The following is a 57,671-nucleotide window of genomic DNA, read 5'->3' on the forward strand; positions in this document are numbered from 1 at the left end:
GTCTACCAGGCGTCGACCTCCGTGCAGACCGGATCCCTGGAGAAGGGATTCGAGGTCACCTGGCACTTCCAGACGTACTGGGACGCGCTGAAGGACTACTACCCGCAGTTCGTCCGGTCCCTGCTGTACGCGGGCACCGCCACGATCCTGTGCCTGCTGCTGGGCTACCCGCTCGCGTACCTCATCGCCTTCAAGGCGGGCCGCTGGCGCAATGTCGTCCTCGTCCTGGTCATCGCGCCCTTCTTCACCAGCTTCCTGATCCGTACGCTCGCCTGGAAGACGATCCTCGCGGACGGCGGTGCGGTCGTCGACGTACTGAACACGCTGCACGTCCTGGACGTCACCAGCTGGCTCGGCTGGACCGAGTCGAACCGGGTGCTGGCCACACCGATGGCGGTGGTCTGCGGTCTCACGTACAACTTCCTGCCGTTCATGATCCTGCCGCTCTACACCTCGCTGGAGCGGATCGACGGCCGGCTGCACGAGGCGGCCGGCGACCTGTACGCCACCCCCGCCACCACCTTCCGCAAGGTGACCTTCCCGCTCTCCATGCCGGGCGTCGTCTCCGGAACGCTGCTGACCTTCATCCCGGCCAGCGGCGACTACGTCAACGCGGAACTGCTGGGCTCCACCGACACCAAGATGGTCGGCAGCGTCATCCAGACCCAGTTCCTGCGCGTCCTCGACTATCCGACGGCGGCCGCGCTCTCCTTCATCCTCATGGCGGTCGTCCTGGTCATGGTCACCGTCTACATCCGCCGCTCCGGGACGGAGGACCTGGTCTGATGCCCGTACTGCGCTGGATCCGCCGGAATCTGATCGTCATCGCGGGTCTGCTGACCCTCGCCTACATGATCCTTCCGAACATCGTCGTGATGGTGTTCTCGTTCAACAAGCCGAAGGGGCGCTTCAACTACGCCTGGCAGCACTTCTCGCTGGACGCCTGGAAGGACCCCTGCGGCGTCGCCGACATGTGCGGCTCGCTCTCGCTGTCCCTGCAGATCGCCACCTGGGCCACCGTCGGCGCGACCGTCCTGGGCACGATGATCTCCTTCGCGCTGGTCCGCTACCGCTTCCGGGCGCGCGGCGCGATCAACTCGCTGATCTTCCTGCCGATGGCGATGCCCGAGGTCGTCATGGCCGCCTCGCTGCTCACGCTCTTCCTCAACATGGGCGCGCAGCTGGGCTTCTGGACGATCCTCATCGCACACATCATGTTCTGCCTGAGCTTCGTCGTGACGGCGGTCAAGGCACGGGTGATGTCGATGGATCCGCGACTGGAGGAGGCGGCCCGCGACCTGTACGCGGGCCCCGTGCAGACCTTCCTGCGGGTGACGCTGCCGATCGCCGCCCCCGGAATCGCGGCGGGAGCGCTGCTGGCCTTCGCGCTCTCCTTCGACGATTTCATCATCACCAATTTCAACGCGGGCTCCACCGTGACCTTCCCCATGTTCGTCTGGGGATCGGCACAGCGCGGCACGCCCGTGCAGATCAACGTCATCGGTACGGCGATGTTCATCATCGCGGTACTGGTGGTGGTCGTCGGCCAGCTCATCGCGAACCGGCGGAAGAACACCGCACGATAGAAAGCCCCGAAGGAGTTGGAAACCATGGCCCCAGTCGCCATGCGTACTGCTGCACAATCACTCTCCGACGCCAAGCCGGTCTCGTTCTGGCTGGACGACCCCGGCAGGCCCGAGGCGCTCCCCGCGCTCACCGGCGACGAGCACTGCGATCTGCTCGTCATCGGCGGCGGCTACAGCGGACTGTGGACCGCGCTGATCGCCAAGGAACGCGACCCGGAGCGGGACGTCGTACTGATCGAGGGGCACGAGGTGGGCTGGGCCGCCTCGGGCCGCAACGGCGGATTCTGTGCCGCCTCCCTCACCCATGGCCTGCCCAACGGCCTGGAGCGCTGGCCGGACGAGATCGCGAAGCTGGAGGAGCTGGGCGAACGGAACCTCGACGCCATCGAGGCCGCCGTCGCCCGCTATGCCATCGACTGCGAATTCGAGCGGACCGGCGAAATCGATGTCGCCACCGAACCCCATCAGCTCGAAGAGCTTCACGAGTGGCACCAGGAGGCCGAAAGGCTCGGCTTCACCGGGCTGGAATTCCTGGACCGGGACGCGCTGCGCGCCGAGGTCGACTCGCCCACCTTCCTCGGTGGTCTCTGGGACCGGCGCGGGGTCGCCATGCTGCATCCCGCCAAGCTGGCCTGGGGCCTGAAGCGGGCCTGCCTCGATCTCGGGGTGCGGATGTATGAGCACACCCGGGGCCTCGAACTGGCCAGGACCACCACCTCGATGGCGCTCCGCACGCCGTACGGGAGGGTCTTCGCGCGCCGCGTCGCGCTCGGTACGAACATCTTTCCGTCCCTGGTCAAGCGGGTACGCCCGTACACCGTGCCGGTCTACGACTACGCGCTGATGACCGAGCCGCTCACCGCCGACCAGCTCGCCTCGATCGGCTGGAGGAACCGGCAGGGGCTGGGCGACAGCGCCAATCAGTTCCACTACTTCCGGATGTCGGCCGACAACCGGATCCTGTGGGGCGGCTATGACGCGATCTATCCGTACGGGGGCCGGCTGAGCGCCGATCTCGATCAGCGTCCGGAGACCTTCCTCAAACTCGCGGGCCAGTTCTTCGACTGTTTCCCGCAGCTCGCCGGGGTTCGTTTCAGTCATGCCTGGGGCGGGGCGATCGACACCTGTTCCCGCTTTTCCGCATTCTTCGGTACGGCCCATCAGGGCCGGGTCGCCTATGCCGCCGGATACACCGGGCTCGGTGTCGGCGCCACCCGCTTCGGGGCCGATGTGATGCTCGATCTGCTGGCGGGCGAACAGAATGAGCGGACCACGCTGGAAATGGTCCGCAGCAAGCCGATGCCCTTCCCGCCGGAGCCCTTCGCCTGGGCCGGGATCGAACTCACCAAGAGGTCCCTGGCAAGGGCGGACGACAACGGCGGGCACCGCAACCTGTGGCTGCGGACGATGGACCGGCTGGGGCTCGGCTTCGACAGCTGAGCGGTGACCGACGCGGCGTGACGCAGTTCACTACCAACTGGTAACCCGAACTCGCGTAATAGATCACCGCCGCCGCTCTCTCCCGTGTGAACGTACCGGCAACACATGGCCGGTCACACGGAATGGAGGCCGGTCATGGCTGGCGCGGGGGTCAAAGCAGCAGTCGAGTGGCTCGCATCGGCGGCACCGGATCCGGACGCCTGCCGGTGGGAATGGGAGCGTGATCCCCGGGGGATCGCGCTCCTTCCCGCCGGCCGGCGCTGGGACGTACTGATTCTTCCGGGGGAGCTGGGTCATCCCACGCTCGATGTGCTCACCCGGCTCGTCGACCGGCCCGGACCGGTCCTCTCCGATTTCGGCGAGGCCCGCATGGGCTTCTTCGTGCCCCCGGGCACCGCCGCCCGCTGGGTCGGCACCGGCGTACGGGGAGCGGGGCAGGGGACCTGGATCGTGGTGCCGTACCCCGGGCGGGAGGCCGCCGGTGCGGTGCGCTGGCTGATCCCGCCGGACGGCTCGGGCGCGCTCAACGACGTGATGCTCCTGGAGCTCGCGATGCATGAGGCGGCGGCCGGAAGGGCCGGAAGGGCAGGGAGAGGCGAGAACTGACGGGGAGCGGCGGACCAAGGGCTTCCCGGGGCTCCGTCCCGACCAGGTCTCCATCGGCCTGCCGGCCTCCACCCAGGCGGGCAACGGCTACACCTTGCCCGCCGAGGTCACCAAGGCGCTGAACTGCCTGACGAAGAAGACCGACTGCGGCTCGTACGCCACGCACGGCACATGGCCGGGGCTGCGCGGACTGATGACGTGGTCGCTCAACCGGGACCGCTTCAACAACGGGGAGTTCGCCAGGAACTTCGACGCCTGTTTCGGTAACTGAGGCCTACGGGGCAGCCCTTCGGGGCGACGGCCGGCCGGACCGGTGCCCGGTCCGGCGGCCGACCACCAGGGGCAGGAGCAGCAGTGCGCACAGGAGCCAGCTGCCCAGCACATCCAGCGGCCAGTGGTAGCCGCGCAGTACCAGACCGATGCCCGTCGCCGTGGTCAGCAGGACAGCGGCGACGGGCATCATCCACGGCAGCCGCATGTACGGCGCGGTCAGCAGCGCCGCCGCCCCGTACGCCACCGCGGCCGTCGCCGCGTGGCCGGACGGGTAGTAGCCGAGGGCGTCGGTCAGCGGACCGGGCCGGGCGACCCAGTCCTTCAGCGGGACGACGAGGAGCGGCACCGCCGCCATGGTGAGCGCCGCGAACAGCGGCTCCCGGCGGGCGCCGCGCACCAGGGCCCAGACGATCGCGCAGCCCAGCACCGGGAGCGCGAGCTGCATGGTGCCGAGATCGGCGAGAAATTCGGTCAGCGGGGCGGGACCGTGCCCGACGACGGCCCGGGCGGCCCGCTCGTCCGCCCCGCGCAGCGGGCCGTCGGCCGCGACCTGCCAGGTGGTGAGCGCGAAGAGCGCCAGGAGACCGGACGCCACGGAAACGAGAAGAGCCGGCCGCCCGGGAACAGGGGGGGTGGTTCCGGGGCGGCCGGCCGGACCGGTTTGCCGCGCGCCCCGGGGGGTCTGGGGCGGGCGGCCATCCGATCGGTGAGGAGTTCCGGAGCCAGAGGCTCCAGCGGTGTGCGCGAAGGCACGGCCAGGACGGTGCTGAGGAAGCTCCGACCCGGCGTCGCCGACAGTCCCCTGCGGGCGGGGTGTTTCTCTCATCTGCGGAAACCGTACGTCAGCGGCTGGGGGACCGACAGACGGAATCGGATCCCGCCATCGCCCCCCCACACCTTCTTCACAGGCCCTCACGCGGGCCCTGCATCCCCGGCGAAAACGCCGTCCGCCACCGCCGGGGTTTTCGCACGGATCAGATCCGGCCGAAAGCCTGCTCGATGACATCGAGGGCCTCGTTCAGCAGGTCCTCGCCGATCACCAGCGGCGGGAGGAAGCGCAGGACGTTGCCGTACGTGCCGCAGGTGAGGACCAGCACGCCCTCCGCGTGGCAGGCCTTGGCGAGCCCGGCGGCGGCCGCCGGGTCCGGGTCCTTCGTGCCGGACTTCACCAGCTCGATCGCGATCATCGCGCCGCGGCCGCGGATGTCACCGATGATGTCGCCGTTCGGCAGCTTCGCCTGCATCTCGGCGAGGCGGCCCTTCATGACCTCCTCGATGCGCTTCGCCTTCCCATTCAGGTCCAGCTCGCGCATCGTCTCGATGGCGCCGAGCGCACCCGCGCAGGCCACCGGGTTGCCCCCGTAGGTGCCACCGAGGCCACCGGAGTGTGCGGCGTCCATGATCTCGGCGCGGCCGGTCACGGCGGAGAGCGGGAGGCCGCCCGCGATGCCCTTGGCGGTGGTGATCAGGTCCGGGACGATGCCCTCGTCCTCGCAGGCGAACCACTGGCCGGTACGGCAGAAGCCGGACTGGATCTCGTCGGCGACGAAGACGATGCCGTTGTCCTTGGCGAACTGGGCGATCGCCGGGAGGAAGCCCTTGGCCGGCTCGATGAAGCCGCCCTCGCCGAGCACCGGCTCGATGATGATCGCGGCGACGTTGTCCGCGCCGATCTGCTTGGTGATCTGGTCGATGGCCTGGGCGGACGCCTCCGCGCCGGCGTTCTCGGCGCCGGTCGGCCAGCGGTAGCCGTAGGCCACCGGCACCCGGTAGACCTCGGGCGCGAACGGCCCGAAGCCCTGCTTGTACGGCATGTTCTTGGCGGTCAGCGCCATCGTGAGGTTGGTGCGGCCGTGGTAGCCGTGGTCGAAGACGACGACCGCGGAGCGCTTGGTGTAGACGCGGGCGATCTTCACCGCGTTCTCGACGGCCTCGGCACCCGAGTTGAACAGCGCGGACTTCTTGGCGTGGTCGCCCGGCGTCAGCTCGGCGAGCTGCTCACAGACCTCGACGTACCCCTCGTACGGCGTGACCATGAAACAGGTGTGGGTGAAGTCGGCGAGCTGCGCGGACGCGCGGCGGACGACGGCCTCGGCGGAGGCGCCGACCGACGTCACGGCGATACCGGAACCGAGGTCGATCAGACGGTTGCCGTCCACGTCCTCGATGATCCCGCCACCGGCGCGGGCGGTGAACACCGGCAGGGTGGAGCCCACACCTGCGGCCACCGTCGCGAGACGGCGGGCCTGCAGCTCCACCGACTTCGGGCCGGGAATGGCAGTGACGACGCGGCGCTCCTGCGGAATAGCGGTCATGAGGGGCTCCTGTGGGGTGTTTCGGACGCTTCTCTTCCTGCAGGCTATGGGCGGGCCCGGGGGTGTGGCATGTTCCGTTCGGGAGTGATGGCCGGACGCCGTTGTCCGTCACGGACATAGCAAGGGGTGCGGGACCGGGCCGCGGCGGTGCGCGGACGGGTCCGGAGGCTTCCGGGGCACGGCGGAGACTTCCCGTCGGACCGCGTCCGACGGGGTGGCCCGGGGCACTAGATTGATGACTTCGGGCGCGTGCGCCCGGAGTTACCGGTCGGCGCTGGTCAGGGGACGAGGGACAGCACATGGACACCGAGGGCACGTACGACTCACGCAGCACCCGCTCGGGTCCACCGGTGCCGCGTCCGGCCGGTCCGCCACCGCCCCAACTGCCCCCGAGGCCGGGATACGCCCCCACCTCCGGGCCCTCCCTGGGGGACTGGCTCCGCACCCCGAGGCCCGCCGCGGAACCCGGTGTCTGGCGGCTCGGCCATGCCGACCGGCCCGCCGAGGAGAAGGAGCGCACCCCGGACCGCACGCTGGTCAGCGGCGCGGTGATCTCGCTGCTGGCCTGCATCCTCGTCTGGTCGCTCTGGCGCAACAACTACATCCCGTACTGGCGGGTCCCACTGAAACTGTTCACCCCCGGCGACTGGTGGGGGCCCTTCGGCGACGAGCCGCAGACCCGGGGCGCGGTCCGCGCCCTCGACATCTACCGGCTGCTGATCCTCGGGGGCCTCGTCTACGGATTCGGCCGGCTGGGCAACTGGCCGGCGGCCTTCGAGCGCTGCGTCGCCGCCAGGGGCGCCGCGGCACGGGCGGGCGGTGCGGCGGTCGGTGCGCTGCTGGTCTGGACCCTCGTCTGGAACGGGACCGTGCCGGGGATGGGACTGGCCTTCGGCCTGGTTCCCGGCTCCTGGCTGGGCCCCGACCAGCCGATGTCCCCGGTGATCAGCTACGGGCTGTACGCCCTGCTCACCCTGGTGATCGTGTGGCCGTTCGCCCGGCTGGGGCGCTGGGCCGAGGCATGGCGCCGCAGCCGGTCCCCGCAGACGGCACCCGGCCGCGACGGCCGCGACGCGGCGAAGCCGGACGGGCCCGCCGGCCCGGACGCCGTCATCGAGGGCGGCGAGGACGACCCGGCCGAATGGCCCGACCTGCGCGCGGCGGGACAGCACCAGGCCGCCGCCAAACTCGCCGGGGAGACCCGGTCCGGGCGGATGAACGATGTCGACTACGCCCGCATCCGCCGTGCCTGGACATCCGTACGCGCCGACCACGCCCGGCTCTCCGCCTTCACCGACACCGTGCTCCGCAACGGTTCCGCCGCCTGCACCCATCCCTCGGGCGCACGTGACCTCCCGGTCCGCGCCGCCCGGCACGATCTGCTGGTCCAGCAGGTCCGGCTCGGCACCGTCGAGGACGGCGAGCGCAACCCGTACGCCCGCCGGGGCAGCGGCATCGCCCTCGACCCCGGGCTGCTGGGCACGTCCCTGCTCGCCGTCGGACCACCCGGAGCGGGCAAGAGCCGGGCCCTGATCCGGCCCGTCGTCGAGTCCCTCGCTCTCCAGGCGCTCGCCGGACAGGCCGCCGTCGTCGCCGTGTGCGCCACCGGTACCCAGCTCGGCGGCGACCAGGGATTCGATGTCGTCATCAAGATCGGCGACCCGTCCTCCGTGCACGACCTCGACCTGTACGGCGGCACCACCGACCCCGACGAGGCCGCGGCCGTCCTCGCCGACGGCCTCGTCGGTGACCTCCCCGAGGTGGACGGCCGACGCGCCGCCACGGCCCTCGCCCAGCTCCTCGGCCCCTTCCGGACCGCCCACGGCCGCTTCCCCTCCGTACCGGAACTGCGTGAACTCCTGGACGGTGTACCCGAGGCCCTCGCCGCTCTGCGGGAGGCGCTCGACGCGGCAGGACACCCCGGAATGCGGCGCGAACTCGACGGCCGGGCCCGCCAGTCCGGTGCGCCCGGTGACCCGGGCCCGGCGCTCGCCGACCGGGTGGCACTGCTCGACCGGCCCGCCTTCACCGAGTTCTTCGACACCACGGGCAGGACCCGCCCCTTCTCGCCGCGTGCCCTGGAGCACCCGCTCCGGGTCCGCATCGATCTGCCCGAACGCGGCCACGCCGAGGCCTCCCGGGTGCTGGCCCGCCTGATCCTCGCCCAGTTCACCGCGAGCGCCGCCGCCCGTGCCGACCGCTCCCTCTTCGCCTGCCTGGTCCTCGACGACGCCACCCACACCCTGACCCCCGACACCGTCCGCGGAATCCAGCGGCTGCGCTCGGCGCACGCCGGGGCCGTACTCACCCTGCGCACCCTCGACGACGTGCCGGAGCAGTTGCACACGGCGCTGCTCGGCGCGGTCGGCTGCCGGATGGCGTTCTCCGGAATCACCACGTGGGACGGGAAGAAGTTCGCCGAGGCCTGGGGAACGGAGTGGGTCGAGACGCGCGACGTCACCCAGCGCACCGTCTTCGCCGACCAGCCGATGACCCGGGCCATCCACGCCTTCCGCAAGCTGGTCACCGGCAAGGCCGTCACCACGGACGCGGTGACCGTGCGGCAGGTCGAGCGGGAACGCTGGTCGGCCTCCGAACTGGCCCACCGGGTACCGGCCGGACACGCCGTGCTGTCCCTGACGACCGTACGGGGGGAGCACGCGCCGCCGCTGCTGGTGGACCTGAGCGGCTGAGCGGTACGGGAGCGGGGTCCGCGTCACGAGAGCGATTACCCCGGACCCTGCCGCCCTGGCAGAATCGAGAGGCGCCGTTCATACGGGACGGCGAAAATCGACTCTCTGAGGTCCCACGGTCCCCATGCCCCCCACTCTCGCCTCGCTCGTCCAGCATTCGGCGCTCAAACTCACGGTGCGTGCGGGGGCGGACCGGGTCGACACGCCCGTCCGCTGGGCGCACGCCAGCGAGCTGGCCGACCCCGTCCGCTACATGGAGGGCGGCGAACTCCTGCTCGTCACCGCCACCAACCTCGACGCCGGGAACCCCGAGGCGATGCGGCGCTACGTGCGGCGGCTGGCCGGAGCCGGGGTCGTCGGACTGGGCTTCGCCGTAGGCGTCCACTACGACGACGTACCGCAGGCCCTGATCGACGCCGCCGAGGAAGCGGGACTGCCGCTCCTCGAAGTGCCGCGCCGCACCCCGTTCCTCGCCATCGCCAAGGCCGTGTCGTCGGCGATCGCCGCCGATCAGTACCGGGCGGTGACCGCGGGGTTCGAGGCCCAGCGGGAGCTGACGAAGGCCGCGCTCTCGGGCGACGGCCCCGGCGAGCTCCTCGCCCGGCTCGCGGCCCATGTCGACGGCTGGGCCGCGTTGTACGACCCCTCCGGTGCGGTCGTCGCCGCGGCCCCCGAGTGGGCCGCCCGCCGCGCCGCCCGGCTCACCCCCGACGTGGAGCGGCTGCGGGAACGGCTCGCCCCGGCCAGCATGGTCGTCGGCGACACCGAGGACCGGGTCGAGCTCCAGTCCCTGGGCACCGGCCGCCGGGTCAGGGGCGCGCTGGCCGTCGGCACAGGTGCGGCACTCGGCACCGCCGAGCGGTACGCCGTGCACTCGGCGGTCGCCCTGCTGACCCTGACCACCGCCCGCTCCCGGTCCCTCCAGGGCGCGGAGCAACGGCTGGGCGCGGCGGTGCTGCGCATGCTGCTCGCCGGCCAGCCGGACCACGCGCGGGCCGTCGCCGGAGATCTGTACGGGGGGCTGCTCGACGCCCCGTTCCGGCTGCTCATCGCCGAGGCGTCCGCCCCCGCGACACCGGCGGCGCTGGGCGAGGTGATGGAGGCGGCGGCCTTCCGGACCGGCGAGGCTCTGCTGGCCGTGCCCGAGGGCGAACGACTCGTCGTCCTGGCCGCGGACGGCGGAGCCGCGGTGGCTGCCTGCGCGGCGTTCACACAGGCGCAGGAGGCCCGATCGGAACGGCCCCCGCGCGAACCGGGGACGGCGGAGGAGGGCCAGGTGGTCGTGGGCCTGTCCGCGCCGGCGGGCCCCATCGCCGTCTCCGCCGCGTACAAGCAGGCCGAACAGGCCCTGTCGGTGGCCCGCCGCCGGGGCAGGGCGCTGGTCGAGCACGAGGAGCTGGCGACCGGTTCGGTGCTGCCGCTCCTCGCGGACGACGCGGTACGGGCCTTCGCCGACGGAATGCTCCGCGCCCTGCACGAGCACGACGCCAAGGGCCGCGGCGATCTGGTCGCCTCACTGCGGGCGTGGCTCTCCCGCCACGGCCAGTGGGACGCGGCAGCGGCCGACCTGGGCGTGCACCGCCACACCCTGCGCTACCGGATGCGCCGGGTGGAGGAGATCCTGGGCCGCTCCCTGGACGATCCGGACGTCCGGATGGAGCTGTGGCTGGCCCTGAAGGCGACGAGCTCCCCGCCGACGCCCTGAGAGCCTGTCGGGTGACCTCTGATCGGGCGGCCACGCCCTGGCACGCACGCTTCCCGCGTTGCCGAAATGCCCAAGTAGCTCCTTCCTCAAGCTCTCAGCTTCGTTCGAGCAGGGGAGACCCCATCCCAAGCTCTCGGCTTCGTTCGAGCTGGGGAGACCCCATCCGAGGACATCCCGGCGCCTTGGAATCGCACGCACCAGACCGCGTCCGCTACCCGATCGAAGGTCACTCGACAGGCTCTGAGGGCCGGGCACCCCGTCGGCGCCGTACCCGCCGCCGCAGGACCGGGCGCCTTCCGCCGGTACCGGGCCGCTGCCGCTGCCGGAAGGCCACGCGATCCCGGTCGTCGCCCGGAGCCGTACCCCGCCGGGGACCCCGCGCCCCCGCCCGCACCGGCGCATCCGACAAAGCGGCGTGTCCCCGCCCGGTTCTGCTCCATGCCGGACAAACGCCAAGGCGGTCGCGCGGCCCTACGGTGGGGGCACCACACCCCACGTCTTCGAAGGGCCGGAACCTCCATGACCTCCACCCACGCCTTCTGGCTCGCCGGCCGCCAGGCCACCGGCGAGGACAGCTTCGACGTCACCAACCCCTGGGACGGCCGTCTCGTCGGCACCGTCAGCGTGCCGACCGACGCCCAGATCGAGGAGGCCGTCGCGGCCGCGCACGCCGTGCGCGAGGAGTTCGCCGCGACCCCGGCCCATGTCCGGGCCGCCGCGCTCGACCACGTCGTACGGCGCCTGGTGGAGCGCACCGAGGAGATCGCCCAGCTGATCTCCGCCGAGAACGGCAAGCCCATCAAGTGGGCCCGCGGCGAGGTCGGCCGCGCCGTCTCCGTGTTCCGGTTCGCCTCCGAGGAGGCCCGCCGCTTCAACGGCGGCGACGCCCAGCGCCTCGACACCGACCCGGGCGGCACCGGCCGTCTCGGCCTGACCCGGCGCTTCCCGCGCGGCACGGTCCTCGGCATCGCGCCGTTCAACTTCCCGCTGAACCTGAGCGCCCACAAGGTGGCCCCGGCCATCGCCGTCGGTGCCCCGATCATCCTGAAGCCCGCCCCGGCCACCCCGATCTCCTCGCTGATCCTGGGCGAGCTGCTGGCCGAGACCGACCTGCCGGCCGGTTCGTGGTCCGTGCTGACGGTCCCCAACGACCGGATGCCCGCCCTGGTGCAGGACGAGCGCCTGCCCGTCATCTCCTTCACCGGTTCCGGCCCCGTCGGCTACTCGATCATGGAGTCGGTGCCGCGCAAGCACTGCACCCTGGAGCTCGGCGGCAACGGCGCGGCGGTCGTCCTCGGCGACTACGCCTCCGACGAGGACCTGGACTGGGCCGCGAACCGCATCGCGACCTTCTCCAACTACCAGGGCGGCCAGTCCTGCATCTCGGTGCAGCGCGTCATCGCGGACGCCTCGGTCTACGACCGGCTCGTCCCGAAGATCGTCGCGGCCGTCGAGGCCCAGGTCACCGGCGACCCGTCCGACGCCGCCACCGACGTCGGCCCGCTGGTGAGCGAGGACGCCGCCAAGCGTGTCGAGTCCTGGGTCGACGAGGCCGTGCAGGCCGGCGCCCAGCTCCTCACCGGCGGCAAGCGGGACGGCGCCACCTATGCGCCGACCGTGCTCGCCGAACTCCCGGACGGCGTCACCCTCTCCGGCGAGGAGGTCTTCGGACCGGTGCTGTCCGTACAGAAGGCGGATGGCGAGGCCGAGGCGTTCGCCGCGGTCAACTCCTCCAAGTACGGCCTGCAGGCAGGTGTGTTCACGCACGACCTGCAGACCGCCTTCCGCGCCCACCGTGCCCTTGAGGTCGGCGGCGTGATCATCGGCGACGTCCCGTCCTACCGCGCGGACCAGATGCCGTACGGCGGCGCCAAGCAGTCCGGCGTCGGCCGCGAGGGCGTCCGCTACGCCATGGACGACTACACCTACGAGCGCGTGCTGGTCCTCACCGGCCTCGCCCTGTAGTCCGCGAACAGGATCGAACCGATCCACCAGCGCCGCCTGTGATCCGCCTGGACAGCACGACAGCAGGCGGCAGACGAACGGCCGGAGCCCACTCTGTGCGGGGGCTCCGGCCGTTCCTGCTCCACCCGGCCCCGACCACCCCGGCCCCGCCGTGTCACCGCGGGGCTGTCCAGTGGAGTGGCTCCCGACCCGATCGGCGTCCGGGGGATGGTGGGAGTGCCCGGAATCGGGTACATCAGGACACGTAGCACCGGTTGGTACGGCTCGGCAGGCGCCATGCGCTCCGCGCGGACCGGCCGCGTCCGCCCACCCCACAACGCGGCGAGGTGAGCTCCTCATGTCCGCACCATCCGCACCGAAGAACACGCCCAGGGTCACCGAGCGCGAAGCGCGCCAAGTGGCCGAGGCCGCGCGCGAACAGGACTGGCACAAGCCAAGTTTCGCCAAGGAACTCTTCCTCGGGCGCTTCCGTCTCGACCTGATCCATCCGCATCCGCTGCCGCCGGCGGACGACGTCCGGCGCGGCGAGGCGTTCCTCGCCCGGCTGCGCGACTTCTGCGAAACCAGGATCGACAGCGCCCTGATCGAGCGCGAGGCCAGGATCCCCGACGAGGTGATCAACGGCCTCAAGGAGCTCGGCGCGCTCGGGATGAAGATCGAACCGAAGTACGGCGGCCTCGGTCTGACCCAGGTCTACTACAACAAGGCCCTCTCCCTCGTCGGCTCCGCCAGCCCCGCGATCGGCGCGCTGCTCTCCGCCCACCAGTCCATCGGCGTACCGCAGCCACTGAAGCTCTTCGGCAGCCAGGAGCAGAAGGACGCCTTCCTGCCCCGGCTGGCCAGCACCGACATCTCGGCGTTCCTGCTCACCGAACCGGACGTCGGCTCCGACCCGGCCAGGCTCGCCACCTCGGCGGTCCCGGAGGGAACGGACTACATCCTCGACGGTGTGAAGCTGTGGACGACCAACGGTGTCGTCGCCGACCTGCTCGTCGTGATGGCCCGCGTCCCGAAGTCGGACGGCCACAAGGGCGGTATCACGGCGTTCGTCGTCGAGGCGGACTCCCCGGGCATCACCGTCGAGAACCGCAACGCCTTCATGGGCCTGCGCGGCCTCGAGAACGGCGTCACCCGCTTCCACCGGGTCCGGGTCCCGGCCGCGAACCGCATCGGCCCCGAGGGTGCCGGGCTCAAGATCGCCCTCACCACGCTCAACACGGGACGGCTCTCGCTGCCCGCCATGTGCGTCGGCGCCGGGAAATGGTGCCTGAAGATCGCCCGTGAGTGGTCGGCGGTGCGCGAGCAGTGGGGCAGGCCGGTCGCCCGGCACGAGGCCGTCGGCGCCAAGATCTCCTTCATCGCCGCCACCACCTTCGCGCTCGAAGCGGTGGTCGACCTCTCCTCCCAGATGGCCGACGAGAACCGCAACGACATCCGGATCGAAGCGGCTCTCGCCAAGCTGTACGGCTCCGAGATGGGCTGTCTGATGGCCGACGAACTGGTCCAGATCCGGGGCGGCCGGGGCTTCGAGACAGCGGCGTCCCTCGCCGCCCGCGGCGAACGGGCCGTCCCCGCCGAACAGCTCCTGCGCGACCTGCGGATCAACCGGATCTTCGAGGGCTCCACCGAGATCATGCACCTGCTGATCGCCCGTGAGGCCGTCGACGCCCACCTGAAGGTCGCCGGGGACATCATCGACCCCGACAAACCCCTGTCCGCCAAAGCGAAAGCGGGCGCGAACGCGGCCGGCTTCTACGCCCGCTGGCTCCCCAAGCTCGTCGCGGGGCCGGGACAACTCCCGCGTACGTACGCGGAGTTCAACCCGTCCGGCCACCCGGACCTGTCCACCCACCTGCGCTACGTCGAACGCTCCGCCCGCAGACTCGCGCGCTCCACCTTCTACGCCATGTCGCGCTGGCAGGGCCGGATGGAGACCAAGCAGGGCTTTCTCGGCCGGATCGTCGACATCGGTGCGGAACTCTTCGCGATGAGCGCCGCCTGTGTCCGCGCCGAACTGCTGCGCTCCTGCGACGACCACGGCCGCGAGGCCTACCAGCTCGCCGATGTGTTCTGCCGCCAGTCCCGCGTCCGGGTCGAGGAACTCTTCACCCGTCTGTGGTCCAACACCGACGACCTGGACCGGCGCGTGGTCGACGGCGTCCTGTCCGGTACGTACACCTGGCTGGAGGACGGCATCATCGATCCGAGCGGCGACGGTCCGTGGATCGCCGACGCCACCCCGGGCGCATCCGTCCGGGACGACGTCCACCGGCCCGTTCGCTGACCCGCGGGCCGACCGGACGGGCGCGCGTCCACTCGTCGGGCGTACCCCGCCCGTCCGGGCGGGGTACGCCGGGATGCGAGCCGTGACCGGCTGCGGTTCGCCGGAGGCCGGGTACCGGATCTCCGACAGCGAAAAGTGCTGGGGCAGGGACTGGCTGCCGTACCCGGAACACAGCGCCGAGAAGAAGACCCTGGGCGCCCACCTCGTGACCAGGTGACAAAGCGACCGTCCCCCGGGGCCGGATTTGCCGGTGACCGGGACGCACTGTCCACACCCACAGCCGATGCGGCAACAATGGGGGGCATGAGCGACAGCCCTGTCCCCCTCGCCGACCCGCACCTCGTCTTCGACGCAGTGGAAGGCTGCCGGGATCTCGTCATCCTCGGCTCCACCGGTTCCATCGGTACCCAGGCCATCGACCTGGTGCTGCGCAACCCCGAACGCTTCCGTGTCACCGGGCTCTCCGCCGCGGGCGGACGGGTCGCCCTCCTCGCCGAGCAGGCGCGGCAGCTGCGGGTGCGCACCGTGGCCGTCGCCGCACCGGACGCCGTCCCGGCCCTCCGGGAGGCACTGCGCGCGCAGTACGGGACGGGCGAGCCGCTCCCCGAGATCCTGGCCGGGCCCGAGGCCGCCACCCACCTCGCCGCGAGCGACTGCCACACCGTGCTCAACGGAATCACCGGCTCGATCGGTCTCGCCCCCACGCTCGCCGCGCTCGAAGCCGGCCGCACGCTCGCCCTGGCCAACAAGGAGTCGTTGATCGTCGGCGGCCCGCTGGTGAAGGCGCTCGCCGAGCCGGGCCAGATAATCCCGGTCGACTCCGAGCATGCCGCCCTCTTCCAGGCACTCGCCGCGGGCACCCGCGCCGACGTACGCAGACTCGTCGTCACCGCGTCCGGCGGCCCCTTCCGGGGACGCACCAGGAGCGAACTCGTGCAGGTCACCCGGGAGGAGGCCCTCGCGCACCCGACCTGGGCCATGGGACCGGTCATCACGATCAACTCCGCCACCCTGGTCAACAAGGGACTGGAGGTCATCGAGGCGCATCTCCTCTACGACATTCCGTTCGACCGGATCGAGGTCGTGGTCCACCCCCAGTCGTACGTCCACTCCATGGTCGAGTTCACCGACGGTTCCACCCTCGCCCAGGCCACGCCCCCGGACATGAGGGGCCCCATCGCCATCGGCCTCGGCTGGCCCCAGCGCGTGCCGGACGCCGCCCCCGCCTTCGACTGGTCGAAGGCGTCCACCTGGGAGTTCTTCCCTCTCGACGACGAGGCCTTTCCGTCCGTGGGACTGGCCCGCCACGTCGGTACGGTCGGCGCCACCGCCCCGGCCGTGTTCAACGCCGCGAACGAGGAATGCGTCGACGCTTTTCTGGCGGGACAGCTGCCGTTCAACGGAATCATGGATACGGTCACGGCGGTGGTGGCCGAACACGGAACCCCCGCCACGGGAACTTCGCTCACGGTCGCAGACGTCCTCGAAGCGGAGACCTGGGCACGCGCCCGGGCCCGTGAACTCTCGGCGAAAGCGACAGCGGAGGCGCGCGCATGAGTATTTCGACGGTCCTGTTGACGATTCTGGGGATCGTCGTCTTCGTCATCGGGCTGCTGTTCTCGATCGCATGGCACGAACTGGGGCACCTGTCGACCGCGAAGCTCTTCGGCATCCGCGTCCCCCAGTACATGGTCGGCTTCGGACCGACGATCTGGTCGCGGAAGAAGGGCGACACCGAGTACGGAATCAAGGCCATCCCGGCCGGCGGCTACATCCGTATGATCGGCATGTTCCCGCCGGGACCGGACGGGCGCCTGGAGGCGCGGTCCACATCACCGTGGCGCGGCATGATCGAGGACGCCAGGTCCGCGGCCTTCGAAGAGATCGAACCGGGTGACGAGAAGCGCCTCTTCTACACGCGCAAGCCGTGGAAGCGCGTCATCGTGATGTTCGCCGGACCGTTCATGAACCTGGTCCTCGCCGTCGCGATCTTCCTCGGTGTGGCGATGTCCTTCGGGTTCCAGACCCAGACGACCGAGGTCGCGGGCGTCCAGCAGTGCGTGATCCCCCAGAGCGAGAACCGCGACAGCTGCAAGAAGTCCGACGCGGTCTCGCCCGCGCAGGCAGCGGGACTCAAGAAGGGCGACAAGATCGTCGCCTTCGACGGCCAGAAGGTCGACGACTGGGCCACGCTCTCCGAAAAGATCCGTGAGACCACCGGTCCCGCCACCATCACCGTCCGGCGCGACGGCCAGGAGAAGACCCTCCACGCCGTGCTGAAGGAAAACGCGGTGGCGAAGAAGGACTCCAACGGCGACGTGGTCGAAGGCGAGTACGTGACCGCCGGCTACCTCGGTTTCGCCGCCCAGACCGAGATCGTGCCACTGTCCTTCGGTGATTCGGTCGTCCGCATGGGAGACATGATCGAGAGCGGCGTCGACTCGATCATCGCCCTCCCGTCCAAGATCCCCGAACTGTGGGACGCAGCCTTCGGCGACGGCCCGCGAGCGGCCGACTCCCCGGTGGGCGTCGTCGGCGCGGCGAGGATCGGCGGCGAGGTGATGGCGCTGGACGTACCGGCGCAGAACCAGATCGCGATGATGCTGTTCCTGCTGGCAGGCTTCAACCTCTCGCTGTTCCTCTTCAACATGCTGCCCCTGCTCCCGCTCGACGGCGGACACATCGCCGGGGCGCTCTGGGAGGCCCTGCGCCGCAATGTGGCGCGCGTCTTCAGGCGCCCCGACCCGGGCCCCTTCGACGTGGCCAAGCTGATGCCGGTCGCCTATGTCGTCGCGGGCGTCTTCGTCTGCTTCACCCTGCTGGTGCTGGTGGCCGACATCGTCAATCCGGTCAAGATCTCCTGATCTCCCGGTCGGCCCGGTGCACGGAGGGTGACGGCCCGGAATACGGACTGTGTCCGGGCTGCTGCCGCTGCGCGGCACTCCCGCACGCGGTGTGCTCCGGGCCGCCGCCGGTGCCGTAACCTCGAAACCCGGAGCCCGCCGATCTCGGGACCTTGATCCACACCTTGGGGATGCTCAGCGCATGACTGCGATTTCTCTCGGAATTCCGTCCGTTCCGACCAAACTCGCCGACCGGCGGGTCAGCCGCAAGATCCAGGTCGGGTCGGTGGCGGTGGGCGGGGATGCGCCGGTGTCGGTGCAGTCGATGACGACGACGCGTACGTCGGACGTGGGTGCGACGTTGCAGCAGATCGCCGAGCTGACGGCGTCGGGCTGTCAGATCGTGCGGGTGGCGTGTCCGACGCAGGACGATGCGGATGCGTTGGCGACGATTGCGAGGAAGTCGCAGATCCCGGTGATCGCGGATATTCATTTCCAGCCGAAGTATGTGTTCGCGGCGATCGATGCGGGCTGTGCGGCGGTGCGGGTGAATCCGGGGAACATCAAGCAGTTCGACGACAAGGTGAAGGAGATCGCGCGGGCTGCGGGGGATGCGGGTACGCCGATCCGGATCGGTGTGAACGCGGGTTCGCTGGATGCGCGGTTGCTGGCGAAGTACGGGAAGGCGACTCCGGAGGCGTTGGTGGAGTCGGCGCTGTGGGAGGCGTCGCTCTTCGAGGAGCATGGTTTCCGGGACATCAAGATTTCGGTGAAGCACAACGATCCGGTGGTGATGGTGAATGCGTACCGTCAGCTGGCTGCCCGTTGTGACTATCCGTTGCATCTGGGTGTGACGGAGGCGGGTCCGGCGTTCCAGGGGACGATCAAGTCGGCGGTGGCGTTCGGTGCGTTGCTGTCGGAGGGGATCGGGGACACGATCCGGGTGTCGTTGTCGGCGCCGCCGGCCGAAGAGGTCAAGGTCGGTATCCAGATTCTGGAGTCGTTGAATCTGCGGCAGCGGCGGCTGGAGATCGTGTCGTGTCCGTCGTGCGGGCGGGCGCAGGTGGATGTGTACAAGCTGGCGGATCAGGTCAGTGCGGGTCTTGAGGGCATGGAGGTGCCGTTGCGGGTGGCCGTGATGGGCTGTGTCGTCAATGGTCCGGGTGAGGCCCGTGAGGCGGATCTGGGTGTCGCGTCCGGCAATGGCAAGGGGCAGATCTTCGTGAAGGGCGAGGTCATCAAGACCGTGCCCGAGTCGAAGATCGTCGAGACGCTGATCGAAGAGGCCCTGAAGATCGCCGAGCAGATGGAGAAGGACGGCATCGCCTCGGGCGAACCCGAGGTCTCCGTCAGCTGAACCACGACCTGCACGACCGCGCCCCGCCGGGAGGAACACCGCCCGGCGGGGCGCCGCCGTGAGCGGCCTCACGGGGCGGTCCGGGCGCCGATCCCGGGGCCGGGCGGCACGCATGGGCCTCTTTGGGTACAGTGCGGAAATCAGCAGACCGCATGGTGAGGCCCCCTCGTGTTGACGCAGACCACCACCCGGGTCCTCGAACCCAGCGACTTCGGCGTCGCTCTCGCCATCCTGGAGAGCGAGCCCGTCGCCAACGCCTTCGTGGCTGCCCGGGTCCGCATCGCAGGTCTCGATCCATGGCGTCTGGGCGGCGAGATGTGGGGCTGGTACGCCGACGGCCGACTGCGCTCGCTGTGCTACTCGGGCGCCAACCTCGTACCGATCTGCGCCACCCCAGAGGCGGTCAGGGCCTTTGCCGACCGCGCCCGCCGGGCCGGCCGCCGCTGCTCCTCGATCGTCGGCCCCGCGGAGCCCACCGCCCAGCTGTGGCGGCTGCTCGAACCCGGCTGGGGCCCCGCCCGCGAGGTCCGGGCCCATCAGCCGCTCATGGTCACCGAGGGCCTGTCCGCCGAGGTCGCTCCCGACCCCCTGGTCCGCCGCATCCGCAAGGACGAGATGGACGTCCTGATGCCGGCCTGCGTGGCGATGTTCACCGAGGAGGTCGGCATCTCCCCGCTCGCGGGCGACGGCGGACTCCTCTACCAGGCACGCGTCGCCGAACTCGTCGGCTCCGGCCGCTCGTTCGCCCGGATCGAGGACGGCAAGGTCGTCTTCAAGGCGGAGATCGGCGCGGCCACCCCGCAGGCCTGCCAGATCCAGGGCGTCTGGGTCGCTCCCGAGCACCGCGGCCGGGGACTCTCCGAGACCGGCATGGCGGCGGTCCTGCGCTACGCGCTGGCCGACGTCGCACCCGTCGTCAGCCTGTACGTGAACGACTACAACACCCCCGCGCGCAGGGCATACGCCAGGGTCGGCTTCCGCGAGGCCGGCGCGTTCATGAGCGTGCTGTTCTGACCGGTGCCGGCCGGTGCCACCGACCCGTACCACCCACCCCGCCCGGGCCAGTAGGGTCGGTCCATGGCAGCAGTTTCCGGGGGCGGCCCCCACACCCCCAGCGTCCGGATCGGACCGGTCGATCTCGCCGCGCGCGTGGACGAGGCGCTCGCCGTGCAGGCCCTCGCCTTCGGCCTGATCCCGGAAGAGATCGAGGTACGGCGACACATCGTCCTCAGGCACCTCGACCACCCCTGCGCCCGCGCTCTCGGCGCCACCACCCCCGGTGGCCGGCTCGTCGGCTTCGTCTACGGCATGCCGAACGAACGCGGCCAGTGGTGGTCCACCGTCGTCGAGCCCTACCTCCGCGCCACCGGCTCCGCGCACTGGCTCGACGACTCGTTCGTCATCACCGAACTGCACGTCCACCCGGCGTTCCAGAACCACGGCATCGGCCGCGCGCTGATCACCGCCATCACGGACGCCGTCGACCAGCCCCGGTCGATCCTCTCCGCGATCGACACGGAGAGCCCGGCACGTGGCCTGTACCGCAGCCTCGGCTACCGGGACCTGGCCCGGCAGGTGCTCTTTCCCAGCGCTCCCAAGCCGTACGCGGTGATGGGAGCCCCGCTCCCGCTGCGTCGCAAGGGACCGGCGGGGCAGGGCCCGCCCCCAATCGATTTCCGCCCACCCGTACCGCCCGGCTAACCTCCTGCACATCACCCTTCCGAGCAGGAGTTCATCATGGCCCAGGTCCAGCGCATGTCCCGATTGATGATCAAGACACTGCGCGACGACCCGGCGGACGCCGAGACGCTCAACCACAAGCTGCTCGTCCGGGCCGGTTACGTACGTCGCACGGCGGCCGGGATCTGGACCTGGCTGCCGCTCGGCAAGAAGGTCCTGGAGAACATCACCCGCGTCGTCCGCGAGGAGATGGACGCCATCGGCGGCCAGGAAGTGCTGCTTCCCGCGCTGCTCCCCAAGGAGTCGTACGAGGCCAGCGGCCGCTACGACGAGTACGGCGCCCTGCTGTTCCGGCTGAAGGACCGCAAGGGCGCCGAGTACCTCCTCGGCCCCACCCACGAGGAGATCTTCACCCAGGTCGTCAAGGACCAGATCACGTCCTACAAGGACCTGCCCGTCATCCTCTACCAGATCCAGACCAAGTACCGGGACGAGGCCCGCCCCCGCGCCGGTGTGCTGCGCGGCCGCGAGTTCCAGATGAAGGACTCGTACTCCTTCGACACCACGGACGAGGGCCTCGCCGAGGCGTACCAGCTGCACCGCGGCGCCTACATCCGGATCTTCGAGCGGCTCGGCCTCGACTACCGCATCGTCTCCGCCGTCTCCGGCGCCATGGGCGGCTCCGCCTCCGAGGAGTTCCTGGCCCCCGCCCCGGCCGGTGAGGACACCTTCGTCGACTGCCCCGCCTGCGACTACGCCGCCAACACCGAGGCCGTGACCTTCAAGGCCGCCCCGGCGGACGGCTCCGCGCACGGCCCGGCCGAGGAACTGGACACCCCCGACACCCCGACCATCGAGACGCTCGCCGCGCACCTGGACGTGCCCGCCTCCGCGACCTTGAAGAACCTGCTGGTCAAGATCGACGGCGAGATCGTCGCCGTGGGCGTGCCCGGCGACCGCGAGGTCGACCTCGGCAAGCTCGGCGAGCAGCTGGCCCCCGCCGTCGTCGAGCTGGTCACCGCGGAGGACTTCGAGGGCCGTTCCGACCTGGTGCGCGGATACGTGGGCCCGCAGGGTCTCGACAAGGTCCGCTACATCGCCGACCCGCGCGTCGCCCCCGGCACCTCCTGGATCACCGGAGCCAACAAGCCCGGCACCCACGCGAAGAACGTGGTCGCCGGCCGCGACTTCGAGGTCGACGAGTACCTCGACGTGGTCGTTGTCGAGGAGGGCGACCCCTGCCCCAAGTGCGGCACCGGCCTCAGGCTGGACCGCGCCATCGAGATCGGCCACATCTTCCAGCTGGGCCGCAAGTACGCGGACACCTTCCAGCTCGATGTGCTCGGCCAGAACGGCAAGCCGGTCCGGGTCACCATGGGCTCGTACGGCATCGGGGTGTCCCGCGCCGTCGCCGCGCTCGCCGAGCAGACCGCCGACGAGCAGGGGCTGTGCTGGCCCCGCGAGATCGCCCCGGCCGATGTCCATGTCGTCGCGGCGGGCAAGGCGCTCCAGACGGAGCTGGCCCTGGACGTCTCGGAGAAGCTGGCCGCCGCCGGTGTGCGCGTCATGGTCGACGACCGCGCGGGCGTCTCGCCGGGTGTGAAGTTCACCGACGCCGAGCTGATCGGTGTCCCGAAGATCCTGGTCGCGGGCCGCCGCTCGGCCGAGGGCGTCCTGGAGCTCAAGGACCGCCGTACGGGCGAGCGCGAGGAGCTCACGGTCGACGAGGCGATCACCCGCCTCATCACCCAGGGCTGACACCGCAGCGAGCAGGAGGTTCCCGCGCACCGCGCGGGGCCTCCTGCGTTCGCGGACCGCTACAGCCAGCCGGCGAACTCCAGCGCCACCTCGCCCTCCTGGCGACGGCCGGCCGCCAGCGCCCGGGTTCCCGACTCCACCGCGCGGAACAGCGTCCAGCCGTGCAGCCGTTCCCGGTCCACGTCCAGCGAATCGGCGAGCTTCTTGATCCGGCGGCGGGCGGTCACCGCGCCGCCCGGGGAGGCGATCAGGTCCTCGACGCGGTCGCGCACCAGACGCGCCAGATCGTAGGCACGCTCGCCGACCAGCGGTTCCGGCCCGACCGTCAGCCAGGGCATCCGCTCGCCCGCGAGCACCTTGCTCTGGCGGAAGTTGCCGTGCAGCAACAGGAGTTCGGGGGAGTGGGCGACCAGTTCCTCGCGTGCCGCGAGCGCCGCGGAGACCAGCGGTTCCAGGCTCGGGTCGGCCGCGGCACAGGCGCGCATCGGCTCCGTACGGCGCCCGGTCCGTTCGGCGACCGTCTCGAATCCATGGCCGGCCGGCGGCTCGACCCACAGTCGGCGCACCGTCCCCGCCGCCTCCAGCAGCGCCTTCGCCTCCGGCAGCGAGCGCAGCGACACCTCGGGGTGCAGCCGTTCCAGCAGCAGGGCGCCGGGGCCGCAGGAGAGGAGCCGTACCGCGCCCCAGCCGTTCCAGTGCGCGAGCGCCGCCCGCTCCAGCTCGGGTGCGGCCCCGGACGGAGCGATCTTCAGCGCGGCCGGGGTGCCGTCGGGACACGTCACCAGCAGGACCAGGCTGCTGCGGCCACCGGGGGCGGCGACCCGGTCCACGGTCAACTGCTGCCCGGTCGAGGACAGCGCTTCCTCGGTCAGTGCGGGAAGCCGCGCGAGCCAGTCGGCGGTGTCATCCCCGTACGACTCGCCGAGCGCTCGCACCAGACGCTGCGGCGGTTCGAAACCCATTCGTGCTTTGTTCCCTTTCAGAGCTTGTGTCAGTGCGTCGCGCCGGACCCGCCATTCGCGCCGGATCCGGCCTTCGCCCCGGACCCGTCGGCGGCCCGCTCGGCGAGCCCGGGAAAGGGTACGCCGCTGCCCCGCCAGCGGACCGCGCGCACCGCGGCCTCCCGCAGCGCGTCCGCGGCCTCCCGCCTGAGCGGCCCGTCGGCGGCCCGCACGAGATCCGAGTAGACGTCCGCGACCCGGTCCTCCAGCAGGGCGGCCAGCCGTACCGCCGCGGCCGGGTCCGGCACCGCGAACGGCAGAGCGTACGCGGCCTGTGCCGCCACCGGCTCACCGCCCAGGTCGCGCACGGTCCGCACCAGCGTGTCGCGCCGGGCCCGGTGCGCGTGGTACGCCGCGGTGGCCTCGGCCCGGCGGCCGTCGGCGACCCGGGCGCCGACCACCCCGTACCCGTACACCGCCGCGTGCTCGGCGGCCAGAGCCGCCTGCGCGGCCTGCGCCGTCTGCGCCGTCTTCTGGGTGGTGGCGCTCATGGCGTGGTCTCCTTGGCCAGTTCGGTCAGCAGATAGGCGTGGGCCGCGCCCGCCGCCGCGACGGACGCCAGCAGCCGGGCCAGCTCCGGCGGGGCCTTCAGCAGTGTCGCCGTATGGGCGTCGGCGGTGTGGCGTTCCGCCGCGGCCAGCTCCTTGAGGGCTGACGCGGCGTCGGTCGTGCGCGTCCGCGGGAGCACGTGTGACGTGCCGCCCTCGGCCGACAGCGCCTCGGCATGGGCCCGCACGGCGTCCCGCAGCGGCGAGAGCCCTGCCGCGGTCGCCGGATGGGCCTTGACCACCTGTTCGTACCGGGCGAGGAGCTCCCTGCTGGTAACGGCGGCACTCGCCCGGAGCGACCTCTCGGTCCGGGCGAGTGCCGCCTGCTCGGCCGCGGTCGGCGCGTCGGCCCGGGCGCGCCGCCCGGACCCGTCGCCGCAGCCGGCCAGTAACGCCCCCATGGCGATCGCTCCCGTCGCGGTGAGCGCACCCCTGCGCGTCGTCCCCGTGCGCCGCACTTGTTCTCCTATGGGCCGGACCTGTCTTGACTGGATCTGTCCTGAAGTGATCAACGCAGGCGAGCGTACCCGCGGTCGCGGGGCCGGCGGACGCCAACACCCCTCGGGACCGGATACCCTTTGACCTGACACGCGAGATCCCCACAACAGCACACGCGGCCGAGGAGTCACCCGGATGAGCACCACCCAGAGCGAGAGGCTGCGCGGACTGCTCGAACCGCTCGTCAGCGCCGAGCAGCTGGATCTCGAAGAGATCGAGGTGTCCCGGGCGGGCCGCCGCCGGGTGCTGCGGATCATCGTGGACTCCGAAGAGGGCGTGGAGCTGGACGCCTGCGCCGAGCTGAGCCGCGCGATCTCCGAGAAGCTCGACGAGACCGACGCGATGGGCGAGGGCGAGTACGTCCTCGAAGTCAGCTCTCCCGGTGCCGACCGTCCGCTGACGGAGCACCGCCACTACGTACGTGCCACGGGCCGCCTGGTCAAGCTGCAGCTGACCACCGGGGGAGCCGCCGGCGATCTGGTGGCCCGCATCCTCGCCGTGGACGAAGAAGGTCTCGACCTCGAAGTGCCGGGCGTCAAGGGCCGCAGGCCCACGTCCCGCCGGGTCGCCTTCGACGAGATCGCCAAGGCGCGCGTGGAGATCGAATTCAGCCGCAAGGACAAGAAGGAAGAGGAGGCGTAGCCGTGGACATCGATGTGAAGCTCTTGAAGGGCTTGGCACAGGACAAGGAGATCCCCTTCGACGTGCTCGTCGAGGCGATCGAGTCGGCCCTCCTCATCGCCTACCACCGTACGGACGGAAGCCACCGCCGCGCGCGCGTGGAGCTCGATGCGCGCGGCCATGTGACGGTGTGGGCGAAGGAGGACCCGGCCGACCTCGAACCCGGCCAGGAGCCCAAGGAGTTCGACGACACCCCGTCCGGTTTCGGCCGGATCGCCGCGACCACCGCCAAGCAGGTCATCCTGCAGCGGCTGCGCGATGCCGAGGACGACCGGACGTTCGGGGAGTACGCGGGCCACGAGGGCGATGTCGTCACCGGCGTCGTCCAGCAGGGCAAGGACCCGAAGAACGTCCTGGTCGACATCGGCAAGCTGGAAGCCATCCTTCCGGTGCAGGAGCAGGTACCGGGCGAGGAGTACACCCACGGCCTGCGCCTGCGTACGTATGTCGTACGGGTCGCCAAGGGCGTGCGCGGTCCGTCGGTGACACTGTCGCGGACCCACCCCAACCTGGTGAAGAAGCTCTTCGCGCTGGAGGTCCCGGAGATCGCGGACGGTTCCGTCGAGATCTGCGCGATCGCCCGCGAGGCCGGTCACCGCACCAAGATCGCGGTCCGTTCGACCCGTGCGGGGCTGAACGCCAAGGGTGCCTGCATCGGCCCGATGGGAGGCCGGGTGCGCAATGTGATGGCCGAGCTGCACGGCGAGAAGATCGACATCGTGGACTGGTCGGACGACCCGGCCGAGATGGTCGCCAACGCCCTGTCGCCCGCACGGGTGAGCAAGGTCGAGGTCGTGGACCTCGGTGCGCGGTCGGCCCGGGTCACCGTCCCGGACTACCAGCTGTCGCTCGCGATCGGCAAGGAGGGCCAGAACGCCCGCCTCGCCGCCCGCCTCACCGGCTGGCGCATCGACATCCGTCCCGACACCGAGACCGACGCCGAGCGCGACATCGCCGACCGGGAGCGGGCCGAGCGGGCCCGCGAGCGTTCGGAGCGCGGCTGACCCGGCGGTCGCCGGGCGGCCCCCCGCCGGACCATGGGCGCCGCCTCCGGAAGGGGCGCCCCGGGACCGGCGGTGCGGGCCGCGGGGAATACATCGAGGCGGCATGCCGCTGAGAACACGACAACATCCGTTCGATTTTTGCCCCAAAGGGGTGAGGTCGGTGCGGGGAGGTAGACTTAAACGTGTCTGGCCGGACGCACGCCCGCGCTTGCCCTGAACGAACCTGTGTGGGATGCCGGGAGCGGGCGGCCAAGAGCGAGCTGCTGCGCATCGTCGTGGACGAGGACGCCTGCGTCCCCGATCCTCGCGGTACGCTGCCCGGCCGGGGTGCCTATGTACACCCCGTCTCCGTCTGTCTGGATCTGGCGGTTCGCCGCCGGGCCTTCCCCCGGGCCTTCAAGGTCAAGGGGCCGTTCGACACCGCCGCGGTGCAGCGGTTCGTCGAGCGGGTGACACCGTAAGAAATGAACGGCACGGGACCCCGTGCGGTCAGGTACCTCGCGAGTTGGAAGTAGGTCGAGATTGCGATGAGCACTCGATGAGTACGCGATGAGTACGCCCATGAAGTAGCGACGGTCCGGCGGTAACCCGGACCTAAAAGGAGCGAAGTGGCTAAGGTCCGGGTATACGAACTCGCCAAGGAGTTCGGCGTCGAGAGCAAGGTCGTCATGGCCAAGCTCCAAGAACTCGGTGAATTCGTCCGTTCGGCGTCCTCGACGATCGAGGCGCCGGTTGTACGCAAGTTGACTGACGCACTGCAGGGGCCCGGCGGCAACGCCGGCAAGTCCGCTGCAAAGCCTGGCGCGCCCCGCAAGGCGGCGCCCGCGAAGCCCGCAGCGCCCTCCCCGGCCGCTGCGGCACGTCCGGCTGCCCCGAAGCCCGGCGCCCCGGCCCCCAAGCCGGCCGCCGCAGCCCCGGTGAGCAGCACCCCCGCGACGCCTTCCGCGCCGTCCGCCGGCCCGCGTCCGGGCCCGCGGCCCGCGCCCAAGCCCGCTCCGGTGACTCCGGTCCCCGCTGCGGAGTTCTCGGCTCCCGCTCCGGCCCAGCCCGCTGCCCCGCAGCAGGCCCCGCGTCCCACGGGCGCCACCCCCGGGCCCCGTCCGGCCGGCGGCCACGCCCGTCCGGCCCCGTCCGGCGGTCAGCGCGACGGCGGCCGCGGCGGCGAGCGCGACGGTGGCCGTGGCGGCGACCGTCCGGCCCGTCCCTCCGGCCAGGGTGCACCGCGCCCCGGCGGAGCCCGTCCGGCCGGTCCCCGTCCGGGCAACAACCCCTTCACCTCCGGCGGCTCGACGGGCATGGCCCGTCCGCAGGCGCCCCGTCCCGGCGGCGCCCCGCGCCCCGGTGGCGGTCAGGACCGTCCGGGCGCCCCGCGTCCGCAGGGTGGTCCCGGCGGCGCTCAGACCGGACGGCCTCAGGGTCAGGGCGGTGCCCGTCCCACTCCGGGCGGCATGCCCCGTCCGCAGGCTCCCCGTCCGGGCGGTGCCCCCGGTGGCAACCGTCCGAACCCGGGCATGATGCCGCAGCGTCCCGCTGCGGGCCCGCGTCCCGGTGGTGGCCCCGGCGGCGGTCGTGGTCCCGGTGGCGGCGGTCGTCCCGGCGGTGGCGGCGCAGGCCGTCCCGGTGGCGGCGGCTTCGCGGGCCGTCCGGCCGGTCCCGGTGGCGGTGGCGGCGGTTTCGCCGGCCGTCCCGGTGGCGGCGGTGGCGGTGCGGGTCGTCCCGGCGGTGGCGGCGGCTTCGGCGGTCGTCCCGGCTTCGGTGGACGTCCCGGCGGCCCCGGTGGCCGTGGTGGCACACAGGGTGCGTTCGGCCGTCCCGGCGGTCCCGCGCGGCGTGGTCGCAAGTCGAAGCGGCAGAGGCGCCAGGAGTACGAGGCCATGCAGGCCCCGTCGGTCGGCGGCGTCATGCTGCCTCGCGGCAACGGACAGTCCGTCCGTCTGTCGCGCGGTGCCTCCCTCACCGACTTCGCGGAGAAGATCAACGCCAACCCGGCGTCGCTCGTCGCCGTGATGATGAACCTCGGTGAGATGGTCACGGCGACGCAGTCCGTCTCCGACGACACGCTCAAGCTGCTCGCCGACGAGATGAACTACGTCCTGGAGATCGTCAGCCCGGAGGAGGAGGACCGCGAGCTGCTCGAGTCCTTCGACATCGAGTTCGGCGAGGACGAGGGCGGCGAAGAGGCGCTCATCCCGCGTCCGCCGGTCGTGACCGTCATGGGTCACGTCGACCACGGCAAGACCCGACTGCTGGACGCGATCCGCAAGACGAACGTCGTCGCGGGCGAGGCCGGCGGCATCACGCAGCACATCGGTGCGTACCAGGTCTCCTCCGAGGTCAACGGCGAGGACCGCAGGATCACCTTCATCGACACCCCGGGTCACGAGGCGTTCACCGCCATGCGTGCCCGTGGTGCGAAGTCCACCGACATCGCGATCCTCGTGGTGGCGGCGAACGACGGTGTGATGCCCCAGACGATCGAGGCGCTGAACCACGCCAAGGCGGCCGACGTGCCGATCGTGGTCGCGGTCAACAAGATCGACGTCGAGGGCGCCGACCCGACCAAGGTGCGCGGTCAGCTCACCGAGTTCGGTCTGGTGGCCGAGGAGTACGGCGGCGACACGATGTTCGTCGACATCTCCGCCAAGCAGGGTCTGCACATTGACCAGCTGCTGGAGGCCGTGGTCCTGACCGCGGACGCCTCGCTCGACCTGCGGGCCAACCCGGAGCAGGACGCGCAGGGTATTGCGATCGAGTCCCACCTCGACCGCGGCCGCGGTGCCGTTTCGACCGTCCTGGTCCAGCGCGGCACGCTGCGCATCGGTGACACGATGGTGGTCGGCGACGCGTACGGCCGTGTCCGGGCGATGCTCGACGACAACGGCAACAACGTCGAGGAAGCGGGTCCGTCGACCCCCGTCCTCGTGCTCGGTCTCACCAACGTCCCGGGTGCCGGCGACAACTTCCTGGTGGTCGACGAGGACCGTACGGCCCGTCAGATCGCCGAGAAGCGTGCCGCCCGTGAGCGCAACGCCAACTTCGCCCGCAAGGGTGTCCGGTTCTCCCTGGAGAACCTGGACGAGGCGCTCAAGGCAGGTCTGGTCCAGGAGCTCAACCTCATCATCAAGGGCGACGCGTCCGGTTCGGTGGAGGCTCTCGAGTCCTCGCTGCTCCAGCTCGACGTCGGTGAAGAGGTCGACATCCGGGTGCTGCACCGCGGTGTGGGTGCGGTCACCGAGTCGGACATCGACCTGGCGACCGGCTCCGACGCCATCGTCATCGGCTTCAACGTCCGTGCTGCCGGGCGTGCCCAGCAGATGGCGGAGCGCGAGGGTGTCGACGTCCGCTACTACTCGGTGATCTACCAGGCCATCGAGGAGATCGAGGCGGCCCTCAAGGGCATGCTCAAGCCGGAGTACGAAGAGGTCGAGCTCGGTACGGCGGAGATCCGCGAGATCTTCCGCTCGTCCAAGCTGGGCAACATCGCCGGTGTGCTGGTCCGGTCCGGCGAGGTCAAGCGCAACACCAAGGCGCGCCTGCTGCGCGATGGCAAGGTCATCGCGGAGAACCTCAACATCTCCGGTCTGCGCCGCTTCAAGGACGACGTCACCGAGATCCGCGAAGGCTTCGAGGGCGGTATCAACCTCGGAAACTTCAACGACATCAAGATCGACGACGTCATCGCGACGTACGAGATGCGCGAGAAGCCGCGAGGCTGACCCGTACCTCAACAGTCGGGGCCGGTCGACGGGTCGTATTTCCGTCGATCGGCCCCGGCCGTTCCGTGTACGGTTCTTGTGTCCCTGCCAAATGCGCAGGGCACGAACCCGAACCGGCGGGACATCCGGACATACATGTATGTGGGGACACTGTCCTTCGATCTGCTTCTCGGCGACGTACGGTCGTTGAAGGAGAAGCGTTCCGTCGTCCGTCCGATCATTGCCGAACTCCAGCGCAAATACGCGGTGAGCGTGGCGGAAGTGGGCGGTCAGGATCTCCATCGCAGGGCCGAGATCGGCCTCGCCGTGGTCTCCGGGGACACCGGACACCTCACAGACGTACTCGACCGGTGCGAGCGGCTGATCGCCGGCCGGCCCGAGGTGGAGCTGTTGTCCGTACGACGACGGCTGCACAGCGACGAAGACGATTGAGCAAGGCAAAGAAGGAGACGGACCAGTGGCCGACAACGCGCGGGCGAAAAAGCTGGCGGACCTCATCCAGGAGGTGGTGGCCGAGAAACTGCAGCGCGGTATCAAGGACCCGCGTCTGGGTACGCACGTGACCATCACGGACACCCGGGTCACCGGTGACCTGCGGGAGGCCACGGTCTTCTACACGGTCTACGGCGACGACGAGGAGCGGGCGAGCGCGGCGGCCGGCCTGGAGAGCGCCAAGGGCATCCTGCGTTCGGCGGTCGGAGCGGCGGCGGGGACGAAGTTCACCCCCACGCTGGCCTTCGTGGCCGACGCCCTTCCGGAGAACGCCAAGGCGATCGAGGACCTCCTCGACCGGGCGCGTGCCTCGGACGCGCGGGTGCGCGAGGCATCCTCGGGTGCCACGTACGCCGGTGGCGCGGACCCGTACCGCAAGGCGGACGCCGAGAACGACGAGGACACCGCCTCCGAATGACAGCGCAGAACAGGGCACCCGGCCGGGGGCGCGGGAGCGCGGCGACCTCGGACAAGGGTGGTGGTGGGCGACGGGAGGACGGTCTTGTCATCGTCGACAAGCCGTCCGGCTTCACTTCGCACGACGTCGTCGCCAAGATGCGCGGCATCGCCCGGACCCGACGCGTCGGCCACGCCGGCACGCTGGACCCGATGGCGACGGGCGTTCTCGTGCTCGGCGTCGAGAAGGCCACCAAGCTGCTGGGCCATCTCGCACTGACCGAGAAGGAGTACCTCGGTACGATCCGGCTCGGCCAGAACACCATCACGGACGACGCGGAGGGCGAGATCACCTCGTCCACCGACGCGTCCGGGGTGACCCGCGAGGGCATCGACGCCGGGGTCGCGGCCCTGACGGGGCCGATCATGCAGGTGCCGTCCAAGGTCAGCGCCATCAAGATCGACGGCAAGCGGTCCTACGCCCGGGTGCGTGGCGGCGAGGAGTTCGAGATCCCGGCCCGGCCGGTGACGATCTCGTCCTTCAACGTCTACGACGTCCGCGAGGAGGTCGCCGAGGACGGCACGCCGGTCGTCGACCTGGTCGTCTCCGTCGTCTGCTCCTCCGGCACGTACATCCGGGCGATCGCCCGCGACCTCGGTGCCGGGCTCGGCGTCGGCGGGCACCTGACCGCGCTGCGGCGGACCCGGGTCGGGCCGTACGGACTCGACGTGGCGCGGACTCTGGAGCAGCACCAGGAGGAGCTGACCGTGATGCCGGTGGCCGAGGCCGCCGCCTCCGCGTTCCCCCGCTGGGACGTGGACGAGAAGCGGGCCAAGCTGCTGCTGAACGGGGTGCGGCTGGACATGCCCGCCTTCCCGCCGGGGCCGGTCGGGGTGTTCGGGCCCGACGGGCGGTTCCTGGTGCTCGTCGAGGAACAGAAGGGCAAGGCCAGGAGCCTCGCCGTCTTCGCCTGACCGGCGCCCCGGCTGCCGGGGCCCATCGTGGAGCGGGCCCCCCTGTGCCCGCTCCACGATCCCCCCACCGATTTCTGTCCACCGGGCGCGATGAATTCACCCCAACGGGCAGGCGCTCGGAGTGAATCGGGGGTGCATTCGGGGGCGCTTTTACTCCGAGTGGGTTCGCGCTGATCATCTCCGACCTAATGTCGGATCATGGGAAGCGGGGACCGGGCAGCGCTGGTACGTATCTGCGATCCGGCCGGCCGGCAGCGTGGGACCGGATTCGTCGCCGACGACCGGGGCACGGTGGTGACCAGCCATGAAGCGGTCGACGGCCTCTCCCGGCTCGTCCTGTACGGAACGGACGGCCGCGACTGCTGCGTCGAGGCCGCCGATGTCACCGAACTGCCCGGCCTCGGCCTCGCCCTGTTGCGCACCGGGGGGCTCTCCGTGCTCGGGGTGGAGCCGATGCCGATCGCCCGGCGGGACAGGATCGATGCCGGCGCGTATGTGACCATCGCCGCCCATGGCCGGCGCGAGGCACGGGTGCTCGGCACGGCCCCGGTGACGTACACCGCGAACGGCCGCGTCCATCGGATCGGCGCCGCGCTGGAGCTGGCGCTCGGTACGGACGGCCGGGACGCGCTGCGGCTCGGCGGCGCGGCCGTGGGCGGGCCCGTCGCCGATCCGGAGAGCGGTGCGGTCATCGCCGTCCTCGGCCCCGCGCTGCGCGCCGGGCATCCCACCGCCGGGCTGGCGGTGCCCCTGCAGGTCGCGGGCGCCGACGGCGCGCTGGCCGCGCTGCTGAGACGCAACGCCACCGGCGTTCCCGGATACGGACGCGACCTGAATCTGGCGGGCGCCCTGTACCTCACCGCGATGTCGCTCGGTCCGGCGGACGGGCCGGTCTCCTGCCCCGATCCGGTCGAACGCCCCGACGTCGTCGCGGAGTTCACGGCCTTCACGGCCCCCGGCCGCCCGTCACCCCCGCCGCACGGGCCCGCCGTGGTCCTGGGCCTCGTCGGAGCGCCGGGAACCGGCCGCACCACCGAACTGGCCGCAGTCGCCGCCCGCCGGGCCCTCGGCTCCATGCCCGCACCCACGCTCCGGCTGCGCGGCGCCGATCTGCTGGCCGACGACACCTCGGTCGCCGACGCGATCGCCCGTACGCTCCGGCGGTCCTGCCGGATCGCCGGTGCCGCCGGTGCGCGGGGCGACCTGGCGAGCGCCACTCCGGAGCGGGTGGCCCGGCTGGCCGAGGAGTCCGGCAGCCCGCTGCTCGTCCTGCTGGACGGCCCCGAGGAGATGCCTCCCGTGCTGGCCCACGGGCTGGCCCGGTGGGCCGCGAGCACGGTCGACTGGCTGCGGGGGAACGGGGCGCGGCTCGTGGTCGCCTGCACGCCCGAGCACTGGGAGACGGCCGGTGCGCTCTGCCCGCCCGGCGCTCTGCACCGCCCTGCCAGGCCGGCCGGGCGGCTGCCGTCCGCGGTCCGCCTCGGCGACTTCACCGTGGGCCAGGCGCAACGGGCCCGGGAGCGGTACGCCGTCCCGCCGGACGCGCTCGCCCCCGGCCACGACCGCCACCCCCTCACCCTGCGCCTCCTCGCGGAGGTGCGCGGCGCACTGCCCGGGGATGTCGCCGGGCGGCCCGACACGGACGACGTATTCGGTGCCCACCTGGACCTGATGTGCCTGCGCGTCGCGGTCCGCATCGCCGCCGTATCGGGTGCATCGCCCGGGGGCACCGCGGTCCGCCGCCTGGCCGCGCGGGTGGCCGGGCAGATCCACGAGGCGGCCCGCCGCTGCCTGGGCCCCGGCCAGGGGGAGCTGGACGGGGCGGCCTTCGAGGAGGTGTTCCCCTGGCGTACGGGCTGGGCGTCGGCCGTCCTCACCGAGGGCCTCCTCGTTCCGGCGGGCACGGGTTACCGCTTCGCGCACGAGGAGCTGGGGGACTGGGTGCAGGGCGCCCACCTGGATCTGGACGCCGCGCTGCACGCGCTGGTCCACCGGTGGCACCCGGCGGAGAGGGAGGGGGAGAGGCCGACGTCGGGGCCGGTGACCCAGGCGGACCCCTCGGCTTCGGAACCACGCGTTCCGCAGCCGAGGAGGCCGCGTGCGGGGCGTGGCCAGGGGGTCGCGCCGGAGGCCGGGGCGGCGAAGGGGCCGCGTGCGGGGCGTGGCCGGGCGCCTGCGGTGGAGGCCGGCACGGCGAAGAAGCGGCGGGGCGGGAGCAGCTGCGTGCCTGCGACGGACGCCACGGCAGAGGCCGAAGCGGTGGGTGCGGGGCCGCAGGAGGGAATCGGTCGCGCGATCGAGCCGCGAGGCCGGGCGATCGAGCCGCGAGCGGGAGGCGGCCGGATGCCTCTGCGGGATGCCGCAGCGGCGGCCGGGCCGCAGGGGGAGCTGAGCCGTGTGTCCGCACCGGAGGCCGGGGCGGCGGCCGGGCCGCGCGTGCTGCCCGTGCCGCACCACCGGTCCGGCCCGGTGATCCAGGCCCTGCTGCTTCTGGGGCGCCGCCGGGGACCCGCCGCACTGGCGCACCGGCTGGCCGATCTCATCGAGGCCCTGGACCGGCTGTCGCCGGGGCCGGGGGCGGAGACGGGGATGCGTGCGGGCGTCTCGCATGACGCCCGCTGGTGGGCGGCCCATCTGCTCTCGGAGACCCTGCTCCGGGTGCCCTACGCCCGGTCCCATCTCGGGGTGCTGCGGCTGCTCGCCGACCGTGTCGTCCGGCGCGCGGACGGCGCCGGGGCATACGCCGCGTTCGGGCCGTGGTTCTGGCTGCGGCTCCGGCTGACCGAGGCGGACCGGATCGATCTGCTCCGGCGTCTGGTCCCCGCGGACGGCCCGCGCCGGGCAGATCCCCTTGGTGAGCGTGACCACACGTGTGACCCGCACGACGAGGGCGACGGCCGTGAGCGGTTCCTGGATGCTGTCGCGCGACGGCTCGTCGCCCAGCCCCGGACCGTGCAGCCACTGCTCTGCGGCTGGTTCACCGACGAGCGTCCGCTGCCCGCCGAGGAGGGGCTCGCGCCGCGCCCGACGGTGGCCGACGCGGCGCAGGCGCTGCTCTACGCCCGTCGGGAGCTGGCCGTCGACGACCTGACCGACGCGCTCGTCCGGGCCGCCCACCCCCGGGCCGAGGAACTGCTCGGCGCACTGGCCGAGGACGAGCCCTCCGCGCTGTGCCGCGCCGTCGACCGCTGGGCCCGTGACGAGGACCGGCCCGCCCGCCGGGCCGCCGCAGCCTCGTACGCGCTGGTCACCGCCGCGCACGTCACCCTCGATGCCGACCGCGGGCTGCTGCGCGGGGCGGCCCTCGCCCTGCTGTCCCGCCCCGGCGACGCCTCGCTGCACGGGGCCGCGCTCACCCTTCTCGTCCACGATCCGCAGAGCCGGGACCACTACCTTCCGCAGGCTCTGCGGGCCTTCGTCGCGGGAGACCCGCAGCTGCCGGCCGAGGCGCTCGTCAGTGCGCTGCTCTCCCATCCACGGCAGGTGCTCACCGCGCTCCGGGAGCGGCTGACCCGGCCCGACGACGGCGCGGGCGAGGCCCTGTGCTCGCTCGCCGGGATCGACGCCCCCGCGCTGGCCCTGCACACCGCCGGACTCGTGCGGGCGTACATCGACAGCCACCCGGACGACACCGTGCACGCCGCCGCGTACATCGACCGGCGGCTGGAGCACGGCCCCGCCGCCCGCGCCCTGCTGCTGCCCCTGGTGACCGGACTGCTGCGGGACCGTCCGGTGCCGCCGCCGGTGCGCGGCGCGCTCGCCGGGGTGCTCGCCGCGCCCGGCAGCCCCGCCTCCGGGCAGCTGCGGGGAGAGCTGCTGGAGGTCCTGCTGGACTTCGAGCAGGACGCCCACCGCGATCCGGCCGTGCTCGACGCGTTGCTGCGGGCCGCCGCGGCCGGCTCCGGTGCCCGTGCACCGGCCCGTACCCGCGCCCTGGTCCACCGCACCGGGATACTGCTGGTCCGTACCCCCGACGGCGCGGTCCGCTTCGACCGCGGACTGGTCGAACTGGCCCGAGACGTGCCCGGATTCGCCGCCCTGGTCACCGGATGGCTGGCCGACGCCCCACAGGAGTGGGTGGCGCTCGTCGGCCCGAGCGCGAGGCGGACGGTGGAGGCCCTGGCGAGCCCGAAAGCGATGCCGATGCGGGCCGCGGGGCGTGAGCATGGCAGTCTTAGACCTGCGTAACTAGCAATTTCATGTACACGGGTTCGGGCGAGGAGCGGTCACAGTGCAGCGCTGGCGTGGCTTGGAGGACATCCCCCAGGACTGGGGACGCAGCGTCGTCACCATCGGCTCCTATGACGGGGTGCACCGCGGACACCAGCTGATCATCGGGCGGGCCGTGGAGCGGGCACGCGAGCTGGGCGTGCCGTCGGTCGTGGTGACCTTCGACCCGCACCCCAGCGAGGTCGTACGGCCCGGCAGCCACCCGCCGCTGCTCGCCCCGCACCATCGGCGTGCCGAGCTGATGGCGGAGCTGGGAGTGGACGCGGTGCTGATCCTGCCGTTCACCGCCGAGTTCTCGAAGCTGGCACCGGCCGACTTCATCGTGAAGGTGCTCGTCGACAAACTGCACGCGGAGCTGGTCATCGAGGGCCCGAACTTCCGCTTCGGCCACAAGGCGGCCGGGAATGTGCAGCTGCTCACCGAATTCGGCGCGACCTACGACTACGGTGTCGAGGTCATCGACCTGTACGTGAGCGGCGAGGCGGGCGGTGGCGAGCCGTTCTCCTCCACCCTCACCCGGCGCCTGGTCGCCGAGGGCGATGTCGCGGGCGCCGCGGAGATCCTGGGCCGGCCGCACCGGGTCGAGGGCGTCGTGGTCCGCGGGGCGCAGCGCGGCCGTGAGATGGGCTTTCCCACAGCCAACGTGGAGACCCTGCCGCACACCGCGATCCCCGCGGACGGCGTGTACGCGGGCTGGCTCAATGTGAACGGCGAGGCGATGCCCGCCGCGATCTCGGTCGGCACGAATCCACAGTTCGACGCCACCGAGCGGACCGTGGAGGCGTACGCGATCGACCGGGTCGGCCTCGACCTGTACGGGCTCCATGTCTCGGTGGACTTCCTCGCCTACGTACGCGGGATGCTGAAGTTCGACTCGATCGACGACCTGCTCGTGGCGATGGCCGCCGATGTGAAGCGGTGCAGCGAGCTGGTCTCCGCGTACGAGCGCGGCTGAATCGCTCCTTCTGCGTGACCGGGGCCGGGACCGTTCTTCGACGGTCCCGGCCCCACTCCGCCGGACGGGCCTCAGATCACCGCGTCACGCCCGCGCCTTCGCCACCGCGTTCGCCCAGTGGCACGCCACCTGGGTCTGCCCGCCGCCCGCGAGCACCGGCAGGTCCTTCGTACGGCACGCGTCCGCGACGCCCGCCCGCTCCGCCTCGCCCGAGGCCAGTACCTGGCAGCGGGCGTGGAAACGGCATCCGGACGGCACCCTGGACGGGTCCGGCGGCTCACCGGTCAGAATCACCGGATCGGTCCCGGCCTCCGGGAGCACCGACAACAGCGCCTGGGTGTACGGGTGTTGCGGAGCGGTCAGAATCTGCTCCACCTCGCCCGTCTCCACGATCCGGCCGAGGTACATCACCGCGACCCGGTCGGCGATGTTCCACGCCAGGCCGAGGTCGTGCGTGACCACCAGTGCGGACAGGCCCAGCTCGTCCCGCAGCCGCAGCAGCAGGGCCAGGATCTCGCCGCGCACCGAAGCGTCCAGCGAGGCCACCGGCTCGTCGGCCACGATGAGTTCCGGCTCCAGCACGAGCGCGCCCGCGATGACGACCCGCTGGCGTTGTCCGCCCGACAGCTCGTGCGGATAGCGCAGGAAGAACCGCTCGGGGGGCCGCAGTCCCGCTCGCGACAGGGCCTCGGCCACCGCAGCCCGTTCGTCCCCCGCGTACCCGTGGATCCGCAGGCCCTCGGCGACGGCGTCGTACACCGTGTGTCTCGGGTTGAGTGAACCGCTGGGGTCCTGGAGCACCAGCTGGACCCGTTTGCGGTACGCCTTCAGCGCCCGGCTCGCGTAGTCGAGCGGCTGTCCGCCGAAGGTCACCCGCCCGGACGTCGGCGGGACCAGACCCAGCAGCGACCGTGCGAGCGTCGTCTTGCCGCAGCCCGACTCACCGACCAGGGCGACGATCTCGCCGGGCCGGATGTCCAGGTCGACGCCGTCCACGGCACGCGCCGGGGCGGCCCCGCGTCGGCCGGGGAAGGTGACCTTCAGCCCTTCCGCGCTGAGCAGGGGAGTGGTGGTGGTCATGGTGTGCTCCTTGCTTCCTCGGCACCCGGAAGGACCGGGGCCTCGGCCACCGCCCCCGGCTCCACCAGCACGCAGGCGGCCCGCCGCTCCGGCCCCGCCGCCCGCAGTTCCTGGTCCTGCGTGGCGCAGGAGTCCAGGGCCACCGGGCAGCGCGGATGGAACGTGCAGCCGCCGGGCAGCGCCGACGGGTCCGGCGGGTCGCCGGGCAGCCCGCGGGGCGCGAACCGGGAGGCCGGGTCGCCGATGCGCGGAAAGGCGCCGGACAGGGCCTTGCCGTACGGGTGGTGCGCGTTCTCGTAGACCTCGGACGCCCGGCCCTCCTCCACGACCCGCCCCGCGTACATCACCGCGAGCCGGTCGCAGGTGTCCGAGAGCACCGCGAGGTCATGGCTGATCATGATCAGGCCGAGGTCCTGCTCGGACACCAACTGCTCGATCAGCCGCAGGATCTGAGCCTGGATCATCACATCCAGCGCCGTGGTCGGCTCGTCCGCGATGATCAGGCCCGGATCGCAGGCGAGCGCCATCGCGATCATCACGCGCTGCCGCTGTCCGCCGGAGAGCTCGTGCGGATAGGCGTCCGCGCGGGCGGCCGGCAGTCCCACCTGCTCCAGGAGCTCACCGGCCTTCTTCGCCGCCCCGGCCTGCGTCGCCTTCCGGTGCAGCAGGATCGGCTCGGCGATCTGGTCGCCGATGCGGTGCACCGCGTTGAGGGAGTGCATCGCGCCCTGGAACACGATCGACGCCCCTGCCCAGCGCACCGCCCTGACCTGGCCCCACTTCATGGCGAGGACGTCCTCGCCGTTCAGCAGGATCTCGCCGGAGACCTTCGTCCCGGCGGGCAGCAGCCGCAGCAGCGCGAGCGCCAGTGTCGACTTCCCGCAGCCGGACTCACCGGCGATGCCGAGCTTCTGCCCGGCGTCGACGGTGAGGTTCACGCCGCGGACGGCCTGTGCTCCGCCCCCGTACGTCACCGTGAGGTCCCGTACGTCGAGAAGCGGCGGCCTCTTGATGTCGATGCTCGTCGTGCTCAACGGGTCACCCCCAGCTTGGGATTGAGGACGGACTCGACGGCACGCCCGCACAGCGTGAACGCCAGGGCCACCAGGGCGATGGCGATGCCGGGCGGTGCCAGGTACCACCAGTCGCCCGCGCTCACCGCGCCCGCCTCGCGGGCGTCCTGGAGCATGCCGCCCCAGGAGGTGATGGTCGGGTCGCTGAGGCCGAGGAAGGCCAGGGTGGCCTCCGTGAGGATCGCGCTGGAGATCACCAGCGTGGTCTGCGCGAGCACCAGCGGCATCACGTTCGGCAGCACGTGCCGGACCATGATGTGCCCGTGGCCGCCGCCCAGGGCCCGGGCGCGCTCGATGTAGGGACGGGACTCCACGGCAAGGGTCTGGGCACGGACCAGCCGAGCCGTGGTCGGCCAGGTCGTGACGCCGATCGCGATGATGACCGTCCACATCGAGCGGTCCATCACGGTGGCGAGCGCGATCGCCAGGACCAGGGTCGGCATCACCAGGAACCAGTCGGTGATCCGCATCAGAACCGTCGAGTACCAGCCGTGGAAATGCCCCGCGACGATGCCGACGACCGTGCCGATGGCGACGCACAGGAACGCCGCGAGCAGGCCGACCGTCAACGAGACGCGGGCGCCCCAGACCAGCAGGGCCAGCACACTCCGTCCGAACTGGTCCGTGCCGAGCGGGAATTCACCGCTCGGCGACTCCAGCGCGCCGCCGGGCGCGTCGGTGACGCTCTGCGAGTCGGAGCCGACGAGCTGCGGCGCGAGCAGGGCGATCAGCGCGATCAGGACGAGCGCGCCCAGCCCCCACAGTCCGCCGCTGTGATTGCGGTACTCCCGCCAGAACCGGGCGAGGGAGCGCCGCTTGCGCGCGCGGGCCAGCGCCCGCGGGTTCTCGGCCGTCCCGGCCTTCGTGGGCGTGGGCATGGATTCGGTCGTCATCGGCCCACCCGGGGATCGAGCAGCGGATACAGCACATCGGCAAGGGTGTTCGCCAGGATCACCGCAGTGGCGAAGACGAAGAACAGCCCCTGTACGAGGGGGAGATCGGGCACGCTGAGCGCCTGGTAGAAGAGGCCGCCGAGACCCGGCCAGGAGAACACCGTCTCGACCAGGATCTGCCCGGCGACCACATGCCCCAGGTTCACGAACATCAGCGTGAACGTCGGCAGCATCGCGTTCGGCACGGCGTGCTTGCGGCGTACGACATCGTCCCGCAGCCCCTTCGCACGGGCCGTCGTCAGATAGTCGCTGCCCATTTCGTCGAGCAGCGAGGAGCGCATCACCAGCAGCGTCTGCGCATAGCCGACCGCGACCAGCGTGACCACCGGCAGGACCAGATGGTGGGCCACGTCGAGGACGTGGCCGAGCCCGCTCCCGCCGCCCGATTCCATGCCGCCCGTCGGGAACATCCCGGGGATCGGCCCGATGCCCACCGAGAAGACGATGATCAGGAGCAGACCCAGCCAGAACGACGGCACCGAGTAGAGCGTGAGCGCGAACGCGGTGTTGAAGCGGTCGCTGAGGGAGCCGTTGCGCCAGGCGGTACGGGTGCCCAGCCAGATGCCGAGCGCGGTGTAGAGGACGTACGCCGTGCCGGTGAGCAGCAGCGTCGCCGGGAGTGCCTCGGTGATCTTGTCGATGACGGGGGCGTGGAACTGGTACGAGGTACCGAAGTCCCCGGTCAGTGCGTCGCCGACATAACTCGTGAACTGCTTCCAGAGCGGCTGGTCGAGCCCGAACTGGTGCCGGAGAGACTGGAGTTGTTCGGCGGAGACGCGGCGTCCGCCGGTCATCTGCTTCACCGGATCGCTGGGAATGAGACGGAAGAGGAAGAAGCTGGTGACCAGCACGGCGAACAGGGAGAAGACCGCACCCGCGATCTTCGCCGCGACGTACTGGACATAGGCCTTGGTGTTGCGCGCCCGTGGACCGCGGGCGGCCGACGGTCCGGCCGCAGCCGGACCGTCGCTGCCTGAACGTGTTCCCGCATTCTGGACGAGCGCCGGAGCGCTTTCAGCTGTCGTGACTCCTCCTCCCCGCACGCGGGGCGGCTTCTCACTCGGTTCCACGGAACCTCATGACGGCCAAGCCCTGACCGCTGCCCGTGGGCAGGATCCGAGTGTACGGTGCCGCTTCGCGAAGGCGGCGGTTTCCGCAGGAACCTGGGGATACGAACTTATTCACGGTCGTCCACCGTGTTTCGCCGGCGGGCGCCGAGGAAGATCCCGCCGGCGATGACGACGAGTGCGGCGACGACGATGCCGATGACGACACCAGTCGAGCCGGAGCCGCCGGACCCGCCGGAGCTGTCCGAACTGCCGCTGCCCGCCGGAACGGCCGACCACCAGCTCCAGTACCCGTCCTGGCCGTAGATGTTGCCCGCCGCCTCGGGCATCGTCGTGATCGACTTGATCTGGTCGGTGCGGTAGGCCTCGACCGCGTTCGGGTACGCGATGACGCTCATGTACCCGGAGTCGTACAGCCACGACTGCATCTGCTTGACGAGGTCCGCACGCTTGGCCGGGTCGTACTCGGCGAGCTGCTTCTTGTAGAGCTCGTCATACGTCTTGTCGCAGATGAAGTTGTCGGTGGTGGCGCTGGCCTTGGCCTTGACCGGCAGCGCGTCGCAGGTGTGGATGCCGAGGACGGCGTCGGGGTCCGGGTTGACGGACCAGCCGTCGAAGGCGAGGTCGTACTCACCGGCGTACCAGGGCACGGAGACGTCGTCGCGGCAGTCGACCTTGAGGCCGATGCCGAGCTTGCCCCACCACTCCTGGAGGTACTTGCCGATCGCCTTGTCGTTCGGGTCGGTGGCGTGGCAGAGGATGCGCAGGTCCAGCGGCTTGCCGTCCTTGCCGACGCGCCGGTCGCCCTTGAGCGGGTAGCCCGCCTCGTCGAGGAGCCCGGCCGCCTTGGCCGGGTCGTAGGCGAGGATCTGGTCGGCGGACGGCTGCCAGTGATACGCGGAGAAGCGCGGCGGGATGTAGCCCTGGCCCTCGACGGCGTGGCCCTGGAAGACCTTGTCGATGATGGTCTTGCGGTCGATGGACAGGAAGAGGGCCTGGCGCACCTTCTGGTCGAGCAGGGCTTTGTTGCCGTTGCCGAACTTCTTGCCGTCCTTGGTCTGCGCGCCCGGGTTGGCGGCCAGTGAGAAGAAGCGGCGGCCGGGGCCCTCGTTGACCTTGACGTTCTTCTCGCCCTTGAGGGACGCGGCCTGGGCCGGCGTCAGCGCCGGGGAGCCGGCGACGAAGGAGACCTCGCCCTTGCGCAGCGCGGCGACCGCGGCGTCCTGGTCCTTGTACGTCTTGAAGACCAGCTCGTCGAAGTTCGGCGCCCCGCGCCAGAAGTTCTTGTTGGCCTTGAGCTTCACATACTGGTCGACCTTGTAGTCGGACAGGACGAACGGCCCGTTGCCGACGATCGGGAACGCCGTGTCGTTGTTGAACTTGGAGAAGTCACCGACCTTCTCCCAGACATGCTTCGGGACTATCGGCACGTCCAGCGCGGCCATGGTGGCCTGCGGTTCCTTGAGCTCGATGACCAGCTGCGTCGGGCTGGGCGCCGTCACCTTCTTGAAGTTCGCGACGAAGTTGCCGTTGGCCTGCGCGGCGCCCTCGTCGGTCATCATCTTGTTGAAGGTCCATGCCGCGTCCTCGGCGGTGGCCTGCTGCCCGTCCGACCACGTGGAATTGGACCGGATGGTGTACGTCCAGGTCAGCTTGTCCGCCGACGGCTCCCACTTGGTGGCGAGGGCGGGGACCGCGTGGTTGTCCTTGGGGTCGTAGTTCGTCAGGAAGTCGTACATGAGCCGGCTGATGCTGGTGCTGATCAGTTTCTGCGCCAGGAACGGGCTCAGGGAGTCGACGCTCTGTGCGACGGCGACGGTCAGCGTCGACGTGCCGCTGTCGGCGGCCTGCGCCTGCTGCGGCGCGACACCGAGGGGCGCGCCCGGGACGACGGAACCGGCGGCCAGGGCCAGGGCCGCGGCGCCGGAGGCCAGGAGGACACGCAGACGTGAGCGTGGCTGGACGGAGCGTGGCTGGACGGAGCGTGGTGGAACTCTTTCGACCATGGTCAGGGACCTCGCGTCATGACTCGCACGGAGAAGGCGGGTTGATCTCTGGTTCGCCAGCTGGTGAAGCGAAGGTTTATCAGCGGGGGTCGAGCCGCGTCAACGGTCCTCGAAACGGCGTGTGGGCTGCGGGAATACACGGAGGGCCCGCACCATGGAGACGGTGCGGGCCCTCATTGGTTTAGACCTCTGTTGCCTTACTGCTGAGGCGCTGACGGCGGCTGCTGCTGCCATCCCGCGGGAGGAACGGGAGCCTGCGGCCCCGGCTGTGCCGGCTGACCGGGCTGCCCCGGCTGACCGGGTAGGCCGGGCTGCTGCTGGTGAGGCGGCGGCGGTCCGGCCGGGCTCGCCGTGGGCTGGGCCTGGGAGGGCAACGACTGCTGCCAGCCGTGCTGTTGCACTCCGGGTCCGGGCTGCGGCGGGTACGGCTGCGGGGGCTGCTGGCCGCCGTACGGCTGTTGCTGCGGCGGGTACGGCTGCTGCGGGGCGTACTGCTGCTGGCCGGGCATCGGCGGGGCGTACTGCGGGGGCGGGGTGGAGCCGCTCGACGTCCAGAGCCCCTGTTGCTGCTGTGCGCGCGCGAAGTCCTCGGCGACCATCGCGGAGAGATTGAAGTACGCCTCGCGGGTCTTGGGGCGCATCATGTCGAGGTCGACCTCCGCGCCGGCCGCCAGGTGCTCGTCGAACGGGACGACGACGACGCCGCGGCAGCGCGTCTCGAAGTGCTGCACGATGTCATCGACCTTGATCATCTTTCCGGTCTCGCGGACACCCGAGATGACCGTGATGGAGCGCTGCACGAGCTCCGCGTACCCGTGCGCCGACAGCCAGTCCAGCGTCGTGGACGCACTGGACGCACCGTCGACGGACGGCGTCGAGATGATGATCAACTGGTCGGCGAGGTCCAGCACTCCGCGCATCGCGCTGTACAGCAGGCCGGTGCCCGAGTCGGTGAGGATGATCGGATACTGCTTGCCCAGTACATCGATCGCGCGCCGGTAGTCCTCGTCGTTGAACGTCGTGGAGACCGCCGGGTCGACGTCGTTGGCGATGATCTCCAGACCGGAGGGCGCCTGCGAGGTGAAACGGCGGATGTCCATGTACGAGTTGAGGTACGGGATCGCCTGGACCAGGTCACGGATGGTGGCCCCGGTCTCCCGGCGCACCCGGCGGCCGAGCGTGCCCGCGTCCGGGTTGGCGTCGATGGCGAGGATCTTGTCCTGCCGCTCGGTCGCCAGGGTCGAGCCGAGGGCCGTGGTCGTCGTGGTCTTGCCGACACCGCCCTTGAGGCTGATGACCGCGATCCGGTAGCAGGACAGCACGGGCGTACGGATCAGTTCGAGCTTGCGCTGCCGCTCGGCCTCCTCCTTCTTGCCGCCGAGCTTGAAGCGGGCCGCGCCGGACGGCGTGCGGCTGCTCTTCGCCTTCTGCTTGCCCCGGACCAGCCGGTCGGAGGAGAGCTCCACGGCCGCCGTGTACCCGAGCGGGGCGCCGGGCACGGAACGCTCGCGCTGGTCGTGGGTGACCGGGGTCGGCCAGGCGGCCCCGGTGCGGGGGTCGACGGGCTGTCCCTGCGGCTGGCCCTGGCCCTGTGGCTGCTGCTGGGGCTGCTGGTGCGCGGGCGGCTGCTGCTGGTGCAGGGGTGGCTGTGGCGCGGCCTGCGCGGGGAGACGGGGTGCGCCCTGGACCGGCTGCTGTGGCGCCTGGGGGACCTGCGGTGGGAGCGGTGCGCTCGGCTGCGCGGGCCACTGAGGCGGCTGGGGAGTTTGCGGCGGCTGGGGTGCCTGAAGAGGCTGGGCAGCCTGAGGCGGTTGCGGGAAGCCGTAACCGCCCAGTGCCGGCGCCTGCTGCGCGGGCGGAGCGGGCTGCTGCGGGAAGCCGTAGCCGCCCTGGGGCAGTTGGGGTGCCTGCGGTGGCTGGGGCGCTCCGGTCTGCGGGAAGCCGTAGCCGCCCGGCCCCTGGTCGGCCGGGGCCGGGGCCGGAGCGGGTGTCGGTGTCGGAGCCGGAACGGGCCACTGCGGTGCCGCCTGGGGTGGGATGGGCTGCGGAGCGGCGGGCTGGAAGGCGGGCGGCAGCGGCGGCAGGGCGCCCTGTGGCGGCGTCGGGGACCAGGGGGTCGGCGCGGCGGGTGCCGGGGCGTCCTGCGGTGCGCCGGAGGGGGGTGCGTCCTGGGGCGCCGCATCCGTGACGGCGTCCGAGGGCGTGGGGCTCTCCGGTCCGTCGGCGGCACTGCTCGTGGCGACGTCCGGGGTTTCGGTGGGCGCCGCGGCGTCGGCGCCGGAATCCGTGGCGGTGTCGTCGGTCGCGTCGGCGGACGAATCCGCCGTCTGCGCGGAATCGGAACCGGAAGCGGGAAGAGAAGCAGGAACGGAAGCAGGAACGGAAGCGGGGACAGAGTCAGGGGCGGAAGCGGAACCGGGGGCCGCGCCCTCGTCCGTACCGTCGGCACCGGCACCGGCCTCCACGGAGCCCGCGTCCGAGCCGTCCTCACCCCCGTCCGTGTTCTTCGGCGCCTCCTCGCGCTCCGCGATCTCCCGCCTGAGAGCGGCGGGCGAGAAACGCATGGTCGCGCCGCTCTCCACATCGCCGCCCCCGAGCGGGTCCGTCATCCCGTCGGGAGCCGCAGTCACCGCCCCCTCCGCGGGAGCGGGCGAAGGAGCGGAGTCGCCCGCCCCGGACTGCACGGGCGCGGGCGGCGCCGGAGCCCAGTTGGGGTTGAAACCGCTCCCGGCCTGTGGCGCGGGCGCGGGCAAGGACATCGGTGCCCCGCTGGGTGGCGGAGGCGGCGCCAGGTGCGATCCGGCACCGCCCGACGAGTCTCCCGGCGTGTTCTGTGTGTACCAGGCGGGCGGGGTGTAGTCGATGGTGAACTCACCCGTCATCTCGGCGGGCTCCGCGTCGGACGACTCGTCGACGGGCCTGTGCCAGCCCCCGCGGATCTCGTCCCGATCGCCGTTCACTTTGCCTCCTGGTGTGGTCGAGCACCCTTGTGCCGTGGTGGGTGGGGGCGACCGATTCCGTCCTGCTAACCGCCCGGCTCTCCCCCCCCGGGAGACGCATCACCTGCCCGCAGGTTCTTCTGCCGCGCCCGGACCCACCCTAATCGTCATGGGGCCCGCTCCGGCAGGCCGTTCCGCTCAGCAGAAACCATCCAGTAGGTCACGAACCGTCCTCAAGTGCCCCAATAGGGCAGCGTGTACGATCCGAAGCGGTCAACTCTGCACACACTCAAGCGTGCTGAAAGGGTGGCCACCGTCTCCGGACAGCCACCCCCTCACCTGACCGCTGTTTATGTGAGGTCGAACTCACCGTCCCGTGCGCCCAGGACGAAGGCACGCCACTCGGCCTCCGTGTACCGCAACACGGTCTCCGGGTCCAGCGACGAGCGCATGGCGACTGCACCGCCCGGCAGATGCGCGATCTCGACCCGCTCCTCGACGTTCTCGGTCCCCGGTGCGCTCAGCCACTCCACATCCGAGATGTCAAGAGCGTAGAGCTCTTCCTTTTCCTGCTGGGTGCCCATGTCGGCGTCCCTTCGATCGAACCGTGTCGTTTCCCGGCCATCCTCCCCGGAAGCGGCGAGCCCGGGGCAGCGAACGGAACAGTATTCAATCCATCCGGCGAGCAGCGCCCAGCAGGCCGCTCTCGATATCGGTCGCGCTGGTCATCACCCAGTGGCGTTCGCTGCCCGCCACCCAGAGCGTGACACCGTCCGCCAGCGTGGGCAGGGCCTCGCTCTCGGCCCGGGCGAGCCCCAGGATCCGGCCGATCTGGTCCGCCTCGGCGGGCGAGACCCGCTGGATGCCCACGAGCGTCGACGCCCGCATCAACCGGGGCGCCACCGGGCTCAGATACGGCAGCAGCGTCAACACCGACTGCCACGGCGAGGACACCACCCGGCCACGGGGCGGGCGCATGCCGCAGTCGCGCACCACCACCACCGGGCTGCCCACGGTCGCTCCGGTCGGCGGAACCCGGCCCACGTCATGGAGGGAGATGCACTCAAGACCGGCACCCGCGGCCTGCGCCAGAGTGGTCCAGGCCTGGGTCCGCCCGGTCTCGACCGCCACCCGCGCACCCGTGGCTGCCGCACGCAGCGCCAGCACCTGTGCGGTCCACAGGCCGCCGATCAACAGGACGTCGTACGGTGCCGGGCGGTGGAACCCGATCATCTGCGTGCGCCCCTCGGCATCGCTGCCGATGATCACGCCGTCGTCCCCGACCGGCAAGGACAGTGCGCCCAGGTGCTCGGCCGCCAGGGTGTGCCCCGCGTGGCGGGGGCCGCGCAGTCCTCGCCTGAGCCCGGTGCGATTCGTCATCGTGCGCCTCCCAGCGGGAGCGTCGCCAGTACGCCCGGCAACTGCTCGCGGTCCAGCCGCACCAGGCCGACCTTCGCGTGCCGGGCGGCTTGCTCCAACGTCCTTCGCACCCCGACCAGTTCGGTATCGGATCCGCCGGTGATCCGTACGTGACCGGACACGGACACATCGCCCTGTCGTGAACCGCCCCGCACCGTCAGGCTGAAGGTCGTCGCATACGCGGGAACCTGGGTCAGCAGCGAGACGAGGCGCGGGAGAGGAGTCGCCCCCCGGCCCAACTCGGGCCAACGGTCCACCGCATAGGCGGTGTGCCAGCGGTCGTCGCACCGCCAGACCCTCGATGTCTCCATCGTCCGCCGCTGCGGCGCGGCATCCTGGCGTCCGGCGCGGGCCGACAGCATGGGATTGGCACAGGCGGATGTCGCCACGGCGGAGTGCAGCTCCTCCTGGTCCAGCACCACGGCCCGGAACCCGGCGCCGGTGATCCGGCTCGCCACATGGTCGGCGACCCGAACCAGACAGCGCTGAGCTCCGCCGATTCCGCCCCCGCGCGCCTCGACCGCCTCCCGGCACAGTTCCGGATCCAGTTTCACCGCCACCCAGGTCATCCGCACCGCGGGCGCCCCGGTCTGCTCCTGAAGGGGGGCGTAGGAGAGCCGCGCCGACGACTGCTGCGGCAGATGCTGCGCCGGAGCGGGGCGTACCTGCTGTACGAGCTGTGCGGACTCCAGCACGATGTCGTCCACCGAGAGGGCATCCCCCAGGAGGGACAGCGGGAGCGCCCGCGCACCCTGAGCCTGGCGGAGCGACTCACCGCCGGCCTCGACCCTGACGACAGCGGTCAGGAACGTGCCGTCCCCGAGCATGCCCACCGTGCGGCGGTCCCGGTCGACGTAGATGTACGGAGCGAATCCCGGCACATTTTCCGCCACCGGCGCCAGCTGCGGCTCCGCATCCATGGCGGGCGCCGCCGCGGTCCGCCTGCGATCGCGGAGGGAGAGTGTCGTCGACAGCCAGTCCTGCACGGCGCGCCCCCGGCGACGTACCACCGCGAGAAGCACCAGCAGACAGGCGACCGCGCCTGCGAGTACCAGCCAGATACCGCCGAGCACGGCACCCACCGCGGCGACCGCCAGGGCCGCCTCGACAAGCACCATCTGCCGCAGCAGCGGACCGATGCGACCGGTCCGCGAGATCGGCCGCAGAGTCGTCGCCGCAGGGGCGTTCACCGATGGCTGGGGTGCTGCGCCGGCCGGCTCATTGCCGTGTTGCCTTCGGGAAGTGCTGGACGCTCGATGGGCAGACCGCCCCGTGCGCTCGCGCGTCGCTGCACCCATCGCCGCATTGCCCCCTCGTGTCCCTGTTCACCGGTTCTTTTCACGGGTGTTGACCGGGCGATCACCCTAACCTGAGCAGTGACGGCCAAGCGCCAACAGGCATAGTAGGGGGCCCGGTCGGTGACAGTGGCCCACGGAGTGTGTGGCAACCTGGTCGCCCACGGGGGAAAAGGGGCAGCGGACAGATGGCATCACGGCGGGACGAACTCAACGCCTACACCTTCGCGAAGCGGAGGTTGATCGCACAGTTCCTGCAACCCAACCCGAGCGGCTCGGAGGAGGGTGCACCCCGCCCCCTGCGTGCGGTGATGCCCGGTGCGATCGTCGGCGTCGTCATCCTCGCGGCGTTCGGAGCCTGGGGGATGTTCAAGCCCGTAGCACCCCAGAAATGGGACACTCCCTACGAGAATGTCATCATCGCCAGCAAATCCACCACACGCTATGTGGTGTTGGAAACCGACGGCAAGACGCAGCTCCACCCGGTGCTGAACATGTCCTCCGCCAAACTCCTCCTCGCCCCGGACAAGGGCAAGGTCATCAACGTCGACGAATCGGTCCTCGACAACGGCAAGATCCCCCACGGCGCCACCCTCGGCATTCCGTACGCCCCCGACCGGCTGCCGGACAAGAAGGAAGCCGGATCGAAGAAGCGGTGGGCCGTCTGCGAGCGGCCCGGCGAGGGCGGCAGGGCCATCCAGAAGGCGGCGTTCGTCTTCGCCGAGCGCGAGCAGCAGAAGACCGAGGGCACGGAGCGGCTGCACGGCGGTGAGCTGATGTACGTCGAGGGACCGGGACCGGACAGGACCCGCTACATCGTGGACGCCGCGGGCAAGGCGTACAAGGTGAAGAAGGACGAACTGCTGCTGCGTACGCTCGTCGACCAGGACCGCGTCCCCCAGCGGGTGTCCGCCGCCTGGCTGGCCACGCTGCACACCGGAGACGAGATCGCCTTCCCGGCCATAGAGGGAGTTCCCGGCGCCGACGCGGGTGTCCCGGGGAAGCTGCAGCCCGACGTGAACAAGGTGGGCATGATCCTCGCGGCGACCTCCGGTACCAGGACCCAGCAGTACGTGGTCCTGCCGGGCAGGGTCGCCCCGGTATCGGACTTCGTCGCCAAGCTCCTGCTCAGCAGCCGCGCCCTGGTCAGCCTCGACCAGGACGGCAAGGCGAAGCCCGTCAGTGCCGGAGCGTTCGTGCCCGGTGAGGCGTTCAAGCAGGACATGGACTGGCCCACGAGCAAGCCGGCGCCCGTCAACTCCGCGAGCACCGCGCCCGGCAGCCGCAACACCGTGTGCAACGTTCTGCGCGGCGTCGCCACGAAGGACGGCACCAGCACGCTCAGCACGTGGGCGGGCACGAGCTTCCCCGCAACGCTCCCCACCGGCTCCAGCAGCGCCTACGCCACCCCCGGATCGGGACAGCTCTTCCGTCAGTTCAAGGGATCCAGCGCCGACTCCGGCCCCCTCTTCCTGGTCACCGACACCGGTCTGCGCTACGCCATGCAGTCCAACGGCGACAGCGTGCAGGACGACTCCGGCATCGGTGAATCAGGCTCGAAGGAGGAGAGGGCGCAGCGGCAGCAGGAGGCGCAACAGGCGCAGAACCGGCTCGGGTACAAGGACGTCGTGCCCGCGCCCATCCCGGCTGCCTGGTCCTCGTTCCTGCCCACGGGACCTCGCCTGTCGACCGGCGCGGCCCGCCAGCCGCAGGGTTCCTGAGGGGGCGTATCCACATGACGACGCACTCCTTCGCGTACCGGCGTCCGCTGACAGCCGCGGCCGCCACCGCCGTCCTCTTCGTCACGCTGCCGGTACTGCCCGCGGCGGCGGACGACTCCACCCAGTGCACCTTCCCCTCGAAGAAGTACACGGGCCGCCCCTGGGCGTTGCAGCGTGTCCTGATGGGCGAGCTGTGGAAGCAGTCCACGGGCAAGGGGGTACGGGTAGCGGTCATCGACACCGGCGTCGACGTCAAGAACCCTCAGCTCACGAAGGCCGTGGACACCGGGAGCGGCCGCAACTTCCTGGACAAGAACCTCAAGGACGACAACGGCGGCAAGATCGAGCGCGGCAAGGAGAACGGCACCACCGACACGGTCGGCCACGGCACCAAGGTCGCCGGAATCATCGCCGCGCGAGAGATGAAGGGCACCGGCTTCACCGGCCTCGCTCCGGACGCGACGATCATCCCGCTCCAGCAGAACGACGCCGAGGGCCACGGAACAGCCGAAACGCTGGCCGAGGCCATCAGCTACGCAACCGACGTCGCCCACGCGGACATCATCAACATCTCCCAGGACACGGCCAACGCCGTGAAGCCCGCGCCCATCCTGAAAGAAGCAGTGGACGCCGCCCTGGCCAAGGAGATCGTGGTCGTCGCCTCCGCCGGCAACGACGGGCTCGGCGGCAACATCAAGAAGACCTACCCGGCCTCGTTCGACGGCGTCCTGGCCGTGGCCGCGTCGGACCGCAACAACGAGCGGGCGGCCTTCTCCCAGTCCGGCGATTTCGTGGGCGTGGCCGCCCCCGGCGTGGACATGATCTCGACGGTCCCCGGCGGCGGACACTGCGCCGACAACGGCACCAGCTTCTCGGCCCCGTACGTCGCAGGAGTCGCCGCGCTCATCAAGGCCAAGCACCAGGACTGGACGCAGGAACAGATCGTCGCCCAGATCCAGCAGACGGCGGAACGCTCGGTCGCGGGCCACGACCATCTGGTGGGCTGGGGCGTCATCGACCCGGTGCGTGCCCTGACCGAGGACGACAAGCCCATCGAACACCCCGTCGCGAACGAAGGCGTGAGCAAGGGCGAAGCCCCGACACCGGCTCAACTCCACCTGGGCGAAACGGCGGACGAACGCAACGCACGCCTGGCGACCTACGTGGTGGTGGGCGGGGCAGTACTGGTCGCCGCGATCGCGGGCACCGCCGTGGCCGTGCGCGATTCCCGACGCCGGTCCAGGCGCCTGGGAAGCGCCGGCAACGCCTGACGAAGCCATCAGCCAGGGAAGGGTCTGCGGAAGTTACGTGATGGATAAGAGGGTTGGTCCTCTCGTAGCCAGTGGATAGAGTTTGTGGAATGAGGTCAGACTTGTTCACGCGGGTGCGATAGCAACGAGTGGCAGTCTGAGCAAACGGGGAAAACGGGGAGGGCAGGATCGTGAGCGATCCAGGCGGTGGCGGGGGAGGCTCGGGCAACCTCCGGCGTGGTGTTGGCGCGCTGGAGACGTTCAGGAGGCGTGTCAATACGCTCCTTGCGGATCTTGAGGGTTCGCCGGCCGGTAAGTCGAAGATTGCGGCGCAAACGGTTTCGCGCGCTGCTCTGAGTGGTCAGAACGCGTGCTTCGCGGAGGCGGACGGACTGTACACGCAGTACAACCGCGTCCACGAGGCGCTCGTCGCGCTCTCCAAGTCTCTCGGCGATCAGATCGAGTACTTGAGCCTCGGCGTGCACGCGGCGGCCGTCGGCTTCGACAACGTGGACGACGACGTGCGGCGCCGGTTCTATGAGATCCAGGTCCGCCTGGACAAGGAACAGGAGAAGACGCAGGCCGAGAAGGCGGACAAGCTTGAGCAGCCGCGCTCCGACAGCAAGACCGGCTCTGCCTACGACGACCTGGGTGATAGCTGATGAGTGACGACAAGAAGCCGGAACTGACTCCCAAGGAACAGCAGGCGCAAGACGAGCAACGCGTCCAGGCCCAGCTGATCGTCACTGACGTCAACCGGGAGGTCCAGCACGTCATGGAGTCCTTCGGCTTCGGGCGTTCGGGGCGGACTTCGTTCGAGGGCCATGAGCTCAACGCGATGATCGACCTGATCGAGAACTCCAATCCGGAGCACCTCGAAGAGTCGGGTCAGGCGCTCCTGAAGGCAAGGTCGGCCATCAACAAGGCCGCGGATGAGCTGGGCGACTTCATCAAGGAAGTCGACTGGGAGGGCGAGTCTGGAACCGCCTTCCGTGATTGGGGCAATGGTCTGGTCGCCCACGCCCTGAGCCTGGGCGATTTCGCGGAGGCGGCCGGGACACAGATCACGGTCGCGGGCACGGGCCTCGCATCGGTGCGCAAATCCCTGCCGCCGCGGGACAACCGCCTGGACCGCAAGTCCGTGGAGGACATCGAGGCCCCGAAGCGGATCGATGGCAATCCGGAGTACGCCGCGGCGGTGAAAGTCGAGAAGCATCGCCAGGAAGCCATCAACCAGGCGAACCGGCTGGCTTCGTACTACGCGGTTTCGGCCGAGACGTTGGCGGCGCAGGAGCCGCCGCGGTTCGAGAAGCAGCTTGATGTTGCGATGCCGAAGCCCACTGGCTCGAGGCGTGACAGAGACCATTTCGGGAGTTCGCAGTCTGGCATCAATGCCTCGATAAATCGCACGACGCCAGGCAGCTCGGAGCGCGTTGCCGTGGGCAGTGCTGTCAATACAGGTACTTCTGGTAGCCAAGCCCCGGCTGAGGTGCTCGGATCGGCGCCGGTGCTGGACAAGAGCACCTCGACAGAGATCGACAGTGTGGCCATGCCACCGGTTACCGTGACCGAACCAGGCCCAGCTCCGGTCCCTTCGGTCACAGGCCCCGCCGGACCAAGCGGAGTATCGACTCCTCCCGTGGCGAATGGCTTTGTGAACGCGCTGACAGGCAGCTCGCGGCGGTCCACGGGATCAACCGGTATACCCAGGGCAATTGGCCAGCCCGGAGGGGGCGGGGCCAGATCCGGTGGCTCCGCAGGTGGTGGCCCTGTTGCGAATGGGCGTCCAGCACCCATGGGCGGCACCTCGGGTGCAGGCACACCCGGGCGCTCTGGCGGGAGCCAGCCGCCTGTCGCAGGCAGACCCGGTGTGACTGGCGGCAGGCCTATGACAGGAGGCCATGCCAGCACGGCCGGATCTTCCGGCCCGCGTGCCGGCCGAGCAAACGGCATCGTTGGTGGGGCGCCGCAGCGTGCCGCTAGTGGCACGGGCACGCCTGTCGGGGCTCGTGGTGTTCCGCGCGGAACGGTCATCGGTGCCGAGGGAGCGGCTCGAGCGCGCGGCTCTGCCAGTGGCACAGGTCAGCGGGGAGTTGTCGGAGCAGGCGGAGCGAGCAGCAACCGTCCTGGTGGGCGAGGCACTCCCAGCTCGAACGGCGTCGTGGGTACTCCCCGCGGCGGCGCTCCGGGGTCTAACTCGGGTGAAAGGGGTTTTACCGCAGGTGGTGCGGGTCTGGTGCGTGGACCTGCACGTCGTCGGGACTCTGACGATGAGGACCAAGGCAGCGGCTCGACCCGTCCCGACTACCTGACAGAAGACGAAGAGACTTGGGCTGCCGGGCGGCGTGGAGTCGTACCTCCGGTGATCGAGTAGGTAGAGGGAAGGTTCGGAAGTCAGGATGACAGCAAGAATGAACCAGACCCGGAAGTGCATCGCCCCTCAAGGCCTGAGGGGACGTCTGGTCGGCACTTTGGCTGTGGCTGCTGCTTGGAGTGTGGGCTTGGCCGGGGCAGCTCCGCCAGCCGTTGCTGCAGACGTGCAGTCGAAGCAGTGGTACCTCGGACCTATGCATGCCGAGGAGATGTGGAAGATCGCCACTGGCGAAGGCATCAAAGTGGTTGTCATCGATACAGGGGTTAACCCTTCAACGACGTCGCTAAAAGGGCAGGTTCTCAAGGGACTTGACGCTACGGGTGTCGACGGAGATGAGACTGATGACTATGACGGACATGGCACCACCATGGCTGAATTGATCGCGGGAACAGGTCGAGGCGGAGGCTTGAAGGGGCTGGCTCCGGGGGCAAAGATTATTCCGATGAGGATTTCTGATACCCAGTTCCAGAATAAGCATTCAGTGAATGCCAATGATACTGCGGATGCGATTCGTGCCGCAGCAGACAGTGATGCGCAGATCATCAGCATGTCGTTCGGCAGTGAGTTCCCGGGGCGGAAAGAGCGAGAAGCTGTAACGTACGCACAGAGTAAAGGGAAACTCTTCTTCGCGCCTGTTGGCAATGAAGCCAGGAAAGGTAACAAGGAAGAGTACCCCGCCGCATATCCAGAAGTTGTCGGCGTTGCTGCTACTGACCGACTAGGCAAAGTGTCTGATAGCTCCGAACACGGTGATTTTGTGGATATCGCCGCACCCGGAGATGATTTGCCATTCTGGTGCGACCAGAATTTCGAGCGATATTGTCAGGGAAATGGCGGAACCAGCGCTGCAACTGCCATCACGTCAGCCGCCGCCGCCCTGATCTGGTCCGCCCACCCCGACTGGACGGCCAACCAGGTTCTCAACGTCCTCTTTGATACGGCTGGACGAGGCGACTGGGAGAAGGGCACTCTCAGTAACTACCTCGGCCACGGCGTCATCCGCCCGGCCGTCAACATCCTCAAGGGCAAGGGCAACCCCGGCGCACCGGACATCAGCCCCCTCACCAAGGAAAAGACGTCCGGCTCCTCGACCTCCCCCGCCCCGTCTGCACCAGCTTCGTCACAGCCCGAGAAGAAGGAAAAGGCTGACGACGCCGTTATGGCAGGCTCCAGCAAGGAGAAGGACGACGGTACTCCGCTCGGCCTGATCATCGGCGGAGCGGCAGTGGTAGTCGTGCTCGGCGGCGGAGCCTTTGCGCTCGCCCGTAAGCGCCGTACCGCCTGACTGGCCGTCGGTTCTTCATCCGTACCCCCCGGCGATTGAAGCCGGACCGAATAAGAGCACCAGGAAGGAAGCCGAAACCATGGCTGATCAGAAGCTCTCAGATGCCGCTCTCCTCAAGCTGGAGGGTGAGCTCTCCACGCGGTTCGATTCAGTGAAAGGCCAGCTGAAGACGCTGCAGGCGACGATCGACAGTCTGGAAGGCGCTTGGAAGGGCATCGGCGCCGGCGCCTTCAACACCAAGCAGGAAGAGGTCAATCGGAAGATGGTCAGCATCGCCCATCGGCTCCTCAATTTCCAGGAGGCCATCAAGGCGGCGCGAACCATTTCTGGTAACACCGAAGACGAAATCAAGCAGGCCCTCCAGGGCGTCGACGTCGTCAGCGGCTACTCGGGTGACGCGACGGCGGAGGCCAGGACCTCGAACCTCAACAACTTCTGATCCTGCCGCGACCGCACCACGCACGAGGCAGTCACACCAAACCTAGATAACACGGGAGGACCGCATGCCGAACAACAACGACGGCACGATGGTTGTCACTTACGCGAGCCTGGACCTGGCCGCCGGGGCTATTGACCGGCAGAGCAAGCAGCTCCAGGAGGACCTTGCGTCCATCAAGCGGATGATCGCCAATGTGTCCGAGCTCTGGGTGGGCGAAGCCAAGAGTGCCTATGACACCGCTCAGCAGGGCTGGGACAACGACGCCACGGGGATTCACACCGCCCTGAGCGAGATCTCCAAGAAGGTGCGCGAAGCTGGTGCTGCTTACCATGCCGGCGACAAGCGGGCGAGGGCCAACTTCGAGTAGAACTCGGCAGCACACAGGTCAGGGTGGGCACGCACGGGAGGTGCCCACCCTCACCTGTGTCCCGAACACCAAGCCGGGCACAGCGCAGCGCCCTTGCCACGAGGCAGGGGCGCTGTCACCAGACCCCGGAGCAGCACCATCCCCGTCTCAGATCCTCAGCAGGTAGGCGGCGAGAGAGTTGATCCCTGTCAACTTGCGGGCATAGCCAGGGTGGTTGGCTCCGGCCGCACCAGGCATCCGACGCTTCCCGGGCGCAGGGAAACCAGCTGGATCGCACGGTCGGGAGTGCGCAGCGACATCCGGAACCCGCCGTCCACAGCGGTGACCTGGGCACTCCCGTCGTCGTGCGCGAGGCCCCACGCGGCGACACGGGCGTCGGGCTCGCCGCTGTCGGTTTCGAACTGCTCGACCACGGCGAAGAGGCGGGGTGCGGTGGCTTCGACGAGGGCCCGGATCTCGTCGGCAAAGCGGTCAGGATTGCCTGTGGGGGAGGAAGGTGGAGATACGTTAGCCATGCGAAGCCTCCTGTCAGTGGGAGGAGTTGGGCGGCATTGGTAACGCAGCCGGTGTGGGGATAGGTGTATCCCTTTCACGGGGAGAGTTTGAATATTCCGTCGTGTGAGTGACGGATGGAATACCTGCGCGAATGGAGGTGGGTTCGGGTGGCGCGAGAGATGCCTCGACTCTGCGGCAGCGGCGCCTGGCAGCCGAACTACGCAAGCTGCGGGAGCGGGCCGGACTCACGTCGATGATGGCTGCGGCGTGCGTCGGTGTTCAGCAGGCGAGAATGAGCATGATCGAAGCTGGGCGTTATGCGGTGAGTGCTGACCGAGTGCGTGCCATGGCGAACAGTTATTCATGCGATGACGCCGCTCTGGTGGATGCCATGGCGGAGATGACAGGCGGCCGCGAGCGCGGCTGGTGGGACGAGTACCGCGAGCTGCTGCCTGCGGGACTGATCGAGGTCGCGGAGTGTGAGAACTGGGCGACCTCGATGCGTGTGGGGGTAGTCGTCTCCATGCCGGGACTGGCACAGACACTGGAGTACGCGCGAGCAGTGTTCAGGCAGAGTGTTCCGCAGTTGCGACCCCATGAAATCGAACATCGCGCTTCTTTCCGAGTCAAGCGCCAAGCGGTGCTCTTCCGGGAGGTCACACTTCCCTACACCGCCATCGTTCATGAAGCAGCGCTACGCATGCGGTTCGGTGGACCTGAGGTCACTCGCGCGCAGTTGCGTCACATGGCCGCGATGATGGAGCAGGGCAACGTCACGATCAGAGTGATTCCCTTCGAGCGCCAGGATTTCCCCGCTGCTGGGCGGCCGATCACCTACGTCGCCGGGCAAGTTCCGCAGTTGGACACCGTTGTGCTGGATTCCGATCACGGTTGCGATTTCCTCGAT

The 57,671-nt window shown here is 70.4% G+C and carries 47 protein-coding genes and 1 pseudogene (2 of these 48 cut by a window edge); 33 read left to right on the forward strand and 15 right to left on the reverse strand.

Features of this window, described 5'->3' with window-relative positions; all coding sequences use genetic code 11:
- From ACF08M_RS21305 to ACF08M_RS21325, 5 genes and pseudogenes are all read left to right on the forward strand, one after another.
- Nucleotides 1–786, forward strand: partial view of an ABC transporter permease gene (locus ACF08M_RS21305; protein ID WP_392186806.1) — the 3' portion only. The gene continues 144 nt to the left of window position 1, outside the view; the window shows 786 of its 930 coding nt (coding positions 145–930); its start codon lies beyond the left edge, outside the window; its stop codon occupies nt 784–786.
- Entirely contained in the window at nt 786–1,586 is an 801-nt protein-coding gene (locus ACF08M_RS21310; protein ID WP_093899058.1) for an ABC transporter permease, read from the forward strand. The genes ACF08M_RS21305 and ACF08M_RS21310 overlap by 1 nt, the downstream gene beginning before the upstream one ends.
- Before the next feature lie 24 nt (nt 1,587–1,610).
- The gene (locus ACF08M_RS21315; protein WP_392186807.1) at nt 1,611–3,026 is read left to right on the forward strand and encodes an NAD(P)/FAD-dependent oxidoreductase; all 1,416 of its coding nucleotides are present in this window, start codon (nt 1,611–1,613) and stop codon (nt 3,024–3,026) included.
- 135 nt (nt 3,027–3,161) lie between these two features.
- Complete coding sequence (locus tag ACF08M_RS21320) at nt 3,162–3,632, forward strand: hypothetical protein (RefSeq protein ID WP_392186808.1); 471 nt, start codon at nt 3,162–3,164, stop codon at nt 3,630–3,632.
- Between the two features lie 13 nt (nt 3,633–3,645).
- Nucleotides 3,646–3,903 (forward strand): annotated as a pseudogene (locus ACF08M_RS21325) (chitinase); the annotation flags it as partial.
- Nucleotides 3,904–3,906: 3 nt separating this feature from the next.
- Here the strand turns inward: ACF08M_RS21325 and ACF08M_RS21330 are convergent.
- Nucleotides 3,907–4,731: a phosphatase PAP2 family protein gene (locus ACF08M_RS21330; RefSeq protein WP_392186809.1), complete on the reverse strand. Its 825-nt coding sequence runs from the start codon at nt 4,729–4,731 to the stop codon at nt 3,907–3,909.
- Between the two features lie 148 nt (nt 4,732–4,879).
- Nucleotides 4,880–6,220 (reverse strand): 4-aminobutyrate--2-oxoglutarate transaminase, encoded by a 1,341-nt coding sequence (gabT, locus tag ACF08M_RS21335; protein WP_392186810.1) that lies wholly within the window; start codon nt 6,218–6,220, stop codon nt 4,880–4,882.
- Between the two features lie 299 nt (nt 6,221–6,519).
- Between gabT and ACF08M_RS21340 the strand changes: the two genes are divergently transcribed.
- From ACF08M_RS21340 to ACF08M_RS21390, 11 genes are all read left to right on the forward strand, one after another.
- Nucleotides 6,520–8,913 carry an ATP/GTP-binding protein gene (locus ACF08M_RS21340; RefSeq protein ID WP_392186811.1) on the forward strand — a complete coding sequence of 798 codons (2,394 nt, stop codon included), beginning with the start codon at nt 6,520–6,522 and terminating at the stop codon, nt 8,911–8,913.
- Nucleotides 8,914–9,037: 124 nt separating this feature from the next.
- Nucleotides 9,038–10,618: a PucR family transcriptional regulator gene (locus ACF08M_RS21345; protein ID WP_392186812.1), complete on the forward strand. Its 1,581-nt coding sequence runs from the start codon at nt 9,038–9,040 to the stop codon at nt 10,616–10,618.
- Between the two features lie 519 nt (nt 10,619–11,137).
- Nucleotides 11,138–12,583, forward strand: a complete 1,446-nt coding sequence (locus ACF08M_RS21350; RefSeq protein WP_392186813.1) for an aldehyde dehydrogenase family protein — start codon at nt 11,138–11,140, stop codon at nt 12,581–12,583.
- Nucleotides 12,584–12,920: 337 nt separating this feature from the next.
- On the forward strand, nt 12,921–14,867 hold the full coding sequence (locus ACF08M_RS21355; RefSeq protein WP_392186814.1) for an acyl-CoA dehydrogenase family protein: 1,947 nt from the start codon (nt 12,921–12,923) through the stop codon (nt 14,865–14,867).
- A 73-nt stretch (nt 14,868–14,940) separates the two neighbouring features.
- Nucleotides 14,941–15,084: a hypothetical protein gene (locus tag ACF08M_RS21360; RefSeq protein ID WP_392186815.1), complete on the forward strand. Its 144-nt coding sequence runs from the start codon at nt 14,941–14,943 to the stop codon at nt 15,082–15,084.
- 86 nt (nt 15,085–15,170) lie between these two features.
- Nucleotides 15,171–16,424 (forward strand): 1-deoxy-D-xylulose-5-phosphate reductoisomerase, encoded by a 1,254-nt coding sequence (gene dxr, locus ACF08M_RS21365; RefSeq protein ID WP_392186816.1) that lies wholly within the window; start codon nt 15,171–15,173, stop codon nt 16,422–16,424.
- Nucleotides 16,421–17,731: a M50 family metallopeptidase gene (locus ACF08M_RS21370; protein WP_392186817.1), complete on the forward strand. Its 1,311-nt coding sequence runs from the start codon at nt 16,421–16,423 to the stop codon at nt 17,729–17,731. Before dxr ends, ACF08M_RS21370 begins: the two co-directional genes overlap by 4 nt.
- Before the next feature lie 181 nt (nt 17,732–17,912).
- The gene (gene ispG / locus ACF08M_RS21375) at nt 17,913–19,067 is read left to right on the forward strand and encodes a flavodoxin-dependent (E)-4-hydroxy-3-methylbut-2-enyl-diphosphate synthase (protein WP_392186873.1); all 1,155 of its coding nucleotides are present in this window, start codon (nt 17,913–17,915) and stop codon (nt 19,065–19,067) included.
- 168 nt (nt 19,068–19,235) lie between these two features.
- Complete coding sequence (locus ACF08M_RS21380) at nt 19,236–20,081, forward strand: GNAT family N-acetyltransferase (protein WP_392186818.1); 846 nt, start codon at nt 19,236–19,238, stop codon at nt 20,079–20,081.
- Nucleotides 20,082–20,144: 63 nt separating this feature from the next.
- On the forward strand, nt 20,145–20,768 hold the full coding sequence (locus ACF08M_RS21385; RefSeq protein WP_392186819.1) for a GNAT family N-acetyltransferase: 624 nt from the start codon (nt 20,145–20,147) through the stop codon (nt 20,766–20,768).
- A gap of 36 nt (nt 20,769–20,804) precedes the next feature.
- Nucleotides 20,805–22,505, forward strand: coding sequence for a proline--tRNA ligase (locus ACF08M_RS21390; protein WP_392186820.1), 1,701 nt, complete (start codon nt 20,805–20,807; stop codon nt 22,503–22,505).
- A gap of 59 nt (nt 22,506–22,564) precedes the next feature.
- On the opposite strand, the gene ACF08M_RS21395 is transcribed toward ACF08M_RS21390, so the two are convergent.
- Genes ACF08M_RS21395 through ACF08M_RS21405 form a run of 3 tightly spaced genes read right to left on the reverse strand, consistent with a single transcriptional unit; the run spans nt 22,565 to nt 24,512 of the window.
- Complete coding sequence (locus ACF08M_RS21395) at nt 22,565–23,467, reverse strand: aminoglycoside phosphotransferase family protein (RefSeq protein ID WP_392186821.1); 903 nt, start codon at nt 23,465–23,467, stop codon at nt 22,565–22,567.
- Nucleotides 23,468–23,496: 29 nt separating this feature from the next.
- Complete coding sequence (locus ACF08M_RS21400; RefSeq protein ID WP_392186822.1) at nt 23,497–23,997, reverse strand: ferritin-like domain-containing protein; 501 nt, start codon at nt 23,995–23,997, stop codon at nt 23,497–23,499.
- Nucleotides 23,994–24,512 (reverse strand): hypothetical protein, encoded by a 519-nt coding sequence (locus ACF08M_RS21405; protein ID WP_392186823.1) that lies wholly within the window; start codon nt 24,510–24,512, stop codon nt 23,994–23,996. The genes ACF08M_RS21400 and ACF08M_RS21405 overlap by 4 nt, the downstream gene beginning before the upstream one ends.
- A 175-nt stretch (nt 24,513–24,687) precedes the next feature.
- Here ACF08M_RS21405 and rimP point away from each other — a divergent pair, with 175 nt between their 5' ends.
- From rimP to ACF08M_RS21450, 9 genes are all read left to right on the forward strand, one after another.
- Complete coding sequence (rimP, locus tag ACF08M_RS21410; protein ID WP_392186824.1) at nt 24,688–25,194, forward strand: ribosome maturation factor RimP; 507 nt, start codon at nt 24,688–24,690, stop codon at nt 25,192–25,194.
- Nucleotides 25,195–25,196: 2 nt separating this feature from the next.
- Complete coding sequence (gene nusA, locus ACF08M_RS21415; RefSeq protein ID WP_392186825.1) at nt 25,197–26,237, forward strand: transcription termination factor NusA; 1,041 nt, start codon at nt 25,197–25,199, stop codon at nt 26,235–26,237.
- A gap of 182 nt (nt 26,238–26,419) precedes the next feature.
- Nucleotides 26,420–26,698 (forward strand): YlxR family protein, encoded by a 279-nt coding sequence (locus ACF08M_RS21420; protein WP_392186826.1) that lies wholly within the window; start codon nt 26,420–26,422, stop codon nt 26,696–26,698.
- A gap of 147 nt (nt 26,699–26,845) precedes the next feature.
- A complete protein-coding gene (gene infB / locus ACF08M_RS21425; RefSeq protein ID WP_392186827.1) occupies nt 26,846–29,953 on the forward strand; it encodes a translation initiation factor IF-2 in 3,108 nt (1,035 codons plus the stop codon).
- Between the two features lie 135 nt (nt 29,954–30,088).
- Entirely contained in the window at nt 30,089–30,385 is a 297-nt protein-coding gene (locus tag ACF08M_RS21430) for a DUF503 domain-containing protein (protein WP_362209687.1), read from the forward strand.
- A gap of 25 nt (nt 30,386–30,410) precedes the next feature.
- On the forward strand, nt 30,411–30,863 hold the full coding sequence (gene rbfA, locus ACF08M_RS21435; RefSeq protein WP_362209684.1) for a 30S ribosome-binding factor RbfA: 453 nt from the start codon (nt 30,411–30,413) through the stop codon (nt 30,861–30,863).
- A complete protein-coding gene (gene truB, locus ACF08M_RS21440) occupies nt 30,860–31,816 on the forward strand; it encodes a tRNA pseudouridine(55) synthase TruB (protein ID WP_392186828.1) in 957 nt (318 codons plus the stop codon). Before rbfA ends, truB begins: the two co-directional genes overlap by 4 nt.
- 198 nt (nt 31,817–32,014) lie before the next feature.
- Nucleotides 32,015–36,004, forward strand: coding sequence for a trypsin-like peptidase domain-containing protein (locus tag ACF08M_RS21445; RefSeq protein ID WP_392186829.1), 3,990 nt, complete (start codon nt 32,015–32,017; stop codon nt 36,002–36,004).
- 43 nt (nt 36,005–36,047) lie between these two features.
- The gene (locus ACF08M_RS21450) at nt 36,048–37,001 is read left to right on the forward strand and encodes a bifunctional riboflavin kinase/FAD synthetase (RefSeq protein ID WP_392186830.1); all 954 of its coding nucleotides are present in this window, start codon (nt 36,048–36,050) and stop codon (nt 36,999–37,001) included.
- Between the two features lie 84 nt (nt 37,002–37,085).
- On the opposite strand, the gene ACF08M_RS21455 is transcribed toward ACF08M_RS21450, so the two are convergent.
- From ACF08M_RS21455 to eccE, 9 genes are all read right to left on the reverse strand, one after another.
- Nucleotides 37,086–38,081 (reverse strand): oligopeptide/dipeptide ABC transporter ATP-binding protein, encoded by a 996-nt coding sequence (locus tag ACF08M_RS21455; RefSeq protein ID WP_392186831.1) that lies wholly within the window; start codon nt 38,079–38,081, stop codon nt 37,086–37,088.
- Nucleotides 38,078–39,115: an ABC transporter ATP-binding protein gene (locus tag ACF08M_RS21460; RefSeq protein ID WP_392186832.1), complete on the reverse strand. Its 1,038-nt coding sequence runs from the start codon at nt 39,113–39,115 to the stop codon at nt 38,078–38,080. The genes ACF08M_RS21455 and ACF08M_RS21460 overlap by 4 nt, the downstream gene beginning before the upstream one ends.
- Entirely contained in the window at nt 39,112–40,032 is a 921-nt protein-coding gene (locus ACF08M_RS21465) for an ABC transporter permease (protein WP_392186833.1), read from the reverse strand. Before ACF08M_RS21465 ends, ACF08M_RS21460 begins: the two co-directional genes overlap by 4 nt.
- An 11-nt stretch (nt 40,033–40,043) precedes the next feature.
- A complete protein-coding gene (locus tag ACF08M_RS21470; RefSeq protein WP_392186834.1) occupies nt 40,044–41,177 on the reverse strand; it encodes an ABC transporter permease in 1,134 nt (377 codons plus the stop codon).
- A gap of 107 nt (nt 41,178–41,284) precedes the next feature.
- The gene (locus ACF08M_RS21475; protein ID WP_392186835.1) at nt 41,285–43,180 is read right to left on the reverse strand and encodes an ABC transporter substrate-binding protein; all 1,896 of its coding nucleotides are present in this window, start codon (nt 43,178–43,180) and stop codon (nt 41,285–41,287) included.
- Between the two features lie 197 nt (nt 43,181–43,377).
- Complete coding sequence (locus ACF08M_RS21480) at nt 43,378–46,140, reverse strand: SCO5717 family growth-regulating ATPase (protein WP_392186836.1); 2,763 nt, start codon at nt 46,138–46,140, stop codon at nt 43,378–43,380.
- A 329-nt stretch (nt 46,141–46,469) separates the two neighbouring features.
- Complete coding sequence (locus ACF08M_RS21485; RefSeq protein WP_093548397.1) at nt 46,470–46,703, reverse strand: DUF397 domain-containing protein; 234 nt, start codon at nt 46,701–46,703, stop codon at nt 46,470–46,472.
- 85 nt (nt 46,704–46,788) lie between these two features.
- Nucleotides 46,789–47,499 carry a hypothetical protein gene (locus tag ACF08M_RS21490; protein WP_392186837.1) on the reverse strand — a complete coding sequence of 237 codons (711 nt, stop codon included), beginning with the start codon at nt 47,497–47,499 and terminating at the stop codon, nt 46,789–46,791.
- Nucleotides 47,496–48,836 (reverse strand): type VII secretion protein EccE, encoded by a 1,341-nt coding sequence (gene eccE / locus ACF08M_RS21495; RefSeq protein ID WP_392186838.1) that lies wholly within the window; start codon nt 48,834–48,836, stop codon nt 47,496–47,498. The genes ACF08M_RS21490 and eccE overlap by 4 nt, the downstream gene beginning before the upstream one ends.
- A 185-nt stretch (nt 48,837–49,021) precedes the next feature.
- Here eccE and eccB point away from each other — a divergent pair, with 185 nt between their 5' ends.
- The 7 genes from eccB to ACF08M_RS21530 all read left to right on the forward strand — a co-directional run bounded on the left by eccB (nt 49,022) and on the right by ACF08M_RS21530 (nt 56,269).
- Entirely contained in the window at nt 49,022–50,554 is a 1,533-nt protein-coding gene (gene eccB, locus ACF08M_RS21500; RefSeq protein WP_392186839.1) for a type VII secretion protein EccB, read from the forward strand.
- 14 nt (nt 50,555–50,568) lie between these two features.
- Nucleotides 50,569–51,825 (forward strand): type VII secretion-associated serine protease mycosin, encoded by a 1,257-nt coding sequence (gene mycP, locus ACF08M_RS21505; protein WP_392186840.1) that lies wholly within the window; start codon nt 50,569–50,571, stop codon nt 51,823–51,825.
- A 170-nt stretch (nt 51,826–51,995) separates the two neighbouring features.
- Entirely contained in the window at nt 51,996–52,466 is a 471-nt protein-coding gene (locus ACF08M_RS21510) for a hypothetical protein (protein ID WP_392186841.1), read from the forward strand.
- Entirely contained in the window at nt 52,466–54,178 is a 1,713-nt protein-coding gene (locus ACF08M_RS21515; protein ID WP_392186842.1) for a hypothetical protein, read from the forward strand. Before ACF08M_RS21510 ends, ACF08M_RS21515 begins: the two co-directional genes overlap by 1 nt.
- A 25-nt stretch (nt 54,179–54,203) precedes the next feature.
- Nucleotides 54,204–55,463: a S8 family serine peptidase gene (locus ACF08M_RS21520; protein WP_392186843.1), complete on the forward strand. Its 1,260-nt coding sequence runs from the start codon at nt 54,204–54,206 to the stop codon at nt 55,461–55,463.
- Between the two features lie 79 nt (nt 55,464–55,542).
- A complete protein-coding gene (locus ACF08M_RS21525) occupies nt 55,543–55,902 on the forward strand; it encodes a WXG100 family type VII secretion target (protein ID WP_392186844.1) in 360 nt (119 codons plus the stop codon).
- A gap of 64 nt (nt 55,903–55,966) precedes the next feature.
- Nucleotides 55,967–56,269, forward strand: a complete 303-nt coding sequence (locus tag ACF08M_RS21530) for a WXG100 family type VII secretion target (protein WP_392186845.1) — start codon at nt 55,967–55,969, stop codon at nt 56,267–56,269.
- 188 nt (nt 56,270–56,457) lie between these two features.
- Here the strand turns inward: ACF08M_RS21530 and ACF08M_RS21535 are convergent, their stop codons facing one another.
- Nucleotides 56,458–56,784, reverse strand: coding sequence for a hypothetical protein (locus tag ACF08M_RS21535; RefSeq protein WP_392186846.1), 327 nt, complete (start codon nt 56,782–56,784; stop codon nt 56,458–56,460).
- A 131-nt stretch (nt 56,785–56,915) separates the two neighbouring features.
- On the opposite strand from ACF08M_RS21535, the gene ACF08M_RS21540 reads away from it, so the two are divergent.
- Nucleotides 56,916–57,671 carry the 5' portion of a helix-turn-helix transcriptional regulator gene (locus ACF08M_RS21540; RefSeq protein ID WP_392186847.1) on the forward strand. 111 nt of this gene lie beyond the right edge of the window, so 756 of the gene's 867 nt are visible here — the first part of the coding sequence; its start codon is at nt 56,916–56,918; its stop codon lies beyond the right edge, outside the window.

This window comes from Streptomyces sp. NPDC015032 (assembly GCF_043080425.1).
In the GTDB taxonomy this organism is placed as follows: Bacteria; Actinomycetota; Actinomycetes; order Streptomycetales; family Streptomycetaceae; genus Streptomyces.

Excerpts from the sequence above, each read along its gene's own strand:
- ACF08M_RS21310 (WP_093899058.1), top strand. The coding sequence starts at position 786 with ATGCCCGTACTGCGCTGGATCCGCCGGAATCTGATCGTCATCGCGGGT.
- ACF08M_RS21315 (WP_392186807.1), top strand. The coding sequence starts at position 1,611 with ATGGCCCCAGTCGCCATGCGTACTGCTGCACAATCACTCTCCGACGCC.
- ACF08M_RS21320 (WP_392186808.1), top strand. The coding sequence starts at position 3,162 with ATGGCTGGCGCGGGGGTCAAAGCAGCAGTCGAGTGGCTCGCATCGGCG.
- ACF08M_RS21330 (WP_392186809.1), bottom strand. The coding sequence starts at position 4,731 with ATGAGAGAAACACCCCGCCCGCAGGGGACTGTCGGCGACGCCGGGTCG.
- gabT (WP_392186810.1), bottom strand. The coding sequence starts at position 6,220 with ATGACCGCTATTCCGCAGGAGCGCCGCGTCGTCACTGCCATTCCCGGC.
- ACF08M_RS21340 (WP_392186811.1), top strand. The coding sequence starts at position 6,520 with ATGGACACCGAGGGCACGTACGACTCACGCAGCACCCGCTCGGGTCCA.
- ACF08M_RS21345 (WP_392186812.1), top strand. The coding sequence starts at position 9,038 with ATGCCCCCCACTCTCGCCTCGCTCGTCCAGCATTCGGCGCTCAAACTC.
- ACF08M_RS21350 (WP_392186813.1), top strand. The coding sequence starts at position 11,138 with ATGACCTCCACCCACGCCTTCTGGCTCGCCGGCCGCCAGGCCACCGGC.
- ACF08M_RS21355 (WP_392186814.1), top strand. The coding sequence starts at position 12,921 with ATGTCCGCACCATCCGCACCGAAGAACACGCCCAGGGTCACCGAGCGC.
- ACF08M_RS21360 (WP_392186815.1), top strand. The coding sequence starts at position 14,941 with ATGCGAGCCGTGACCGGCTGCGGTTCGCCGGAGGCCGGGTACCGGATC.
- dxr (WP_392186816.1), top strand. The coding sequence starts at position 15,171 with ATGAGCGACAGCCCTGTCCCCCTCGCCGACCCGCACCTCGTCTTCGAC.
- ACF08M_RS21370 (WP_392186817.1), top strand. The coding sequence starts at position 16,421 with ATGAGTATTTCGACGGTCCTGTTGACGATTCTGGGGATCGTCGTCTTC.
- ispG (WP_392186873.1), top strand. The coding sequence starts at position 17,913 with ATGACTGCGATTTCTCTCGGAATTCCGTCCGTTCCGACCAAACTCGCC.
- ACF08M_RS21385 (WP_392186819.1), top strand. The coding sequence starts at position 20,145 with ATGGCAGCAGTTTCCGGGGGCGGCCCCCACACCCCCAGCGTCCGGATC.
- ACF08M_RS21390 (WP_392186820.1), top strand. The coding sequence starts at position 20,805 with ATGGCCCAGGTCCAGCGCATGTCCCGATTGATGATCAAGACACTGCGC.
- ACF08M_RS21395 (WP_392186821.1), bottom strand. The coding sequence starts at position 23,467 with ATGGGTTTCGAACCGCCGCAGCGTCTGGTGCGAGCGCTCGGCGAGTCG.
- ACF08M_RS21400 (WP_392186822.1), bottom strand. The coding sequence starts at position 23,997 with ATGAGCGCCACCACCCAGAAGACGGCGCAGACGGCGCAGGCCGCGCAG.
- rimP (WP_392186824.1), top strand. The coding sequence starts at position 24,688 with ATGAGCACCACCCAGAGCGAGAGGCTGCGCGGACTGCTCGAACCGCTC.
- ACF08M_RS21430 (WP_362209687.1), top strand. The coding sequence starts at position 30,089 with ATGTATGTGGGGACACTGTCCTTCGATCTGCTTCTCGGCGACGTACGG.
- truB (WP_392186828.1), top strand. The coding sequence starts at position 30,860 with ATGACAGCGCAGAACAGGGCACCCGGCCGGGGGCGCGGGAGCGCGGCG.
- ACF08M_RS21445 (WP_392186829.1), top strand. The coding sequence starts at position 32,015 with ATGGGAAGCGGGGACCGGGCAGCGCTGGTACGTATCTGCGATCCGGCC.
- ACF08M_RS21455 (WP_392186831.1), bottom strand. The coding sequence starts at position 38,081 with ATGACCACCACCACTCCCCTGCTCAGCGCGGAAGGGCTGAAGGTCACC.
- ACF08M_RS21465 (WP_392186833.1), bottom strand. The coding sequence starts at position 40,032 with ATGCCCACGCCCACGAAGGCCGGGACGGCCGAGAACCCGCGGGCGCTG.
- ACF08M_RS21475 (WP_392186835.1), bottom strand. The coding sequence starts at position 43,180 with ATGGTCGAAAGAGTTCCACCACGCTCCGTCCAGCCACGCTCCGTCCAG.
- ACF08M_RS21485 (WP_093548397.1), bottom strand. The coding sequence starts at position 46,703 with ATGGGCACCCAGCAGGAAAAGGAAGAGCTCTACGCTCTTGACATCTCG.
- ACF08M_RS21490 (WP_392186837.1), bottom strand. The coding sequence starts at position 47,499 with ATGACGAATCGCACCGGGCTCAGGCGAGGACTGCGCGGCCCCCGCCAC.
- eccE (WP_392186838.1), bottom strand. The coding sequence starts at position 48,836 with ATGGGTGCAGCGACGCGCGAGCGCACGGGGCGGTCTGCCCATCGAGCG.
- eccB (WP_392186839.1), top strand. The coding sequence starts at position 49,022 with ATGGCATCACGGCGGGACGAACTCAACGCCTACACCTTCGCGAAGCGG.
- mycP (WP_392186840.1), top strand. The coding sequence starts at position 50,569 with ATGACGACGCACTCCTTCGCGTACCGGCGTCCGCTGACAGCCGCGGCC.
- ACF08M_RS21515 (WP_392186842.1), top strand. The coding sequence starts at position 52,466 with ATGAGTGACGACAAGAAGCCGGAACTGACTCCCAAGGAACAGCAGGCG.
- ACF08M_RS21520 (WP_392186843.1), top strand. The coding sequence starts at position 54,204 with ATGACAGCAAGAATGAACCAGACCCGGAAGTGCATCGCCCCTCAAGGC.
- ACF08M_RS21525 (WP_392186844.1), top strand. The coding sequence starts at position 55,543 with ATGGCTGATCAGAAGCTCTCAGATGCCGCTCTCCTCAAGCTGGAGGGT.
- ACF08M_RS21530 (WP_392186845.1), top strand. The coding sequence starts at position 55,967 with ATGCCGAACAACAACGACGGCACGATGGTTGTCACTTACGCGAGCCTG.
- ACF08M_RS21535 (WP_392186846.1), bottom strand. The coding sequence starts at position 56,784 with ATGGCTAACGTATCTCCACCTTCCTCCCCCACAGGCAATCCTGACCGC.